58 protein-coding genes (1 of these 58 only partly in view) are annotated in these 57,671 nt (G+C 43.1%); 15 read left to right on the plus strand and 43 right to left on the minus strand.

Features of this window, described 5'->3' with window-relative positions; all coding sequences use genetic code 11:
* The 7 genes from JI667_RS10200 to JI667_RS10230 all read right to left on the minus strand — a co-directional run.
* A protein-coding gene (locus tag JI667_RS10200; protein WP_206852713.1) for a YeeE/YedE family protein crosses the window boundary here: on the minus strand, positions 1-752 show its 5' portion. It extends 499 nt beyond the left edge of the window; the window shows 752 of its 1,251 coding nt (coding positions 1-752); its start codon is at positions 750-752; the stop codon falls past the left edge of the window.
* 124 nt (positions 753-876) lie between these two features.
* Positions 877-1,779, minus strand: a complete 903-nt coding sequence (locus tag JI667_RS10205) for an AEC family transporter (RefSeq protein WP_206852715.1) — start codon at positions 1,777-1,779, stop codon at positions 877-879.
* A gap of 69 nt (positions 1,780-1,848) precedes the next feature.
* Positions 1,849-3,171 (minus strand): 2-hydroxycarboxylate transporter family protein, encoded by a 1,323-nt coding sequence (locus JI667_RS10210; protein ID WP_206852717.1) that lies wholly within the window; start codon positions 3,169-3,171, stop codon positions 1,849-1,851.
* Positions 3,172-3,367: 196 nt separating this feature from the next.
* Complete coding sequence (locus JI667_RS10215) at positions 3,368-4,078, minus strand: response regulator (RefSeq protein ID WP_206852719.1); 711 nt, start codon at positions 4,076-4,078, stop codon at positions 3,368-3,370.
* On the minus strand, positions 4,071-5,672 hold the full coding sequence (gene dcuS, locus JI667_RS10220; protein WP_206852729.1) for a DcuS/MalK family sensor histidine kinase: 1,602 nt from the start codon (positions 5,670-5,672) through the stop codon (positions 4,071-4,073). Before dcuS ends, JI667_RS10215 begins: the two co-directional genes overlap by 8 nt.
* A gap of 110 nt (positions 5,673-5,782) precedes the next feature.
* Positions 5,783-6,715 carry a zinc-dependent alcohol dehydrogenase gene (locus tag JI667_RS10225; RefSeq protein WP_206852730.1) on the minus strand — a complete coding sequence of 311 codons (933 nt, stop codon included), beginning with the start codon at positions 6,713-6,715 and terminating at the stop codon, positions 5,783-5,785.
* Between the two features lie 385 nt (positions 6,716-7,100).
* Positions 7,101-7,877 carry an enoyl-CoA hydratase-related protein gene (locus tag JI667_RS10230; RefSeq protein WP_206852731.1) on the minus strand — a complete coding sequence of 259 codons (777 nt, stop codon included), beginning with the start codon at positions 7,875-7,877 and terminating at the stop codon, positions 7,101-7,103.
* A 152-nt stretch (positions 7,878-8,029) separates the two neighbouring features.
* Here JI667_RS10230 and JI667_RS10235 point away from each other — a divergent pair, with 152 nt between their 5' ends.
* Positions 8,030-8,332, plus strand: coding sequence for a hypothetical protein (locus tag JI667_RS10235; protein ID WP_206852732.1), 303 nt, complete (start codon positions 8,030-8,032; stop codon positions 8,330-8,332).
* A gap of 43 nt (positions 8,333-8,375) precedes the next feature.
* On the opposite strand, the gene JI667_RS10240 is transcribed toward JI667_RS10235, so the two are convergent.
* From JI667_RS10240 to JI667_RS10250, 3 genes are all read right to left on the minus strand, one after another.
* The gene (locus JI667_RS10240; protein ID WP_206852733.1) at positions 8,376-9,932 is read right to left on the minus strand and encodes a fatty acid--CoA ligase family protein; all 1,557 of its coding nucleotides are present in this window, start codon (positions 9,930-9,932) and stop codon (positions 8,376-8,378) included.
* 149 nt (positions 9,933-10,081) lie between these two features.
* Positions 10,082-11,068 carry a lipoate--protein ligase gene (locus JI667_RS10245; protein ID WP_206852737.1) on the minus strand — a complete coding sequence of 329 codons (987 nt, stop codon included), beginning with the start codon at positions 11,066-11,068 and terminating at the stop codon, positions 10,082-10,084.
* A gap of 11 nt (positions 11,069-11,079) precedes the next feature.
* On the minus strand, positions 11,080-11,814 hold the full coding sequence (locus JI667_RS10250; protein ID WP_206852738.1) for an MBL fold metallo-hydrolase: 735 nt from the start codon (positions 11,812-11,814) through the stop codon (positions 11,080-11,082).
* Between the two features lie 196 nt (positions 11,815-12,010).
* Here JI667_RS10250 and yhfH point away from each other — a divergent pair, with 196 nt between their 5' ends.
* Positions 12,011-12,145 (plus strand): protein YhfH, encoded by a 135-nt coding sequence (gene yhfH / locus JI667_RS10255; RefSeq protein ID WP_079533738.1) that lies wholly within the window; start codon positions 12,011-12,013, stop codon positions 12,143-12,145.
* Between the two features lie 61 nt (positions 12,146-12,206).
* Here yhfH and JI667_RS10260 read toward each other — a convergent pair whose 3' ends face one another.
* From JI667_RS10260 to JI667_RS10270, 3 genes are all read right to left on the minus strand, one after another.
* Entirely contained in the window at positions 12,207-12,959 is a 753-nt protein-coding gene (locus JI667_RS10260; RefSeq protein WP_206852740.1) for a FixH family protein, read from the minus strand.
* 140 nt (positions 12,960-13,099) lie between these two features.
* Positions 13,100-15,298 carry a YhgE/Pip family protein gene (locus JI667_RS10265; protein ID WP_206852741.1) on the minus strand — a complete coding sequence of 733 codons (2,199 nt, stop codon included), beginning with the start codon at positions 15,296-15,298 and terminating at the stop codon, positions 13,100-13,102.
* 123 nt (positions 15,299-15,421) lie between these two features.
* Positions 15,422-15,994 (minus strand): TetR/AcrR family transcriptional regulator, encoded by a 573-nt coding sequence (locus JI667_RS10270; RefSeq protein ID WP_206852742.1) that lies wholly within the window; start codon positions 15,992-15,994, stop codon positions 15,422-15,424.
* Positions 15,995-16,181: 187 nt separating this feature from the next.
* On the opposite strand from JI667_RS10270, the gene JI667_RS10275 reads away from it, so the two are divergent.
* Complete coding sequence (locus JI667_RS10275; protein WP_206852747.1) at positions 16,182-17,588, plus strand: glycoside hydrolase family 18 protein; 1,407 nt, start codon at positions 16,182-16,184, stop codon at positions 17,586-17,588.
* Positions 17,589-17,652: 64 nt separating this feature from the next.
* Here the strand turns inward: JI667_RS10275 and hemY are convergent, their stop codons facing one another.
* From hemY to JI667_RS10295, 4 genes are all read right to left on the minus strand, one after another.
* Entirely contained in the window at positions 17,653-19,050 is a 1,398-nt protein-coding gene (gene hemY, locus JI667_RS10280) for a protoporphyrinogen oxidase (RefSeq protein WP_206853055.1), read from the minus strand.
* A 115-nt stretch (positions 19,051-19,165) separates the two neighbouring features.
* Positions 19,166-20,098 (minus strand): ferrochelatase, encoded by a 933-nt coding sequence (hemH, locus tag JI667_RS10285; protein ID WP_206852757.1) that lies wholly within the window; start codon positions 20,096-20,098, stop codon positions 19,166-19,168.
* 90 nt (positions 20,099-20,188) lie between these two features.
* Positions 20,189-21,220 (minus strand): uroporphyrinogen decarboxylase, encoded by a 1,032-nt coding sequence (gene hemE / locus JI667_RS10290; protein WP_206852760.1) that lies wholly within the window; start codon positions 21,218-21,220, stop codon positions 20,189-20,191.
* Positions 21,221-21,420: 200 nt separating this feature from the next.
* Positions 21,421-21,564: a hypothetical protein gene (locus tag JI667_RS10295; RefSeq protein WP_206852761.1), complete on the minus strand. Its 144-nt coding sequence runs from the start codon at positions 21,562-21,564 to the stop codon at positions 21,421-21,423.
* A 208-nt stretch (positions 21,565-21,772) separates the two neighbouring features.
* Between JI667_RS10295 and JI667_RS10300 the strand changes: the two genes are divergently transcribed.
* Both JI667_RS10300 and JI667_RS10305 read left to right on the plus strand, forming a co-directional pair.
* Complete coding sequence (locus tag JI667_RS10300) at positions 21,773-22,279, plus strand: antibiotic biosynthesis monooxygenase family protein (protein ID WP_206852762.1); 507 nt, start codon at positions 21,773-21,775, stop codon at positions 22,277-22,279.
* A gap of 799 nt (positions 22,280-23,078) precedes the next feature.
* Positions 23,079-23,654, plus strand: a complete 576-nt coding sequence (locus tag JI667_RS10305) for a cysteine hydrolase family protein (protein WP_206852763.1) — start codon at positions 23,079-23,081, stop codon at positions 23,652-23,654.
* A gap of 106 nt (positions 23,655-23,760) precedes the next feature.
* Here JI667_RS10305 and JI667_RS10310 read toward each other — a convergent pair whose 3' ends face one another.
* Genes JI667_RS10310 through liaF form a run of 3 tightly spaced genes read right to left on the minus strand, consistent with a single transcriptional unit; the run spans position 23,761 to position 26,307 of the window.
* Positions 23,761-24,414, minus strand: a complete 654-nt coding sequence (locus JI667_RS10310; RefSeq protein WP_280515484.1) for a response regulator transcription factor — start codon at positions 24,412-24,414, stop codon at positions 23,761-23,763.
* Positions 24,415-24,433: 19 nt separating this feature from the next.
* Positions 24,434-25,462, minus strand: coding sequence for a histidine kinase (locus JI667_RS10315; protein WP_244668283.1), 1,029 nt, complete (start codon positions 25,460-25,462; stop codon positions 24,434-24,436).
* Positions 25,463-25,494: 32 nt separating this feature from the next.
* Positions 25,495-26,307: a cell wall-active antibiotics response protein LiaF gene (liaF, locus tag JI667_RS10320; protein WP_206852764.1), complete on the minus strand. Its 813-nt coding sequence runs from the start codon at positions 26,305-26,307 to the stop codon at positions 25,495-25,497.
* 245 nt (positions 26,308-26,552) lie between these two features.
* Between liaF and JI667_RS10325 the strand changes: the two genes are divergently transcribed.
* Positions 26,553-27,950: a hypothetical protein gene (locus JI667_RS10325; RefSeq protein ID WP_206852765.1), complete on the plus strand. Its 1,398-nt coding sequence runs from the start codon at positions 26,553-26,555 to the stop codon at positions 27,948-27,950.
* A gap of 39 nt (positions 27,951-27,989) precedes the next feature.
* Here JI667_RS10325 and JI667_RS10330 read toward each other — a convergent pair whose 3' ends face one another.
* Positions 27,990-28,583, minus strand: a complete 594-nt coding sequence (locus tag JI667_RS10330; protein WP_206852766.1) for a phosphatase PAP2 family protein — start codon at positions 28,581-28,583, stop codon at positions 27,990-27,992.
* A gap of 99 nt (positions 28,584-28,682) precedes the next feature.
* On the opposite strand from JI667_RS10330, the gene JI667_RS10335 reads away from it, so the two are divergent.
* Positions 28,683-29,885, plus strand: a complete 1,203-nt coding sequence (locus tag JI667_RS10335; RefSeq protein WP_280515485.1) for a M20 family metallopeptidase — start codon at positions 28,683-28,685, stop codon at positions 29,883-29,885.
* Between the two features lie 41 nt (positions 29,886-29,926).
* Here JI667_RS10335 and JI667_RS10340 read toward each other — a convergent pair whose 3' ends face one another.
* From JI667_RS10340 to JI667_RS10355, 4 genes are all read right to left on the minus strand, one after another.
* Positions 29,927-30,334, minus strand: coding sequence for a DoxX family protein (locus tag JI667_RS10340; RefSeq protein WP_206852767.1), 408 nt, complete (start codon positions 30,332-30,334; stop codon positions 29,927-29,929).
* Positions 30,335-30,470: 136 nt separating this feature from the next.
* Positions 30,471-31,175, minus strand: a complete 705-nt coding sequence (locus JI667_RS10345; protein ID WP_206852770.1) for an EcsC family protein — start codon at positions 31,173-31,175, stop codon at positions 30,471-30,473.
* Positions 31,176-31,242: 67 nt separating this feature from the next.
* Positions 31,243-32,472, minus strand: coding sequence for an ABC transporter permease (locus tag JI667_RS10350; protein ID WP_244668284.1), 1,230 nt, complete (start codon positions 32,470-32,472; stop codon positions 31,243-31,245).
* Entirely contained in the window at positions 32,462-33,205 is a 744-nt protein-coding gene (locus JI667_RS10355; protein WP_206852771.1) for an ABC transporter ATP-binding protein, read from the minus strand. Before JI667_RS10355 ends, JI667_RS10350 begins: the two co-directional genes overlap by 11 nt.
* Positions 33,206-34,514: 1,309 nt before the next feature.
* Here JI667_RS10355 and JI667_RS10360 point away from each other — a divergent pair.
* Both JI667_RS10360 and JI667_RS10365 read left to right on the plus strand, forming a co-directional pair.
* A complete protein-coding gene (locus tag JI667_RS10360; RefSeq protein ID WP_206852773.1) occupies positions 34,515-34,937 on the plus strand; it encodes an HIT family protein in 423 nt (140 codons plus the stop codon).
* 170 nt (positions 34,938-35,107) lie between these two features.
* Entirely contained in the window at positions 35,108-35,644 is a 537-nt protein-coding gene (locus JI667_RS10365) for a tryptophan transporter (RefSeq protein ID WP_206852783.1), read from the plus strand.
* 61 nt (positions 35,645-35,705) lie between these two features.
* Here the strand turns inward: JI667_RS10365 and JI667_RS10370 are convergent, their stop codons facing one another.
* Positions 35,706-35,900 carry a hypothetical protein gene (locus JI667_RS10370; RefSeq protein ID WP_206852784.1) on the minus strand — a complete coding sequence of 65 codons (195 nt, stop codon included), beginning with the start codon at positions 35,898-35,900 and terminating at the stop codon, positions 35,706-35,708.
* Positions 35,901-36,067: 167 nt separating this feature from the next.
* On the opposite strand from JI667_RS10370, the gene JI667_RS10375 reads away from it, so the two are divergent.
* A complete protein-coding gene (locus JI667_RS10375; protein WP_206852785.1) occupies positions 36,068-36,439 on the plus strand; it encodes a YtxH domain-containing protein in 372 nt (123 codons plus the stop codon).
* A gap of 372 nt (positions 36,440-36,811) precedes the next feature.
* Complete coding sequence (locus JI667_RS10380) at positions 36,812-37,387, plus strand: HTH-type transcriptional regulator Hpr (RefSeq protein WP_206852786.1); 576 nt, start codon at positions 36,812-36,814, stop codon at positions 37,385-37,387.
* 1 nt (position 37,388) lies between these two features.
* Here JI667_RS10380 and JI667_RS10385 read toward each other — a convergent pair whose 3' ends face one another.
* Complete coding sequence (locus tag JI667_RS10385) at positions 37,389-37,718, minus strand: DUF1878 family protein (protein ID WP_206852787.1); 330 nt, start codon at positions 37,716-37,718, stop codon at positions 37,389-37,391.
* Between the two features lie 185 nt (positions 37,719-37,903).
* Here JI667_RS10385 and JI667_RS10390 point away from each other — a divergent pair, with 185 nt between their 5' ends.
* Positions 37,904-38,440, plus strand: a complete 537-nt coding sequence (locus JI667_RS10390) for a DUF3267 domain-containing protein (protein ID WP_206852788.1) — start codon at positions 37,904-37,906, stop codon at positions 38,438-38,440.
* Between the two features lie 199 nt (positions 38,441-38,639).
* Positions 38,640-38,819 carry a hypothetical protein gene (locus tag JI667_RS22685; protein WP_224941652.1) on the plus strand — a complete coding sequence of 60 codons (180 nt, stop codon included), beginning with the start codon at positions 38,640-38,642 and terminating at the stop codon, positions 38,817-38,819.
* A gap of 211 nt (positions 38,820-39,030) precedes the next feature.
* Here the strand turns inward: JI667_RS22685 and JI667_RS10395 are convergent, their stop codons facing one another.
* From JI667_RS10395 to JI667_RS10405, 3 genes are all read right to left on the minus strand, one after another.
* Positions 39,031-39,126, minus strand: coding sequence for a YjcZ family sporulation protein (locus tag JI667_RS10395; protein ID WP_079534381.1), 96 nt, complete (start codon positions 39,124-39,126; stop codon positions 39,031-39,033).
* A gap of 130 nt (positions 39,127-39,256) precedes the next feature.
* Positions 39,257-39,340, minus strand: a complete 84-nt coding sequence (locus JI667_RS10400) for a YjcZ family sporulation protein (protein WP_060670486.1) — start codon at positions 39,338-39,340, stop codon at positions 39,257-39,259.
* 86 nt (positions 39,341-39,426) lie between these two features.
* Positions 39,427-39,513: a YjcZ family sporulation protein gene (locus JI667_RS10405; protein WP_044337791.1), complete on the minus strand. Its 87-nt coding sequence runs from the start codon at positions 39,511-39,513 to the stop codon at positions 39,427-39,429.
* A gap of 187 nt (positions 39,514-39,700) precedes the next feature.
* Between JI667_RS10405 and JI667_RS10410 the strand changes: the two genes are divergently transcribed.
* Positions 39,701-40,675, plus strand: coding sequence for a peptidylprolyl isomerase (locus JI667_RS10410; protein WP_206852789.1), 975 nt, complete (start codon positions 39,701-39,703; stop codon positions 40,673-40,675).
* 50 nt (positions 40,676-40,725) lie between these two features.
* Here JI667_RS10410 and JI667_RS10415 read toward each other — a convergent pair whose 3' ends face one another.
* From JI667_RS10415 to JI667_RS10445, 7 genes are all read right to left on the minus strand, one after another.
* Positions 40,726-40,905: a sporulation YhaL family protein gene (locus JI667_RS10415; protein WP_206852790.1), complete on the minus strand. Its 180-nt coding sequence runs from the start codon at positions 40,903-40,905 to the stop codon at positions 40,726-40,728.
* A 116-nt stretch (positions 40,906-41,021) separates the two neighbouring features.
* Positions 41,022-41,963, minus strand: coding sequence for a 3'-5' exoribonuclease YhaM (gene yhaM, locus JI667_RS10420; RefSeq protein ID WP_206852791.1), 942 nt, complete (start codon positions 41,961-41,963; stop codon positions 41,022-41,024).
* 222 nt (positions 41,964-42,185) lie between these two features.
* Positions 42,186-43,484, minus strand: a complete 1,299-nt coding sequence (locus tag JI667_RS10425; protein WP_368077899.1) for an MFS transporter — start codon at positions 43,482-43,484, stop codon at positions 42,186-42,188.
* 34 nt (positions 43,485-43,518) lie between these two features.
* The gene (locus JI667_RS10430; protein ID WP_206852794.1) at positions 43,519-46,488 is read right to left on the minus strand and encodes an ATP-binding protein; all 2,970 of its coding nucleotides are present in this window, start codon (positions 46,486-46,488) and stop codon (positions 43,519-43,521) included.
* Positions 46,485-47,693: a metallophosphoesterase family protein gene (locus JI667_RS10435; protein WP_206852796.1), complete on the minus strand. Its 1,209-nt coding sequence runs from the start codon at positions 47,691-47,693 to the stop codon at positions 46,485-46,487. Before JI667_RS10435 ends, JI667_RS10430 begins: the two co-directional genes overlap by 4 nt.
* Positions 47,694-47,830: 137 nt before the next feature.
* A complete protein-coding gene (locus JI667_RS10440) occupies positions 47,831-49,081 on the minus strand; it encodes an ABC transporter permease (RefSeq protein WP_206852798.1) in 1,251 nt (416 codons plus the stop codon).
* Positions 49,074-49,973: an ABC transporter ATP-binding protein gene (locus tag JI667_RS10445; protein WP_206852800.1), complete on the minus strand. Its 900-nt coding sequence runs from the start codon at positions 49,971-49,973 to the stop codon at positions 49,074-49,076. Before JI667_RS10445 ends, JI667_RS10440 begins: the two co-directional genes overlap by 8 nt.
* 185 nt (positions 49,974-50,158) lie before the next feature.
* Here JI667_RS10445 and JI667_RS10450 point away from each other — a divergent pair, with 185 nt between their 5' ends.
* Positions 50,159-50,344: a YhzD family protein gene (locus tag JI667_RS10450; RefSeq protein WP_206852802.1), complete on the plus strand. Its 186-nt coding sequence runs from the start codon at positions 50,159-50,161 to the stop codon at positions 50,342-50,344.
* A gap of 99 nt (positions 50,345-50,443) precedes the next feature.
* Here JI667_RS10450 and JI667_RS10455 read toward each other — a convergent pair whose 3' ends face one another.
* From JI667_RS10455 to JI667_RS10480, 6 genes are all read right to left on the minus strand, one after another.
* Positions 50,444-51,238: an enoyl-CoA hydratase gene (locus JI667_RS10455; protein ID WP_206852804.1), complete on the minus strand. Its 795-nt coding sequence runs from the start codon at positions 51,236-51,238 to the stop codon at positions 50,444-50,446.
* A 117-nt stretch (positions 51,239-51,355) separates the two neighbouring features.
* Entirely contained in the window at positions 51,356-52,969 is a 1,614-nt protein-coding gene (locus tag JI667_RS10460) for a long-chain fatty acid--CoA ligase (RefSeq protein ID WP_206852806.1), read from the minus strand.
* Between the two features lie 190 nt (positions 52,970-53,159).
* On the minus strand, positions 53,160-54,656 hold the full coding sequence (locus JI667_RS10465) for a coproporphyrinogen III oxidase (RefSeq protein WP_206852808.1): 1,497 nt from the start codon (positions 54,654-54,656) through the stop codon (positions 53,160-53,162).
* Positions 54,657-54,787: 131 nt separating this feature from the next.
* Entirely contained in the window at positions 54,788-55,660 is an 873-nt protein-coding gene (locus JI667_RS10470) for a Cof-type HAD-IIB family hydrolase (RefSeq protein ID WP_306465455.1), read from the minus strand.
* 417 nt (positions 55,661-56,077) lie between these two features.
* On the minus strand, positions 56,078-56,431 hold the full coding sequence (locus JI667_RS10475) for a YlbF family regulator (RefSeq protein ID WP_206852810.1): 354 nt from the start codon (positions 56,429-56,431) through the stop codon (positions 56,078-56,080).
* An 85-nt stretch (positions 56,432-56,516) separates the two neighbouring features.
* Positions 56,517-57,656, minus strand: a complete 1,140-nt coding sequence (locus JI667_RS10480; RefSeq protein ID WP_206852812.1) for a DUF445 domain-containing protein — start codon at positions 57,654-57,656, stop codon at positions 56,517-56,519.
* Between the last annotated feature and the right edge of the window lie 15 nt (positions 57,657-57,671).

Here is a 57,671-nt window from a genome sequence, read left to right on the forward strand (position 1 = left end):
AATAGCGGCCATGAACCACGGAAGATCCGCTTCCATCCATTTGCTGATGAAAGCTTTGCCATGCGCGGTGAATTCTTCTTCTTTTCGATCTGAAGGGTGACCCAGGCAACCAGGCCAAAAAACAACATAGAAACGACCCACGCCCCGAAATAACCCAGTCCTGTGGAAGTCGCCAGTGAGATCGGTTGAAAGGAAGGGAGCTCCTCTGTCCAAAATGGAAGATGAGCTGCACCCACAGTAGCACCCACGATAAAAAATAATAGTGTGATGAACATGACGGAACGTCCCCCGCCAATCGCGTAAAGGGTACCGGAAGCACATCCTCCCCCGAGTTGCATGCCGATCCCGAACAAAAAGGCACCTACAATCAAGCTGACACCGACTGGTGATACATAGCCTGTCGCTTCACCGCCGAAAAACGTGTAGCCTGTTGCGAGGATCGGTGCAAACAAGGTAACGGCAACGGCCAGCATCAGCATATGGGACCGCATAGCCTGTCCGTTCCCTACAGACATCACCCTGCGGAAGGCAGAGGTGAATCCAAATCTCGCATGAAATAATGTATATCCTAACAGAAGGCCAAGAACGAGTAGCACGGTTTGGGACGCGTCTTGTGTAAAGAGCAGATAAAGACCAAGAACCGCTGTGACGATCATACCGAAAGCCACCAATCTAGTCTGGGGCGGATTCAATTCAGCACTCGCTTTCTCTGGACCTTTTTGTTCATTAATCGGTTGAACATAGTCAGCCATAACAAATCCTCCTTAATCTCATCGGTTTGGTTTGAATTTATTTTACAATACTAAGGGATTCAATGGCTTCTGTCAAAACTTGAGCTTTTATCAAAAAAAACCGCTTGTGAAGGCGGTTTTTCTTCTATGATACAAGTGCCAGCATGATAGGGATCGTCACGATACTCAAAACGGTCGTGACCAAGGTGCTTGCAGACACTAAATCAGGTTCTGTATTGAACTGAAGGGAAAACATCGTCGTGTTCGCAGCAGTTGGCATACTGGCCAAGATGATAAGGATTGAACTCAATGTCGGGGAGATCGGCAGCAGGGATACGATGGCTAACGCCAGGATGGGTGACGCCACCATTCGCAGGATCACGATGAACGATAGCGCACTCCGCTCCACCTTCCTGCCCCCAAGAGTCGCCAACTGCATCCCGAGAACCACCATGATCGTAGGGATCGTGGCTTGTGAAATCAAATCGATCGTTTGATTTAAGAACAAAGGGACCTTAAGAGGAAGAACCTGAAAGGCAAGTCCAATGACCGCTCCATGCAGGATCGGCATTTTGACGATCTTCATCCAGATTTCTTTTGAATCCCTCGCCTTGTCACTTCCACTGATGGCATAATATAACCCGATCGTATTCATGAGGAACGACTGAATCACCATCATGATGACCGCGTAGCGAAAGCCGAGCTCACCAAACCCGAACAGAATGATCGGCACCCCATAATTACCTGAATTCATAAATACCCCTGAAAGAATCATGGCTGATACCTTCTGCTTTGAATAGCTTCTGACCCGGGCAACTATCTTAATAAAAACGATCAATATCACACAAAGGGCGATACAAAAAAGAAAAATATACAGATAATCCATATTCAGTTCATTCTCATAAAAGGTCTTGAAGGCAAGAAACGGATACATCAAATAGATGGCCATCTTGGATATCGAATTGATTTCGAATCCCAGCTTCTTTTGACCGATAAATCCGACGAGAAAGACTAATAATGCAGGTAGAACAATCAGAATCACGTCCATGTATGTCACCACAATCTATTAAAATGAGAGGAGGTTTGACTGGTATAGTCAAACCTCAGTGTATCATATTTACAATAATGGAATAATCAATCCGGCCAGAAGCAGGATCAATGCACCCCCAAGCCGGGAAGAAATCTGGGCAAATGGCATAAGCTCCATTCGTTTGGATGCGGACAAAACGGCCACATCCCCTGTTCCTCCCATATTCGCCATGCACAGTCCCGCGGTAATCGCTGCTTCTATAGGATAGAAACCAACCAGTTTTCCAAGGATGGCCGCACCGATGATTGCCCCTAATACCACCCCAAACACAGTAAGGATATATTGGAGGGTCAGCGCTTCAAGGACCGTATTTAAATCCGTGTAAGCGACCCCTATCCCGAATAACAAGGCAAAGGTCCAGTTATTGGCCACAAACTGATACCACTGACTTGCTCCCTCTACTACATTTTGAGGAATGAGATTTGAAATCTTCGCAACTGCCACGAGAATGATCATGATGGCGTAAGGATGAAGAGGAAGAACGGAACCAAGCAACGTACCCACTGTAAAGAATGTAAGAGCAGCGAGTAATCCTACCCCCATCTTCTCAATGTTATACTTCTGCTTTGTTTTCTCATAAGTAAAACCTTTCATCAGCTGACCGTTTCCACTTAATGAAGGTACCTTTTTCCCGATAATATCAAGAACGGATGCTAAAATAATGGCAAACACGTTCCCTAATGCCAGGGCAGGTACAAGCATGGAAATATAATAGCTCGGATCATTCCCCATCATTTCTGAATAGATTTGACTCATAGGAACGGCTCCGGCTCCCATGCCCCCTCCCATGATCGGCATCGTAATGACAAGGATGGCTTCTTTAAGGGTAAAACCTACAAGAGAACCGAATACTCCTGCTATAATCACGGCCCCAGCTACCGCTCCAAAAATCGGCAAAAAATAGCGCAGTCCCACTTTAACCAGAACCTTTGAATTCATTCCTAAAATACTGCCGGTGATTAAAGCCGCAATATAGAAATTCAAAAATCCGACTGATTTCATAAAGTCTGTCATGGACGTGACCGCTGCTTCAGGAAGCAAACCGGAATAGACCATAAAGGCAGATCCGAATATAGCAATGATCGCTCCACCTCCGAGGAAGGTTTTCACAAGCGGCGTTCGGTCCCCTACCCATCCAAATAATTCACCCAAAATCATCATGACGAGAAGACTCCCGATCATCCCGCCAGGAAGGTTTCCCGTATACAAACTGGCAAGTGTTATTCCCGTAAAGACCAGGAACCAAAGAATCGGGATATTAAAAATCTGTAGGGAGCGTTCTTTCCCCAAAGTCACGTTCTCTATCGTTTCCTCATTCTTATATGCAAGTGTTGACGCAGCTTGTCCCATCTTTCTCATCCCCTTTATCGTAATAATAGTGCGAACCGAACTGTTAACTGTGCCCCAGCGCTTACTCCCCCATGGAATCGCCACTTGAGTAACCGCTTACACTATATCCTCATTTTATGAAACCGTTTTACCAAATCAAAGATTATGAAACTATTATTTGTTTTTTGAAATTAAAAAAAGCAGCCGTGTCAGCTGCTTATACATAACGTTCCATTCTCTCGATATTCTTTTTATTCAATGTATACTGATAGACCGGCCTTCCGACTCCATAGATCAAGGTTTCATCCACGACGCAGATATCCTTCAGAAACCTGAGGTACTTTCTGATTGATACCCGTGAGATGGACGTTACGTCTGCCAAATCATCTGTTGAAAACGACTCTTCTTCGAAACTCACAATCTCATCGTAGATAGATGCTAATGTACTTCTCGTCAACCCTTTAGGAAGGGGCACCTTATCCCCGGTATCTCGTACAGCCTTTAGTAAAAGTAGATCCAGTTCTCCCTGTCCGATGGTAGAATGCTTTTGAAACATATGATTACTCTCCCGATAAGAGGTCAATGCTTTTTTAAACCGTTCAAATTCAAAAGGCTTGATTAAATAATCCACCACCCCCATCCGGAGGGCATTTTGAATATGATTGACTTCTGATGCAGCTGTGATGAGGATGACGTCGGTCTCCCGCTGCTCCATACGTATTTTCTCCAGCAAGTCCATCCCTGTTCGCTTCCCAGGCATATATACATCCAATAAAATCAAGTCAATTTTACACTGTTTTAATTCCACCAGTGCATCTTCAATTGAATTCGAGATTCCGATTAAGTGAAAACCTTCGATTTCTTCCAGATACCTTTGATTAAATCTGGCCACCATCGGATCATCCTCCACGATCAATACATTAATCATTCTTCTTCCTCTCCTTATATGGAGCCTGGACAATCATCGTCGTCCCTGAACCTACCTTCGATTCAACATGAAGGTTCCCATTCAATTTACCGAGGCTCTCTTTCACTAAGAAAAGACCGTACCCTCGTCCTTCCCCCTTTGAAGAAAATCCTTTGGTGAAAAGGTCCGCGACTCTATCATCAGGTATTCCTAATCCAGTATCGGTCACGATCATTTCAAACTGCCCTTCTTCGTAAAATAACTCCATGAGTACTTCCTTTTCATAACGATCCAAGGTTGCTTCAATACTATTATCCAAGAGGTTTCCAATCACGGTAATCAGCTCATGGGTCACGTCAGAGTCCTCTGGTTCTGGAATGAAGTCATGACACTCGATGGTTAACGATACGTTCTTTTCCCTGGCATAGCTTAATTTTCCCATGATAAAACCGGCAAGGGCAGGGTCTTTCACTTTCGACGTCACCATACTCACTTCATCGACACGTAAGGAAACCAGTTCTTTCACATAACGGTCTAAATGGCGGTAATCTTTCATCTTAATCAACCCCATGATCACATGTAGTTTATTCATAAACTCATGGGACTGGGCACGGAGCGCTTCCGCGTATGTTTGTACACCCGTTAGTTGTTCTGCTAATTGATTCACTTCTGTCTTATCCCGAAAGGTAGAAATGGCTCCGACTACCTCATCATTGACGATTAATGGAACCCGGTTCACGAGTATAGAAATCCCATTGATTGTCTGCTCTTCGTCAAGCTCGGGTTTTCCCGTCCCCATGACTCGCTCTAACCTTGAGTGCGTCATATATTCCTTAATCGGAATTCCTATCGGATCAGAGCTCAGTCCCGCTTTATTGAAAATTTTCAGGGCTGATTTATTCACCAGGGAAATGGTGGTATCCTTATTCACAGCCACCACCCCTTCATGGACCGACTGAAGCATCGTATTCCGCTCTTCCAAGATCTTTGAAATGGCGATGGGTTCAAGTCCAAATAATATTTTCTTTATGTATCTGGCAATGATAACAGCCCCAATGATCCCTACGAATATTCCAATGGCGGATCCCAGCAATATATTAGAGTGACTTTGTTTCAGAGCTTCCTCTACGCTATTCAGGGAAATCCCCACAGCCACTGCTCCTATCTGTTCGTTTTCTTCATTATACACCGGGGAAAAAGCTCTGACCGACTTGCCCAGAGTCCCTTTTGAGATGGACAAACTTTCTTTTCCTTTCAGAACATCTTTTTCATCCCCGCCGACGAAGTGCCTGCCTATTCGTTCCGGCTCTGGATGAGACTTCCTTATTCCTTCCATATCCATCACCACAACGAATAAAACCTCTGCCGATTCCTGAATATCCATGGCGTATTCTTGTATACGATCTTCATTTTCTTTATTTTCAAGACCACTTTTCACAATCGTCGAGTGCGCAACCGTCCTGGAAACGATCTTCGCTTTTTCTTCGATGTTTGTTTCAATGCTATCATTGATTGTTCTTGAAATGAGCAGGTCTGTTATGACCAGGGAAACAAGGACCACAACACAGACAAAGAGTATGATGATGGTACTGAGGTTAAGCTTATTCTTTTTCAAGGGAGTCACTCCAGAGTAATTATTTATCATTCCTAATTTTACACGTTTTCTGGTGTTTAAAAAGGGCCTTAACAAAAAGAGGCCCTCTGAGGAACCTCTTTTGAGTTGCGCTAAAAGTACTCTACTAGAACCTTTATGGGTGAAATGTTTCCTGTATCCAACTCTCCAAAACACTTTGGTAACTCTTGGAACTTAATCGTCTTTTCAAACAGCCTGCTCAAATCCGAATCCCTTTTCTTTATCTGATTAAAATACCATTGGGCATGCCTGTGGTAATCCCAGCCATCACTTGAACCCACGATCTTAAGCTCTTTGCGGTAGAAGTCAGATTGCAAATGAAACGTTTCCTTATTCCCATCGGATAATATGCATAATTCCCCTTCATGCTTCAGCGCCTTTTGCAGTGCCTTGAATGCATGGTTGAAACCCGAGCACTCTAATCCATAATCATAGAAATCTCTTGGGCAGCCACTTTGATTTTTATAGACGGTTTTCGCACCCAGCTTTCTTGCTAATCCGCCTCTGGAACTGTGGGGTTCTACCATATCAATGTGACGAACGTTCATATACTCTTTCAGATAGTAGACCGATAATAGCCCAACCGTTCCGGAACCTGTCACCAACACTCGATCGTTCTCGTCCGGGTTCAACTTGAGGACACCTTTTGCTGCATCACATGATAATATCACGAGCAACGCGTCTTGATGCTGGATACCTTTTGGAACGAAGATGGCTTTGCTTTCTTTCACGATTCCGTAATCCTTATGTCCGAAAAACGCCACAGCCCGGTCACCGATATTGAACCCCTTGACTGTTTCCCCCGTTGCTATCACTTCCCCATAGCTTTCATAACCGGTTTCTTTCGGATAGGACGGCACGTGATCAGTGTGATCCGTTTCATTATATTGAGGTAATTCAGCCCCGATGCTGATGGCTCCTGCCAAGGTTTTAATAAGAATTTCATCTTCTTTTAACGGCGGTATGGTTTTGGTTGTCCATTGTAGTGTCTTTTTGGCTTTTAATTGCAGTGAGGTTTCTATCATGTCGTATTTCCTTTCATTCGCATTCATTTTTATGTGAATATGTATCAAATCGTCTTTCAAAAGTAATAAGTTCTATAAAAAAGGCTAGATAAGTAAGGAATAATTACAATAAAAAAGCTTCTCAAAACTATAATCCCTTAATAGTAATATGTGGTTGAGAGTTTTATTTTCAAAACTACTACTTTTATTTTCAAAAATAGAATTATATTTTCAAAAAGCACCACTTTTATTTTCAAAACTAAAAATATATTTTCAAAAATGATTTTCCTCCAGCTTCCCTCATAAAAAAGACCCGCCACCAGAGCCAAACAACTCCACCAGCAGATCTTTAACTTGCAAAAAACATCAATACCTCATTGCAATAGCTGCAAAGCAATATTTCTTATTATTTTCCTTTGAACTCCGGCTTCCGCTTCTCACTGAATGCCAATAACGCTTCCACCCGATCTTCGGTTGGGATTGTGATTTCGTATGCTTTTCGTTCAATCTGTAATCCTGTCTGCAGATCTACATTCATCCCATTCTTTACGGAAAATTTTGCCTGCTGGAGGGCTACCGGTCCGTTTGCCAGCATCGGTTCTACGAATGCATGAACCTCATTTAGGAAATTCTCTTTTTCTACTACTCTTGTAACCAGCCCGATTTCGAGCGCTTCTTCGGAGGTTAGTCGTTTAGCCGTCAGGATCAATTCCAATGCCTTGGATTCCCCAACCAACCGTGGAAGTCTCTGTGTCCCTCCTGCTCCCGGGATGATGGCCAGGCTCGTTTCTGTTAGTCCCATTGTCGTGCCTGCTACAACGATTCTGAAGTCACACGCCAGAGCCAATTCCATCCCCCCACCGAATGCATAACCGTTCATGGCAGCGATGGTTGGTTGTGGAAGGGTGGCGACAGATTGAAAGACTTCACCAATCTTGTAAACGTTCCGAATGACCTGTTGTTCAGTCAAGGTTTTTCGTTCCTTAAGATCCGCTCCGACTGAAAAAGCTTTTTCCCCGCTTCCTGTAAAGATAACGACCCGGACGTCAGGGTTGATGCGGAGTGCTTCGACTACCTGCTGAAGCTCATTCAGTGTATCGTAATTAAAGGCATTCATTGCATCCGGGCGATTGATGGTGACCGTTGCAACGTTCCCCTTTTGTTCTAGTAAAATGGATTCCATGTTTGTTCTCCCCTTTGTATAAGTGTTTCCTCCTTATGTATGATTCGACACGAACCGCGAAAACCCTTTCATTATTTAAAAGGTCTGAACACTTCTAGGGTGAATGCATAGACTATTCGTGACATCCACCCATAAAGGAGTTGTAAGATAATATGTATCATCCATATAATCAAAATCCGTACTCCCAACATCAACAGACGAGCCAAAACGTCAATCAGTACTATCGTGAAACGAAGAGCCTTCCAGATCAATGGGTTGACTACATCCAGCCACTTGTGACCCGTGCCTTATCAGAAGTAGAAGAAGGCATTAATCTGACTCACCTTTTCCAGGAATTCATCTTATCAGGTGTACTGGTCGGGCAAGGATTCACTCCTGAACAGGCAATCGAGCAGGTAGAGACATGGGAAAAAGGTGAATCCAAGCTGTTGCAGGCCAGTAAAGCCATGAAATGAAATAAGAAGATGCTCAAGTCCAAGACTTGAGCATCTTCTTGTATTATGATTGCAGCACCTGTTCTTTCAGGGCTCTTCTTAAGATTTTACCGGTTGTATTCTTCGGAAGTTCATCCAGAAACTCGATGGAGGACGGAAGTTTATACTTAGCAAGGTGTTCCTTACAATAATCCAACACCTCATTTTCGGTTAAGGATGGATCGTTTTTCACAACATAGCTGATGACGGCTTCACCTTGTTCGGGATGCGGGACACCGATGACGGCTGCTTCCACGATACCCGGATGATTGTACAGAACTTCTTCGACCTCCCGTGGATATACATTGTATCCTCCCACTATAATTAGCTCTTTCTTGCGATCGACAATATAGAAGTAACCATCCTCATCCATACGGGCAAGGTCACCAGTATATAACCAGCCGTCACGGATCGTGGCAGATGTCTCTTCTTCCATCTTGTAATAGCCCTTCATGACATTAGGCCCTTTGACGATTAGTTCACCGACTTGTCCTACTGGAACTTCCTCTCCCATTTCATCCACGACCTTGTTTTCCAGGTTCATGATGGATGTACCGATAGATCCCGGCTTTCTTGGGCGATCCAGTGGATTAAAGCAGGTGACCGGTGAGGCTTCGGATAAACCGTACCCTTCAGAAATCATGACGTTGAATTTCTTTTCAAAGTTCTTAAGTAAGGCGACAGGTAAGGATGCACCGCCTGAAATACAGAGACGGAGAGAGGATAGATCTTCTGGATTTCCTTCTGGATACTGAAACAGGAAGTTGTACATAGTAGGTACTCCTGCGAATACGGTCGGCTGATGCTTCTTCGACAATTCAAAAATGGCTTTCGGGCTGAAACGGGGAACAATGAGCAAAGTGGCTCCCCTCAACAACGGTGCATTCAATACCACAGTCAAACAGAAGACATGGAACATCGGAAGAGCCGTAATCACGGTGTCGTCTTCATTCATTTTCAAATAGCTTCCTACATCCGTTGCGTTGGAATAAATATTTTTGTGAGTCAACATGGCGCCTTTCGGTTTCCCTGTCGTTCCTGATGTGTAAAGGATGATGGCCACTTCATTTTCATCGACTGACTCACCCTTGAAAACAGGGTTCCCCTTCCCAAGTACATCTGTAAACGATTTCATTTTAGGATACGCAAGAGAAATCTGATCTAAATCAATCCCCCTTGCCCTTTCGTCCCCTGATTCACAAAGAATGAAGTGCTCCACATCAGTCAACAGATGCTGCATCTTTTCAATCAATGGTACCAATAAATCAAGTGTGACGATGGCCTTCACATCCCCGTTTTTCAGGATGTAGCCAATCTCATCCGGTGTATAAATCGGATTGATTGGAATGACCTTCAACCCGAGGCGCAAGGCGCCATATAGGCCGATGACAAAATGAGGTGAATTCCCTAATACAAGTGCGATGTGATCCCCTTTTTTCAGACCCAGCTGCTCAAGGCCACTTGCAAATTTTGAGACAGCACCATTCAATTCCCCGTATGTACTTGAGGTATTTAAAAAATGATAAGCCGTTTTATCTGCTTTCTCCTGAGCAATTTGATCTAACACTGTTGCAATATTCAATTGTATCCCTCCCCCTTTTCGTTAACTGAATGAATGGTCATTCATCTAATTATTAAAAGTATTCAAAATATATTCTATATAAAGAAAAGTATTAATACAAGTATTATGGATAAAAAAACCGCCCAAATTGGGCGGTTTTTCCATCAATATTAATACACCAAATCCACAAACTCATCCTTCGTCACATTTCCGAAATAGTGTTGAATATCAACACCCTCCAATGCAGCCGCAATGTCTTTTCGTTCATAGCGGGTGCCGATCAGCTTTTCTTCGATATCATCAACATTACCGACCCCGAAGAAATCGCCATAGATTTTACAGTTTTCAATTTTACCCTTGTTCACTTCAAGACGTACATCAATGGATCCGACAGGGAATCTGTGAGAGTGCTGAAGATTAAATTTCGGCGATTTACCATAATTCCAATCCCAGTTCTGATAGCGCTCTTTTGAAAGTGCATGGATGTTCTTCCAATCTTCTTCCGTCAGGATATATTCTTCCACGTCGCTTCCGTCAAAGATATAATCCAGAAGGGTTGAGCGGAACTCTTCAATGGTCAGTTTCTCTGAAAGGAATTCCGAGATATTGGCCACTCGGCTGCGAATCGATTTAATCCCTTTTGATTCAATCTTGTCCTTTTTCACCCGAAGAGCTGAAACAACGTTTTCCATTTCAGAGTCGAACAGGAGTGTTCCATGGCTGAACATGCGACCTTTCGTGGAGAACTGGGCGTTACCGGAAATCTTCCTGCCTTCTGCGATAATATCGTTACGACCGCTAAGCTCCGCCTTCACTCCGAGCTTATGAAGCGCCGTTACAACAGGCTCAGTGAATTTTTTAAAGTTGTGGAAGCTCTCTCCATCATCCTTCGTGATAAAGCTGAAGTTCAGATTCCCTAAGTCATGATAAACGGCTCCCCCGCCGGAAAGACGGCGAACGACATGGAGACCTTGTTTCTCCACATAATCTGTATTGATTTCCTCTATTGTATTTTGATTTTTCCCAATGATGATGGAAGGTTCATTGATATAAAATAATAAATAACTCTCATTAATATCTAAGTTCTTCAGTGCATATTCTTCAATAGCAAGATTGATTCTTGGATCCGTGATCCCTTTATTATCGATAAATAACATCTTTCTTCCTCCTAAATATCTACTTCCATATCTTTTTCAGCTAACAGTACCTCGCCCTTATAAAGGGTTCTCGCTTCCGTTACCAGCTGCTCCAGTTCTCCGAAATGGGGTAAATGGGTCAGTATCAGCTTTCGTGCATTGGACTTTTGGGCAAGATTACCTGCATCAAGACTCGTCATGTGACCAGCGTTCGAGGCATCCATCCCTCCATAAAAGTTACATTCACATAGAAGTAAGTCAGCGTCCTGTCCAAATGAAACGAATTCTTCCCTAAAAGCAGAATCTGCTGTATAAAACAGGGCTTTACCGTCTGCTTCAATTCTCATTCCGTAGCATGGAACAGGATGCTTGGTCTTCACAAATGTTACGGTGAAGGGACCAATTGATAAAGACTTATCTGCGTTATATTCGTGGGCTTTCATTAAATCCTTATATGTAATGGTTTCAAACCCCTGCTGATCTTCCCTATGGGTATATACCGGTAATGTACCTTTATTTTTCCCAAGAAAATATTGAATCAACAAAGCGTGTTGTAGTACACCGATATCTGCCACATGATCCGGATGATAGTGGGATAAGAGGACCGCATCCAGATCTGTTGCCTCTACGTGATGTTGCAGGTGGGACAGTACACCACTGCCACAGTCTATAAGCAGGTTAAAGCCATTAGATTCAAGTAAATACCCGGAACTTGCTTCTCCTGCCTTCGGGTAACCGCCCCATTGCCCAATTATGGTTAGCTTCATGTTTGAACCTCGCTTTTCACATTAGTATGTACCCATACTATACTTCATTCTGCCTATTTTTTCATTTTTTTCGCCCATTTTTGAATTAATGGTTGACGAAACTCATACTGTTATAATACAATAAAATAAATTAACACATCAGTTATATAACACGAACAATTGATGGGTGAATACAAATTTACGGAGGGTGATGAACATGGTAAAAAATATTGTTGAGTTCTTTCGGAATTTGCCGCCTAAGTCTTGTGCACAATGTGGGGATACAATTGAGGAACAGCATGAATGCTACGGTATTTATTGCGAGAAATGTACGACTGACTACGAATATTAAGAATTAGGAAATGAAGGGGTAATAAAAAGGATGCTCTCCATGAAGAGCATCCTTTTTATATTTATTGTACTTCTACTGTTTCCATTGTGTGTTCGTGTATTTCTTCCCCTTTGGTAACATGCACCTGTACATTATAAGAACCTTTTTCCGGGAATGTGTAGGAACCGCTATACTTGCCGGCTTCATCCGGTGTCAGATCCACCCATTCGTGCTTCTCCTGTCCATCCTGATATATTTCAAAACGAACCCTGGCATCTTCCAGTGGAGCTTCTTCGTTCTCAACATGGACCATCATGTCAGCTTCTTCACCGGCTGTAATACTGTCAGGCTTCATCAGATGAATAGATACGGTACTTTCATGGTCGCCATGATGGTGATCCTCTCCCGCTTCGTCATGTTCCCCTGCTTCTGCATTACCAATCACAATCTCTGTCTTTGGCATCGTATGCATATCGCGGGCGGTCACATGAACCTGTACGGTATACATGCCGTCTTCTTCAAACGTCTTATCTGCCTTGTATACCCCGTCCTTGTCATGCTTCGCTTCAATCATTTCACTTTCTTCTTTATGATCATTTTTCCAGATCTCATATTTGACTTCACCGGCATCTTCAACGTTCTCATCACCTTGTGTGACTTTCGTTGAAAGGGAAACGGTTTGACCCTTTTCCCCTTTTTCAGGTACGTCTAACTTTGCCTCGATTGCTTCTAATTTCTCATCGTCTTTTGCTCCGTTATCTTCATTTGAATTACCGCATGCAGCGATAAACAATGCAAGAAACCCTACCAGCATAAACAAACTTAATTTTTTCATGATTGGTCCTCCTAATATCTTTCAGTGTATCACCATTATGTACCTCTCCCCAATTAGTATACACGTTCATGTTTACGAAGGGTTTGTCCATTTTATGAAGAAAAAACGGTAGATGTGTGTGACATCTACCGTTTTTTTCCTTAAGCTTCTACTGTTTTTGTATATTGTTTCTTGAATAACCCTACAAAGAACACGGCAGTCAATGCGACAAACACAATGAAGTATCCAAGCAGGATGAAGAGGTTTTGCCACATGAAAGCAAAGTCCCCGCTCGAGATGACCGCTTTGAAGGCTGATACCGAGTATGTCATCGGTAACAGTGCACTGATTGGTTGCAGTGCAGTCGGAATTAGTTCGAGTGGGAATGTACCGGCACTCGTTGTTAATTGCAGAATCAAGATGATGATGGCGACGAATCGTCCCGGATCACCAAGGATTGTAACCAGCATTTGAATCAATGCCAGGAATGTGAGACTCGTAATAATAGTAGAAAGTAAGAATAATGGTACACTTTCCACTTCAAGACCCAATCCAAAGAGTATAATGGCTGCTGCAATCAATGATTGAATGATCCCTACTGTCGTAAGGACAGTAAATTTACCCATGAACCAGCTCATTCCGCTTGATGGGCGATTGGATGGTTCTCTGAGCGGATACACAATTGAGATTAATAGTGCTCCTACAAATAGTCCAAGGGACAAGAAATAAGGAGCAAATCCAGTTCCGTAGTTTGGAACATGATTGATTTTCTCATTTTTCACGTCAACCGGACCTGCCATCATGTCGTACGTATCATCATCGGCTTTGACACTGTTGGCTTCTTTTGCTGCGTCTTTTAATTTCGCTTCGTATTCCGTTGTACCGTCTGATAGTTTCGTTGTTCCATCCGCAAGCTCAGTTGAACCATCGGCAAGCTTTCTGGAACCGTCGGCAAGCTTAGTGGATCCGTCATATACCTGGTTAAGACCTGAGCTCAGTTCATTCGCTCCTGAAGCAAGGCCAACCGTTCCCTGGTATACGTCTCCAAGTTTCTCATTTAATAAACCGTAGTTTTCCACCACTTGATTTTGACCGGCTACAAGCTGATTAGAACCTTCATCCAGCTGAGTTGATCCGGCTACAAGCTGATCGACGCCGCCTTGTAATTTTTTCTGGCCATCATTTAATGCACCAATTCCCCCTGCAAGAGAATTCGCTCCTTTTTGAAGCTCAGTGGCACCATTGCTTAAAGCTCCAGTACCTGTTTGAAGTCCAGATGCTCCCTGCTTGATTTGATTAATGGCAGCCTTTAATTCAGCCTGCTTTTCTTCAGGCAGGCTTCCCATATAAGGAGCCAATTCATTCTCAAGCTTAGTGGCACCTGCTCCGATAGCTTGAGCCCCAGCTTGTGCACTGTCAGCTCCACCTTTTAGGGCACCGATCTTTTCAGCCAGTGTTTGAGATCCTGCTTGCAGTTTGGCTGTATTGTCTACTGCACTGTCAAGCCCAGCATCCACCTGTTCCAAACCGGCCTTGCTTTTATCGATTCCGGCAGCAAGGGAATTCATCCCTGATTGGATATCCTGCGTTCCTTTATATAATTGTTGTGATTTATCCGTCATGACACCGACACCGTCAGATAGTTCCTGAGAACCTTTTGCCAGTTTCTCGGCACCTGCACGGGTCTTTGCCACACCGTCTGTCATCTCGACGTTCTTTTCAGCAAGAACTGCTAGATTGTCTTTTAGCTCTTTGGCTCCTTGTGAGAGATCGATGGCTCCATTGTTGATTTCACCTGCTGTATCACTGGCAGTCTGGAAACCATCTCCCATATCCTGAATTGTATCAAACATTGTTTCAGCATAGGTTTCAGATACCGATTTAGAGAGGCTTGCTTTGATCTCTTTCATCGCCGTATCCCCGATTTGAGCTGATAAGAAGTTGAAACTTTCATTCGGTACATATTTTAAAGAAAGCTTCTGAGGTTCATCTTCTAACAATGTTGTACCATTTTTAGAGAAGTCCTCTGGAATTTCCACAAGCATGTAATAGTCCTGTTTCTCCAGATTCTTATAACCTTCCTCTTTATCGACAAAGTGAAAATCGAATTCGTTGCTGTCTTTTAATTCATCAACCAGATCCGATCCGATATGCAATTCCTTTCCGTCAAACTCCGCGCCCTGATCGCTGTTGACAACGGCTACGGGAAGGTCGGAAAGCTGCTCGTATGGATCCCAGAATGCCCATAAGAACATGCCGCTGTATAGTACAGGTATAAAGAGCACGGCTAGAATTGGAATGAGCAGCTTCTTGTTGCGAAAAATCGCTTTGAATTCTGAACCAACAAATGATTTTTTCATGTTTACCTCCTGCTAATTTTAAAAATGGAACTATTGACCAATAAGTTCAAACGGTCATTATGGAGTGGGAATAATTGACTATATTATTCAAATAGTCAATTTTTATCAAAAATGAAGGACTATCTAATTCGATAACCCCTTAATGATATATAGTTCAAACAAGTCGGCAATTTCATCTTTATCCAGTGGACCATGAGTACGTTCCCAATCAAAAATCAAGGAAACATATAGCTTTAACAGAACAAATGCAGTCATTTCGGGATTGCATGGTTTGATTGCTTCTGAGGCAATGGCCTTTTCTATCCGATGACTAAGGAATTTGATCACTACTTTCTCCATGCGGTCAATCACTTCAGATACTGCAGGCGTCCCCATTTCGCGGGCTTCCTGGTATAATTTGATGGTCAGCTTATGCTCTTTTCGAAATTCAAGTAAACGAAATAGTGCCGCATGAACATTTTCTGAGAATGTTGAATCTGGATTAATGACTTCTTCTGCTTCATGGGTCATTTCTTTAATGAGTGATGAGACAATCTCATCGAATAACTCTTCCTTGTTTCTGAAGAATGTATATATCGTGCCCTTTCCAACGTTTGCCAGTTTAGCTACTTGATCCATCGTCGTGGCTTTATAACCAAACAAAGAAAATGAATTGGTAGCAGCCTCGAGTATTTGTTTCTTACGATCAATCGCCATGACCTCACTCCTTTTTTGACCGTTTGACCAAATTTGTTATTTAGTCATTTTGTTAACATTGATAAATTTATCACATCTTCGATCATTACACAAGAGATATTTTTCAGTTTCTAAAGCCAAGGATTCTTCATATCGAATGAGCCCTCTTGAATAGGCTATAGGTATAAGGTTTGTAAGGAGGTGCAATATGAATATTTACGTAGTGAAAAGCGGCGATTCACTCTGGTCGATCGCGTCAAAATATGGTGTGGAAGTAAACCAGATTGCTTATGGGAATCAGTTGAAAAATCCGAATCTACTTATTATCGGACAAAGTCTTCTCATCCCTGAACCTTTAAAGGAGTATATTGTACAGCCTGGCGACACGTTATATAAAATCAGTCAAAAATATCAAATGGACATGGGAGAATTAGAAGCATTCAATCAAATCTCTGACCCGTCGACACTCTTTGTCGGTCAATTGATCGTGATGCCGGCATTCATTCATAAAGTCAGACCCGGTGACACAATGTATACCATTTCTTATAATTATAAAGTTCCCATGCAGCAGATATTAAATGCAAATGCCATTTCTAATCCATCTCTTATTTATCCCGACCAGGAGATTAAAATTCCAAATACGAAACAGATGATTGAAGTAAATGCCTATACGACCAGGACGGATGGGGAAGGGATCGCTGAAGTGAATGGATTGGGGAGCTATTTCACTTACCTGGCCCCATTTACCCACTCCATCACGGGTGAAGGCAACATTACAAAATTGAATGATGACGGTCTTATTTCAGCAGCCAATAGTCAAACCGTTGAACCCCTATTGGTGTTGACAAATTATGTGGATGGAAAATTCGACTCTAATCTTGTCGCAAAAATATTGAGGAATGAATCTCTGCAGAACACATTAATTTCGTCCATCGTGAAGGAAATAGAAACGAAAGGTTATAAAGGCCTGAACATTGATTTCGAATACGTTTATCCAGAAGACAGGGAAAATTACAATTCCTTTTTAAGAAGGACCGTGAAAGTATTAAAGCCTAAGGGCTATTCTGTTTCAACCGCCCTTGCACCTAAAATGAAGGGCGACCAAAAGGGATTGTTATACGAAGCCCATGATTATAAGGCTCACGGGGCAATCGTCGACTTTGTTGTCCTCATGACTTACGAATGGGGGTGGGCTGGGGGTAAACCGTGGGCGATCGCTCCCATCAATGAAGTCAAAAAAGTACTGGACTATGCCGTGAGCGTCATCCCCCGCAAAAAAATCCTCATGGGGACTCCCTTGTATGGACGTGACTGGAAAGTTCCATGGGTTGATGGAACCTTCGCTAAAACCGTCTCTCCCCAGGGTGCCCTGGATTTGGCGAGCAAATATGGGGTACGCATTCAATATAATGACCAATATCAATCTCCCTTTTTCAATTACTGGGATGAAAGTGGTCAGCAACACGAAGTTTGGTTTGAAGATGGAAGAAGCATGCTGGCAAAGCAAAGAGTACTTGACGATTATGGATTAAGAGGTCTTAGCTACTGGGTTCTTGGTTCAGCTTTCCCACAGAATTGGCTGCTTCAGCATTCAAGATACCAGGTTAGAAAGTAGGATCCAGCATTCTTTAAATAGGACCTTCATACCCAAAAGACCACCAGTTCCCCGGTGGTCTCATTCATTTTAAATAATCCAGCACTTTACATACGGTCTTTTCCCCCTGACCGATACAATCGGGGATGCTTAACCCGTCATAAGAACTTCCGGCGATAAATACCCCCGGGAGACTCTCTTCTGCTTCATCAATCATTTCCCGAATCCGCTCCCGGTGGCCAACCGTATATTGCGGCATGGAGTTTTTGTATCTGGAGACGATCGTGAAATCCGGTTGCCCCTCAATATCCATTATCTTACTCAAATCATCCATCACGATCTGCTCGATGTGATCATCAGATAAATCCACGATGGTTTCGTCACCGGATTTACCCAGGTAGCCACGCAATAATGCTTTCCCATCCGGAGCCGTATGCGGCCACTTTTTATGCGTCCACGTCCCTGCAGTCAAAGAGTAATCGCTATTTCTTGAGACGAGAAATTCTGTACCGGCGATATCTTTTTTAATGGCCTCTTGAGAGAAGCCCATTGCAACTGTAGCAACAGATGTAGCCGGCATGCTTTTTAAGAAAGATAAGAATGGATAGGATGAAAACATGGTTTGTAATACATGATGCGGGGTGGTGACGATAACGCTGTCTGCTTCCATCTGCTCCCCGTTTGTAAAGGTTATCGTATAATCATTTTGGACTTCTTTGTCTATACTGGTTACTTTCATGCTTTTGAATACTGTATTCGGTTCCAACCCTTCCTCCATGGCATCAATGAGGGATTCGAGCCCTCCAGTAAAGGTTAAAAAGTTCCCTTCTTCATTGGAAGTTGAACCTTGTCCGCTTTTTTTAATTCCGGCGATTAAGCTGCGATGTTTCTGTTCTAGTTCATATAGTTGCGGGAATGTGGACATTAAGCTCAATTGATCGATATCCCCTGCGAAAATACCTGTTAAGAGAGGTTCAATTAAATGGTCGACAACCTCATCTCCCATTCTCCTTCTGAAGAATCTTCCCAGGGACTGATCTTCACTTTCTTGTGAACGGGGAAGAATGAAATCAGCCGCAGCCCTCATTTTTCCTGATAGTGAAAATAAACTTGTTGTGATGAAAGGGGCGATTTGAGTTGGAATTCCTACGATTGATCCACCTGGTATGGGATACAGTTCACCACCGGCTATTACATAGGACGTGCCCTTGCGATTTCGAACCAGGGTATTCTCTATTCCTAGTTTTTCCGCCAGGCGTGAGACTTCCGGTTTACTTGATAAACAAGAGTCCGGTCCCTTTTCTATAACATAGCCGTCCTTCTTGAGGGTCTGGACCTTCCCCCCCAGTCGATGAGTGGCTTCAACAAGCTTCACTTCAATAGGAAGATTTCTTTCTTTAATTTCCTGTTGCAAATAATAAGCCGTGGTTAATCCGGTGATTCCCCCACCTATGACTACGACCTTTTTGGTTTGTTGTTCCAACACGTTCATCGCCTTCTTTAACAAATGATCTTTAATCCCACTAATAGAGAAGGACTAAAGCTGTGAGCGTGCACTCAATTGCTTCAGTCCTTCCTGTGTAGCAAAAAAACGAAAATTATTTAGTAAGATGTTTCAACACGACTTCTGCCATGGCATCAATGAATTCCGGTTTGGCATTTGGCATTTCAGGACGATAATAGGAAGCACCGATTTCATCTGTCACGACTTTACATTCATAATCATTGTCATAAAGAACTTCAAGATGATCAGCAACGAATCCTACAGGAGTGTATACAAAGGTCGTATACCCTTTCTCCTTATGAAGGTCCCTTGTTAGATCCTGCACGTCTGGTCCGATCCATGGATCCGGAGTATTTCCTTCACTTTGCCAGCCAACTGCGTATTCAGTCACACCTGCTCCCTCTGCAATCATTTTTGCTGTTTCCTCTAATTGCATCGGATAAGGATCACCTGATTGCAGGATGCGTTCAGGCAAGCTATGAGCAGAAACGATCAGGACTGCTTTATTGCGCTCCTCATCAGCCATTCCCGCATAGGTTTCTTTTACACGATCAACCCAATATTGAATGAATTTTGGCTCATCGTACCAGCTTTCAACAGAAGTAATGTTCGGACCACCCAATTTTTCAGCGGTTTCTTTCGCGCGTCCATTGTAGGATTTAACGCTGAATGTTGAGAAATGTGGGGCGAGTACGATGGAGACGGCTTCATCAATACCGTCTTTATGCATTTGTTCCACGGCGTCTTCTACGAAAGGCTCGATATGCTTTAATCCTAAGTACATTTTAAATTCGATGTCATCTTGAACCGTGTTCAGATGTTCTTCCAGGCTCTTCCCTTGATCGAGCGTGATTTTCGCCAGTGGTGATATTCCCCCGATTGCTGCGTAGCGCCCACGTAAGTCTTCCAGTAGTTCATTTGAAGGGGCTCTTCCGTGGCGGATATGTGTATAGTAGCGTTCCAGATCTTCTTCTTTATATGGCGTTCCATAAGCCATCACCAAAAGGCCCATTTTTTTCTTTGACATCCCAATTCACCTCATTATCAGTATCATACATTCCATTATTGTGCCATGTTCTTCTGATAGAATCCATGTACGGGCACTCCTGAATGTGCTCTACCTGGCACTATATTCATGTACGAAGGCTGCCAAGCGCTTTAATGTATCAGGATTAACTTGCGGGAATACCCCATGCCCCAAGTTAAAGATATGACTTGGAAAATCCATGCCCTGATCCAGGATTTCTTTGGCTTTTTCTTCAATCACGTTCCACGGAGCCAGCAGTATGGCAGGATCAAGGTTCCCCATAACCGTTTTAGAGATGCCTCTGTCTCTTGCTTCTGCAACAGGCAATCTCCAATCCAGACCGACAACATCAATCGGAAGATCGTGCCATTCATTTGCCAAGTGACTCGCGCCTACCCCAAACATAATCAAAGGTACGTTCTCTACCTTCAATTCATTAAAAATTCTTTCCATGACTGGCTTGATGAACGTGCGATAATCCTGCACATTCAACGCACCGACCCAAGAATCAAATATTTGGAAAGCAGATGCCCCCGCATTGATTTGAGCTTTCGCGTACGTAACGGTCATGGCCGCCAGCTTATGCATTAAAGCAAACCAAGCTTGAGGTTCTGCATACATGAATGCTTTTGTTTTATTATAATTCTTGGAAGGGCCGCCTTCAATCATATAGCTTGCCATAGTAAAAGGCGCACCGGCAAAACCGATTAACGGAACGGATAACTGTTCTTGAGTGAGTAATTTAATCGTGTCCAATACATAAGGAACATCCTGTTCAGGATTGATTTCTCCCAGTTTTTCAACATCTGCTGTTGTTCGAATCGGGTTGTCTATGACAGGTCCGATACCTGATTTGATTTCTACATCCACCCCAATTGAAGGAAGGGGTGACATGATATCCTTATAAAGAATTGCTGCATCGACGTCATATTGCTCGACGGGCAGTCTTGTGACATATGCACAAAGTTCAGGTTGATGCGTAATTTCGAACAGAGAATATTTCTCCTTGATTTTACGGTATTCAGGTTGTGAACGTCCCGCTTGTCTCATATACCAAACCGGAGTATAGTCCGTGTTTTCTCCCCTTGCCGCTCGTAAAAAAGTATCATTCATCAGTTTCATACCTTTGTTCGTCCACCTTTCTATGTAACTCATTATTCCCATTGTAAACTAATATGAGTTGATTCTAAAATTGTCTTATTCTAATAGGCTGTTTTCGTAAATATTGTAGCTACAGAAGAAGCGAGTGATAGTTGAGTATAGCGAGAGGTGCTCGCTTTCCGCGGGGCGGGCGGTGAGCCTCCCCGGTCGCGTGCGGGGTCTCAAGATCCAGCTGCGGCATCTAGCCCCTCGGGATCGAACTGTCCCGCTATTCCTGCAGGAGTCGAGCACCCTTCCACTTCAATCGACTTTCGGTGTTTAAGCTTTTCAACGTAAAAATACATTTCAATAATGGACAAACCCATACGAAAATATCTTATTAGATTGACCGTCCGAATTGTAACCCTTTTAAACTATAGACGTTTTAGGGAGAATTGTATAGCTATCATGGGAAAATGTCATAAATTTGCCGATTTTCGAGGAAGGAAGAAAAAATATCCATGAATGATGTTACATGAGATACAGAAAAGGGAAGAGTATAATAGAAGTGACTAATTTATTGAGGTGATTTGGATGAAATTATATATGACAACGGGTACACATGATTTTCTTCAAAAAATAATGGATCAGCATCCTGATGAAACAATGATGTTGATGCAGGGGGAAGATGCACTGCTTTTACATGAAACAAGCGGAGAAAGCGTATTTGAATCTCCTCGAAGCTATGAGATTGTCGATCAATCCGGCGCATTGGAAAGCAAAGGGTATGTTGTATTTAACAATATTCCTGTATCAGACGAAGGCAGACCGCTTTTTGAATATCGCTTTAAAAACCGTGCAGGATTAATTGAAGAAGCAGAAGGCTTTACAGCGATTCGTGTTCTTCGCCCTTTAGACAGTGATACATATATAATCATGACCCTGTGGGATGATGAAAGAAGTTTCCTTGGGTGGCAGGAATCCAAGCAATACGAGAATGCACATGCTAAGCGCGGTACAGAAGAAGGAATTGATAATCAAAAGGACATCTTTCCTCGTGCTTCCTATGTAAGTAAATATTACGTTTCCGGTCAATCCTGAAGAGAAAGCTGCCTGTTATCGGGCAGCTTTTTCATTTTTCAAGGCTGTTTTCGTAAATATTGTTGCTTTTGGATGTAGCGAGTTGTGGTTGATTTCCGCTACAGGTGCTCGCTTTCCGCGGGGCTGGCGGTGAGCCTCCTCAGCTGCGGGGTCTCACCTGTCCAGCTACGGCGGCTAGCCCCTCGAGGTCATAAGCTAAATGGTCCAAGAAGGCAAAAGAACGCCTTCTTAGCCCATTCATCTTATGCTTGTCGGGGCTAATCAAGCCGCCTCCGCTTTTCGTACTGTCCAGCGTTTCCCGCAGGAGTCGAGCACCTGCAGCGAGAATCAACTGACGAAAAGTTTGACTATCACAAAGAAAAAGTGGAGATTGCGTATGCCACTGCTTTTTCATTCGTTGCAGTGACTGATTTTATTTAATATTCCAATACTCTTTTTAAACTGATGGTCACAAACCATTTTGCTAGTCACCTACTTACTACGTTAGAGGGTGAAGGGAACTGCGTAGACTCCTACGGAAAACGGGCTTGCTGAGACCCCGGAAGCGGTTTTTGCTGAGGAGGATCGGCCGAACGTCCGTGGAAAGCGGGACTGTTCCCTTCACCCTCCTGCACCACAACTTAAAAGACAGAGCATTGTAAATCTTAGTTTGTATGCGAATAGCAACAATTTTTGCGAAAACAGCCTTTTTCAATCTTTACAATTGCAGTGAAGGTGTACATACATAATTACAAATAATTAACAGTATACTTTATCGTATTGGTCACAGACATCCTGTAATGAAAGGAGGGAAGTTCCAATGAATCAAACATGTCTGCTTTTGCTTGACTTTCAAAAAGCTTTTAGAGACTCTTCATTAGGAAAACGAAACAATCCGGATATGGAAAGAAACGCATATCAATTGCTTCAAGGTTGGAGAGAAAAAGGCTGGCCAGTTGTCCACGTGCAGCATTCTTCTTTCGATATGGAATCACCATGGCATTCAAGTTCAGCAGGGTTCGATTTTATAGAAAATTTCCATCCTTCCAGGAATGAAAAACATATTATCAAGCATTTCACCAGCGCTTTTATCGATACAGATCTGGATTTATATTTAAAGCGTGAAAAGTTTGGATCTCTTGTTGTGATGGGGTTCACCACCAATCACGGTATATCCAGTACCGTTCGAATGGCTAATGACCTTGGGTATGGTGTCACAGTTCCTTATAATGCCACTGCATGCTTTGAAACATACTCGTTTGACGGTTCCCTATTTTCCGCTGAAATCGTTCACGGCTTGACCCTGGCAAATCTTCACCATGAATTTGCCACCATCTCTTCCACTGAATCCCTGCTTTCATCGCGATTGAAATTGAGCAAGCCGGTTATTTTTTAATTTTCGAATCTGTTCTTGAAAGAAGGGGCTTAGTCAAGGGGAATGATATCATTTCCCTTGACTAAGCCCCTTCTGCATTACGTAATGATTCATCAACCAATACTGCCTACTCTTTCGTTTCCGACTTATACAATATACCGTTTCGATTTGCATAAATGGCTGCCTGGGTTCGATCTGCTACTCCAAGCTTGCTCAAAATATTACTTACATGGGTCTTGACGGTCTTGATCCCGATAAATAATTCCTGAGAAATTTCCTGATTCGTCATCCCTTCCCCCAAGCATTTTAGAACATCCATTTCCCTTGAGGTTAGATCTTCATGAGGCATCTTTTCCTGAGGACGAAAACGATTCATCATTTTATCGGCTACTTTTGACGCAATAACGGATTCACCTTTCACCGCTTTATAAACCGCTGCCGTTACTTCTTCCGCACTCGCAGTTTTCAATAAATAACTATGGGCACCCGCTTCAATGGCGGGAAACACTTTTTCATCATCATAATAGCTTGTCAGGATAATAATCTTGCAGGATGGATGAAAGGATAGAATCTTCTTTGTAGCTTCAATTCCATTCCCATTCTCCATCAATAAATCCATTAGTACTACATCAGGCATATAAAGCTTAGCAAGCTGGGCAGCTTCATTTCCACTCTTCGCTTCCCCTAGAAAATCAATTCGTTCTTCAGTCAACAAATAGGTTTTCATACCCAAGCGCACCATCTCGTGATCATCTACAATCATAACTCCTATCTTATCCAATTGCTCTCCCCCCTTTAAATCAAACCGGAATCCGCAGATCGATATACGTTCCCTCTTTTTCTTTAGATCGAATCTGAAATAATCCTCCTATTTCCTCAGCCCGTTCTCTCATCGTCTGAAGACCGTAGGAAGTCATCTTGCTTTCTTTCAAATCAAACCCTTTCCCGTTGTCACTTATGTACAATGTAATATATCCTCCCTTTTTCTCCGTAGCAATCCTCACCTTTGTCGCCTCAGAGTGACGAAGGATATTTGAAAGGCTCTCCTGGATAATCCTGAACATATGCGTTTCTGTCCCTTTCGACAGGTCTTCTATACCCTCGAGGGTGGCGTCGATTTCGATCTGCGTTTTTTCCTTCAATTCCTTTATTAAGATGGATAACGCTTCAGCAAGGCTTTCACCTCTTAAATCAATGGGACGCAGATGAAGAAGAAGTGCCCTCATCTCACCTTGTGCTTTCCCTGCAATGTCAGCTACTTGCTTCACGATGATCGCCGCCTTTTCAGAATCTTTCCCGATACTTTTTTTGGCCGCGGAAGAAAGCATATTTAACGCAAATAATTGCTGACTGACGGAATCATGCAGATCCCTTGCAAGCCTTTGACGTTCTTCCATGACGGCAGCCTGATGAGCCTGATCAGCAAGTTCTGATTTTTCATCGGCAAGCCTCTGAAGTGATTTCACCTGTTCCTGAATGAATACGGCCAGCTGGTTCAACTCATCCGATAAAATCCCAAGCTCATCATGTTCAAACCGATCCACCCTTGCGGAGAATTTCCCACTTCGGAGTAGCGTGACGAAGGTAGATATATCATCGACCCTGCCTTTGAACGTATAACCTGTACGGAACCCGAAATAAATGCTTAACAGCAGTAGAATGATTCCCATCCATATGGTCATATAAATCGATAGTTCGAGGGATATACCCGGTTCCTCTGCAAAGTACAGATAGATTTGCAGTGATATAAAGCACAGCAGAATGGCCATGACGGACATCATTAAAAAACTTTTGAAGATCCAATTTCGAATATTTGAGGATTTTTCCAAGCTCTTCCCTCCTTATTCCGAATTCAATATGTTTAGATACGGGTAATCCGGATTGAACCGATTTTCACATCCACAGACAGCTTTATTTTTTTACTTGCCTCTTCATATTCCGGTGAACGGTAATACAATTCAGAACGTATATCGGCAGACTTCTGATCAAACAACTTTACATCCCCTACCTGGACCTTCAGGGTGATTTCCACCGGTACATTTTCCGGTATGATCATCTTTACATCACCTATCCACCCTTTGATGGCAATTGGTGTCTCCCCATCCGGGATGAAAGCCTTACTGAAATCGAAATAGTAATCTCCTATGGCGTTGTAAAGTCTCATATTTTCCAGGGGCCAGTTCGGTTCGGAAAACCGTATGTCACCGACGATAAATCCTCTGTTGATTTTATTTTTCTTCTGTAGGATCTTCTCTCCCAAAGGTTGATGTTCATCGTCTATTTCCGGGATTTCATCAAAGGGATAATCACTGCTTATACTCACTTTGATCGGTTTATTCCTTACTACCCTGTGAATGGCGATGGCGATGATAAAAACCGGCCAAAGTTTCCACCAATTTTCATAATCGAAATGGACCAAATCATAGCCGTTCAGGATGATTAATGCCCCCAGCACCAGACTAAACAACCCGAATAATAGTTTACCGAAGCTTTTTTTCAAAAAGCTGTCCACTGACCACTTCAAACCCATGAGTATTAACAAAATAGGAATAATATTGACAAATATCTGCGTTATTTCCAAGGAAATGACACCTATATTCAATAGTAATAAGAACAACCCTATCACCATCAACATAAATGAGAAAAACCATTGTTTTCTTCCTTTATACCTCATACGAGCACCACCTTCATGTCACTTGTTAGATTCGCTATTGTCCTTTCTTATTCCTGTTATTCCTTCCATTATAAAATCATTTCCTCGGTCCTTTGAGGAGCACGGGCATGATTTCATCTCAGTCCACAGACCGAAAAATGTTTTTTTACTGAATCACACCTTCCCTCCCTTTTCATATTCTATAGTACAGATCAGGGCAAATGCCTAAGGTTTGAGGAAGGATATTTAGAGGAGGTTTTTTTCTGATGGGGATTGATCTGACAGCTCTTCATTGGATTTATTTGATTTTCATAGGATTGATCATACTTTTTATGGTTTTCCGTAAAGACACTACGATCGTATGTATTCTGGGGATTTTCAGTATTGCCTTAGTGGCAACAGGTTCGTTAAGTGGATCGATCAGCAGCATATTTAATAGTTTCATTTTTGCCATCACTGAATTGCTTTCTACTATTCTCGTCATTTCCATCATCGTTGCCATGAGTAAAGGACTGACATCAACAGGGATAAACGATATGATGATACGTCCATTCACTAAGTTCATTCGCACCCCCGCCCTCGCCTATTGGACGATTGGACTTGTCATGATGTTCATCTCCTGGTTCTTCTGGCCATCTCCGGCTGTCGCTCTCTTAGGGGCTGTGTTGGTACCGGTCGCCTTGAGGGTAGGATTACCTGCACTCGGGATTGCCATGGCGATGAACTTATTCGGTCACGGAATCGCCCTTTCAGGGGACTTTGTCATACAGGCTGCACCTAAGCTGACTGCAGATGCTGCAGGTATTCCTGTTTCTGAGGTTATCTCCGCAAGTATTCCCCTTATTATCGTCATGGGAGTGGTCACCACTGTTACGGCATTCATTTTCCTTAAACGGGATATGAAAAGAGGGATACTAACGGTCGATTCCAGCTCCCTGACGACAATGGAACAAGGGCAGGATTCTGCACTTGACCTGTTATCAACAGGATGGAAAAAAGCCATTGCGATTCTTATTCCGGTTTTGTTCGCCCTTGATATTACAGCCATGGTCCTCTTTGATCTTCAAGGCGGGGATGCAACTGCCCTCATCGGCGGAACGTCTATCGTCATTCTCCTCTTGATTTCATTGGCTGCGTACAAAGGAAAAGGACTGGAGAAAACCACCAGCTTCATGATAGACGGATTTCAATTCGGCTTCAAAGTATTCGGTCCAGTGATCCCGATCGCTGCTTTCTTCTATTTAGGGGATTCGGGATTCCAGACAATTATTGGCGATTTCCTTCCATCCACGTCACACGGGATCGTCAATGATCTCGGGGCATCCCTTGCTGCCGCTGTTCCTCTCTCAAAAGCAGTGGGGGCCATTACCCTTACGGCAGTCGGTGCTATAACAGGACTTGATGGATCAGGATTCTCTGGAATATCCCTTGCTGGTTCCGTAGCCAATCTATTCGCAGAAAGCATCGGGTCCGGTATTGCCACTCTCACTGCCCTCGGTCAGGTGGCAGCTATCTGGGTCGGTGGTGGAACCCTTGTCCCATGGGCACTCATACCTGCAGCCGCTATCTGCGGAGTCGACCCATTCGAACTCGCCAGACGAAACCTGCTTCCCGTTGTCATTGGTTTAATTGCCACTACAATCGTGGCCATGTTTTTAATATAGCACGTAGTGACGGACCTTGGATGTAAAGGTCCGTCACTCCTACTTTCCTGGTCTCTTCTCGTATAGGAAGATACATAGTACAAAAAGGGAGTATCCAAGCAGGAAACCGGCGGCAACATCCGACGGATAGTGGGCCTGTTCCACTACTCGGCTGAAGCCTGCCAACAGAGAAAGGATCACGGCAATGGTGAAGAGCGTGATCTTCATTCCCGCTGAAGAAAGCTCTTTACTGATGAAATAAGCGATGACCAGCAGAAAAACAAGTCCAACCATGGCATGACCGCTCGGAAAGCTGAATCCCTCTTCTCCATGAGATAGTGGAGGCCGTTCGCGCTCCATCAATCCTTTGATCAGTTTATTCAGTACGTTACTTCCCGCTACCAATACCACAACGGTGATGATTCCGACAAAGTCTTTCTTGACCCACCAAAGATATAAAATGATTGCAATGGATCCAATTCCTATCATCACTTCAGTTCCAATCACTGAAAACTGTTTCAGAAAATGTAGATTGTTCATATTCGTCAGTAAATACTCTTCTCCGATTATGTCCATTTCGTGATAAACGAAATGAGCGATGGTCATAAACAATACAAACGAGATAATAGCTGTTATGTAATGTATTTTCTTCATCAAATCCCCCTTTTTATTTCTATATGATTAATCACTTCTCACTACAAAATTAGTGTTATAATATTCGTAATATTCACTAAACATTAGGAGGTTCTGCACTTGCTGAATGAATTATATCAAAAATTAGAAGAATGTTGGATAGAAATGGTTAAAATCAGAAGATATCTTCATCAGCATCCTGAATTATCCTTTCAGGAAACAAACACGGCCAAATATATTGCAGACTACTACAAAGGGATTGGTATCCCCGTTAAGGAACAAGTCGGCGGAAACGGTGTCGTAGCCCGGATTGAAGGGGCTCTTCCTGGCAAGATCGTAGCTCTGCGTGCAGACTTTGACGCCCTTCCCATACAGGATGAGAAGGATGTAGAATATCGCTCTACCGTACCCGGTGTCATGCATGCCTGTGGTCATGACGGACATACCGCGACACTGCTGGTATTAGGGAAATCCCTTTATGAAATGCGTGACACCCTCCCTGGGACAGTGGTTCTCATTCATCAGCACGCGGAAGAATATGCGCCGGGCGGGGCAAAGCCTATGATTGAGGCGGGCTGCCTTGAAGGAGTGGATGTCATTTTCGGAACCCATTTATGGTCTACAGAACCGCTTGGAAAGGTACTGTACCGGTCAGGTCCGATCATGGCTGCCGCCGACCGTTTTGAAATTGTGATTAAGGGATCAGGGGGACACGGGGCTCAGCCTCATAAAACGAAGGATTCCATCGTGATCGGTTCTCAAATCGTTTCAGAGCTCCAGCAGATCGTCAGCAGAAGGGTGAATCCGATCGATCCCGCCGTTGTGACCATCGGTTCCTTTATGGCTGATAATGCGTTCAACGTTATAGCTGATTCAGCGAAGTTAATCGGGACCGTCCGCACCTTCAATCCTGAAGTAAGGGACTTTATTGAAGAAGAAATCGGGCAGATCCTGAAGGGAGCGTGCATATCAGGCCGCTGTGAATATGAGTATGTGTATGACCGGGGGTACCCGGCAGTTGTCAATCATTCCGGGGAGACGGAACTGTTCATCCAAAGTTCCGATTCCGTAAATGAAGTCCATACGGTGGAAGAAATCGAGATGCAAATGGGCGGTGAAGATTTCGCCTTTTACCTGGAACATGTGAAAGGAGCCTTCTTCTTTACAGGAGCCAGGCCGGATCATGTGGATATTGCTTTCCCTCATCACCATCCTAAATTCGATATCAATGAAAAAGCGCTATTGATTGCTGCAAAGTCACTTGCTAGTGCTACACTTCTCTATCAAGAGAAACATGCCCCAGCAGAAACGGTTCAGAAATAAGGAAAAAAGGAACGGGGCACATCATTGCGCCCGTTCCTTTCTTAATAAAAACGATGGTTCTGTTCCATTTTACTAACTACCAATACCCACCAGATGAAGAGCGGCTGGAACAATAATCTGATCCAAAGCAACAGTTGATTCGCTTCTTCCTGTCCAGGTGCAGGAATACCTTTAATCGCCGCGTATATATTTGCAGGAAAGACAAGGACTAGGTATATTGCTGTGACAATTCCGGTTTTTTCACGGGTTTTAGGAATTAATAGTAATACAGCCAGGATAAATTCAATGATCCCCGTAATGTAAACGAGCTCTTCTCTTAAAGGGATGAACGCTGGGATTATTTCCGCAAATCCTCTGGCTTCGATAAAATGAAATACGCCTGCTATAAAGAAAAAGATGGAAAATAAAATGAGTCCAGCGATCTTCAATGCTCTCTTCCTTTTATTCATCTATTACTCACCTCACAATGTAATTCTACTTTTTCACTATACACGAAGTCATGCCGAAAATAAAAAAACGCATATGCAATCGGTATGAACCTTCACAAAAAAAGAGCGACCATGAAGGCCGACCCTCTTTCCGATACTATTCTAATTCATTAAAAAATCGAATCCGATAGGCGAATTTTGCCACCTCACCAAGTTGATCAAGAAGCTGATAATTCGCATAAGCTCCCACAACTGCTCCGACGCCCGGGATGAGTTGAAGCATTTTCACAAAATCGATGTAATCCCGGTATTCCTGCTGAAAGGTTTTCCAATCAAGTTCCTTCAGCTTTTCTTTTTCTTCCTCCCAGTTTTCAATGATGCGAAGAACTTCCCTTTTGTGAGAATCACTGGAAAATGCAAGTTGAAAGACATAAAGCAGAAATAAGCGTTCCTCATATTGTTTTGGATCATATCCATGAATCAGTGAGCATTCGCTTAAAAACTTCATCTTAATGGATAAAAGCAAAGGAAAGTCAGCCAACCCAAGAAAAATCCCGCCGGCACCTGTACCTGCCCCTTCAATCATTGCAGCCTTCCGGTAAAATTCCATTCGCTCTTTCATCACAGCTTCCCGTTCCTTGAGACTGGGCATACACGAAATCGTGTAGAGGGAAATCCATTCGCTCCCTTTTAACGTTACCTGCACCATTTTCCTGATGCTTTCGGTCACCACTTCATGTGCTTTTTCGGGTATCCATTGATTCACTTTCGTTTGCGCCTGCTTTGAAACCCTTTGAAAAACGGACGATTTCTTTGTGAATCTACGTTTCCAGGACTCGAGTTCTTCTCTTTCATGGTTCACTTTAGAACCACCATCCTTTTTTATTTGCCTTCACTTATTATACGTTCAACTTACTGGTGCCGTTTCACTAAAACAGGGTTTCCTCCATTTTCTTTAACCGCTGCACTACGTAGAACTGGCTGAAGAAAATGGAAAATGTCAGACCTGCAAGCAACGTGATCATCCCCGGAAGCCATGCCCCTCTAATAAAGAGTGGCAGGGAAAATACAATGGCCTGGATCATCATCGACTGACTCATGATTTTCTGGAAGGAAGATTTTTTCAATTCCCTTGATACAGGGTAAATGAGCACCCATATCTTATAATCAAACCGTTTGAACAAAGGGATCATCTGAAATGCCGTCAAATATAGAAACACCAGGGCCGTAATAATACTGAATATGAATGATGCATTGGAGTAAATCAGCAATGCTCCGATAAGGGTCAACCGAATATAGAGACCTGAGTATTCACTTGTTCTCACTAGCGCCCGAAGATATAAGTAGCGATACGTTGAAGCTTGTGAAAAAGGAGCCTTCACAAGCCAATCAAGCCACTTTCTTCTGTGGACCTTCCCTTTCAGTTTCGGCACATCCGTAAACATATTGGCAATCCGATAAAAGATCAGCATTCGCTGTTCTTCAAGATTGATCAATAAATCCCATTTAAGGTTTTTCTCCTTCGTCGATTGATAAAAATAAAGGGCATATACAACCATTAATAGGGCCACAACGATGGTCATCCATGGGACAGCTCCGGATAAAACAAGGAAAACGAGTGCACCGCTTAACAAAAAGCGGACCAGACTATCCGTCCAATGGGCTTCCTTTTCTTGAAATTTCAACATGAACCAGCGAATATATAGGTTCCATACCTTAATAGCCAGGATTAGGGCAAGTAACGGAAAGAAGCTTGAGAAGCTACTGCCGGAAACCGCTACATACATAGGCATGAGAGCTGCCAAAACAAGGAGTTGTATATAGGATTGAAACATGAAGCTGATCCAGATGCATTTCTTAAAGTAGCTTGTTAATCGTTCTTCCAAAGGTAAAAGAAACACAGCATCCGCTTCCCGTAGAAATGTGTATACGGGACTCCAGGCCAATAAGAGACCAAGTACGAGAGCCATGATCAATGGTGCGGGAAAAGTCGGATCAAGTGTCTTCACCCATTGATTATATGTAAATGCCGCCCCACCCAATGCAAAGATCAGGACGAATAACAAATGGTCATTGAACATGTATTTCAAATACTTCTGAAGCTCCTGGTTATACTCTACAACCCGCTTCTTCCAAATACTTTCCACATTATTCATCATGGGATTCTTCCTTTGTCAGCTGGATATAAATATCATCTAATGTTGCATCAGGCATGGAGAACTCCTTCTGAAGCTCATGAAGCGTGCCTTTTGCCCGGATTCCCCCTTCATGAAGGATGATGAACGAATCGCAATATCTTTCTGCCGTAGCGAGTATATGGGTCGACATCAGGATGCCTGCACCGTTCTGTTTCATTTCCTGCATCCAATCAAGCAAAGACTGTATCCCCAGTGGATCCAATCCTACAAACGGTTCGTCAATGATGTAGAGGCTAGGCTCGATAAGAAAAGCGCACATGATCATCACCTTTTGTTTCATACCTTTTGAAAAATGGGCAGGAAACCAGCTCATTTTCTTCTCCATTCGAAACGCCTTCAAGAGTTTATCTATTCTTCCCTTATATTCGGACTCTGAAAGCCCATATGCCATGGCCGCAAGCTTCAAGTGTTCCTCAAGCGTTAATTCATCATATAAAATCGGTGTTTCGGGTATGTATGAGAATTGCTTGCGGTATTGATCGGCATCCCGTTTCAAAGTATGTCCATTGATGGAGACCTCACCTTGCTTTGCCTCCATCAGTCCGATGATATGTTTGATCGTCGTACTCTTCCCCGCTCCATTCAATCCGATCAACCCGACAATTTCATTCGATTGTATGGAAAAGGAGATATCCTTTAATACCGGCTTTCTTGTATAACCGCCGACAAGATTCTTGATTTCTAATAATGACACGAGCAGCAACGTCCTTTCTCTTCAACGTATTATATCTATTTTACCAAAATTTCTGGGTGTAGGCATATTTGAAAAAGTTGTTTTCGTAAACTTTGTTGTTTATAAGGAAAGTGCTGGATGATTTCCACTTCAGGTGCTCGCTTTCCGCGGGGCGTGAGTTGAGCCTCCTCGGGCTTTGCCCTGTGGGGTCTCAACTGCCTAGCTCCGCCGGCTAGCCCCTCGAGGTCATAAGCTAAATGGTCCAAGAAGGCAAAAAAACGCCTTCTTAGCCCATTCATCTTATGCTTGTCGGGGCTGGTCAAGCCGCCTGCGCTTTTCGTACTTTCCCGCTATTCTTGCAGGGAGTCGAGCACCTTCCGTTCCAATCAACTTTCGAAGCATAGGTTTCTTAAAATGACTAATATAAATATCTATACATTTTATCATCCTTAATTCCCCTTTTTATAAACGGTCGATATTGTTTCTGTAATAAAGATTCTGTTCTTTCAATTGATATTTGCACTAATTAGCTGTGTCACACCAACCTGTTTGGATGGTGTGGGGAACTGCGTAGACTCCCTCGGAAAAACGGGCGTGCGGAGACCCCGGAAGCGAAGCTGAGGAGGCTCGGCCGTTCGTCCGCGGAAAGCGGAGCAGTTCCCCTCACCATCCAGCACTTACTAGATGACAGAGCCTGAAAACAACTTTCCATATTTTAGAACTCATAACCATCCAGCCTTCTGCACAACATAATATCAGAAGGGGCCAGCAATAAGAAAAAGGGGATGGTTGTTAAAGACCAGCTAACCGATTTCACTATTGTTTGCGACTTGAAGGATTCGTCGTCTTCTATAGTGAATGACACACTCACCAAATTCATTTGATCAAAAAATTGATAAATGAGGTGTTTGTTAAAGCACATTTTGACTGAATCAACTTACTTTAGTAGCTTACCTTAGCTTATTAGATAAGGGGATGGTCAGTTTGCACAAAGTCATTCATGTTACCAGCGATTTACACATATCATCCTTATAGCAAATGAGGTGTTTGTCCAAGACGGCATACAGATTCTATTGTCTTAATTGCTTAAATAGCGAAAAGATAAGGGGATGGTCGCATTGAACAATTTTCATTCTAACCCGGAATGGTACACTTTTCGAAGCTACTAACGAATGAGGTGTTTATCAAAGAGAATGAAGCCTGACATATAAACCTTTACAGTATTACCCCTTCTAAGAAGAGAGGCAGGAAATCCGTTCCTGTCTCTTCTTCATTTATTGTCCTATTAATGATAAAATACATACACCATTACTGAAAGGTGGAAATGATTATGAGTGATTGTATTTTTTGTAAAATCATCAATGGAGAAATCCCGGCCATGAAAGTCTACGAAGATGATCACGTCCTTGCTTTTCTTGACATCAGCCAGGTGACGAAAGGTCATACTCTCCTTATTCCTAAAGTACATAAAGAAAATGTATATGAGCTCACACCGGATATCGCGAGTCACCTCTTCACTGTTGCACCGAAGATCGCAAACAGCATCAAGGCTGAATTCAATCCGGTGGGAATGAACCTGTTAAGCAATGCAGGTGAAGAAGCGGGACAATCCGTCTTCCATTTCCACATGCACTTCATTCCACGCTATGGCAATGGTGATGGATTCGGGGCCGTCTGGAAAACCCACAATGATGATTATAGTCAAGAAGATTTGAAAGAGATGGCAGATTCTATCGCTCAGCACCTATCGTAGGATCGTCGACCCGTCCCCTTGCATGTAAAGGAGATTGGGTTTTTCAGAAAATTAAATCTTTGACACCAATCCACTATATGTTATAATGTACCTATCTTTTCGCTAATGGCAACAGTGCACATTGGGAGAAGCAGAATACAAAGTACAGCTTAGTTGAGGAGAGATGAGAAATGAATACAAAAACACTTGTATCCCTATCATTATTAGTAGGGATCGGAGCGGTTCTGCACACAGTGATCCCCGGAATTTTCTTAGGAATGAAACCGGACATGATGCTGACGATGATGTTCTTAGGCATTATCCTGTTCCCGGCAAAGAAAAACGTATTGCTATTAGGCTTATTAACAGGAGTCATTTCGGGACTGACGACACAGTTTCCTGGAGGATTCTTACCAAACCTGATTGACAAGCCGGTCACCGCATTCGTCTTTTACGGATTATTCCTAGCTACAAAGAAAATTACCCGTTCATTAGTAGGCGCTTCTGTTTTAACCGCTATCGGTACGCTCGTATCAGGAAGCGTGTTTTTACTTTCTGCATATGTCATCGTTGGTCTGCCTGGAGCTTTCTTCGCTCTCTTTGCAGCTGTCGTACTTCCGGCAACACTTGTGAACGCCGGAGCGATGTTCGTAGTGTATCCGATCATCAACGGTATCTTAAAGCGTTCATCCATTCAGGAAGCTGTCACAACCGAACAACTATCCTGATCATTGAAATAGAAAAGCCCTCCGGCATTGTGCATCGACACTGACCGGGGGCTTTTTTCTATTAACCTGCCGCAAACCAGAACAGGATTCCTATGAGAAAGGTGATCAAACCACCGGAGCCCATAATGGTAGCGCGCCTTTTCAATATATTCTTAGGAGGATACATACCAGGTCTTTGAATACTGACGAAGTTATACACCATGCTTAAGAATAAAACGACACTGAGAGCAAAGAAACCAAAGATTATTCCGTCCATTCTTTTAGAACCTCCCCCTCTCCACCACTCCTTACCTTTATTTTTATGCTGTCCATTGGAAGGTTATGAACCGACTTGTTTCAATCTGCCTCAAAAGGGAAAAGGAGAATACATACTGATTGTAGAAATATAGTATTATAGAAATAAAAGAACGAGGTGAAAACATAATGAACAAAAAATCCTTGGCTTACGGATTATTGATCGGCGGGGTAGTCGGAGGAGTCGCTTCTCTTCTTACATCTCCTTCATCCGGAAAAGAGATCCGTGCACAAATCAAAGACAAGAAAGACGATTGGACGGGCGTCATCGAGGAAATGAAAGTCCATATCAGTGAATTGAAGGAATCCATCGGGACACTGTCCCAGGAAGGAAAAGAAACCGTCCTTCAGCTTTCCAAAGACCTTCAAGCATCCTTCAAGCAGTGGCAGGCTTCAACTGAACCCAATAACCAGCGCCTTCAGGAAGAAATACAAAGTATCCAGAGAACCATAGAAGAGCTAGAAAAGTCCATCAACTCAACCAATACTGCCAATCAATAACCTGATTCCCCGCTTAGTCTTAGTCCATTTTGGATGAAAGACTTGCGGGGATTCGCTTTTATCATCATTAAATTTTATTTCTTCCATGATTTCTTTCAATATAGTGATTCCCTCTAAAAATCCCGTCCTTACAGCATTACATCCTCTTTCTTTTTCTGATTTCCAGTGGATACACCCACCAGAAATTATATACTTCGAAAAATTTTGTCAATTTAGCCTTTATTAATTATTACTTTATTGGCATAATAAAATATAAGCGCTTTCTTTTTTGATAATCGTTGGTTTAGTGAATCCTTTACAACTGCTTACCACGGAACAAATTCAGAACAGCTTATATTAAAAAAAGATTTTCAAGCAAAGTGGGTGAATGAGATGAAGGAAAGAGAATTTACTTTGAAAGAGGCTATGCTCTTCAGTCAAAGAATGGCCCAGCTTAGTAAAGCTTTATGGAAAGCCATTGAAAAGGACTGGCAGCAGTGGATCAAGCCATATGACCTGAATATCAACGAACATCATATTCTCTGGATTGCGTATCATTTAAAGGGGGCTTCCATCTCAGATGTGGCCAAATTCGGTGTTATGCATGTTTCAACAGCTTTTAACTTCTCAAAGAAATTAGAAGAACGGGAACTTCTGGAGTTCTCGAAGCGGGAGAATGATAAGCGGAATACGTATATTCAACTGACAGATAAAGGAGAAAAAGTTCTTCTCGATTCAATGAAGAACTATCAGCCTGAAAGTCACTCCATCTTCCAGGGTGTGTCACCACTACGGGAGTTATACGGAAAGTTTCCTGAGATGATTGAAATGATGACCGTCGTCCGAAATATTTACGGAAATGACTTTATGGAAATATTCGAAAAATCCTTTCACAATATAGAAAATGATTTTTCTGATGATAATGGAAAGCTCGGTGAACTATTTGAAGATGAGGAAGAACTGGCTTAAATTATAAGCTCTTCTGCAATTGTTTCATTAAAGTTGGGTAAATGTTTTGAACAAGGCAGCTATGGACAACTTCATGCACATCGAGCTCTGCATGAAGCCCTTCTTCAAATTCATTAAAAAGCGGAGTATTGTAGACGAATCCTTCCGCTTTTTGTTTTTTAAGCTTCATGCTCAATCTATCACAATTAATAAAGAACTCCCCCACTTCCTTCTCCGACAATCCACTACGGATAATTAACCGGTGAAAAGGGTATCCATGTTCGGGCATCATTTCAGCCATCAACCTTTGATGATACTCGAGTTTCTCTATTCGTTTCATTAGTTCGTCCATATTCATCACCCGCTAAAATTCTCATACTCTCATTGTACAAAACTATAACATACCTGTCTCCCTAAATACCCCCCAAAAAAATAAGAAAAAAACCTTCCAAAATGTATTGATTTTTTCCTGCAATCGTAATAAAGTATGTAAAGCACTTAATTAACCACTATTCGTCTAATGGAGGCGATTTTTTTATGCATTGCTGGAAAACAATCAATTTGGAAAAACAATTTGGATTTTACCGAGTCTTTTTACTTTCTTCCATCATCATGATGATGGTATTCTCATTAATATACGTACCTATCAATTTACTATTTCCGAGTTCATTCTATGATAATCATTTCCTTGGGTTCTTTCTTGGATTGATGAGCATCTATCCATTGCATAAATTTTTTCACATCGTGCCTATTCTTCCCTTTGTGAAGAAAATAAAGTGCAAATGCAACCGTAAAATGTATTTCTTGCCGATTCTGTCGTTAAGAGTAGATCAGCCGATATCAAAATACCGTTACCTGGTCGCCCTGGTAGCCCCGTTCTTTGTCTTAAACAGTATATTATTATATGGGTGCTTTCATTTTCCACATTACTCGCATTACTTTACGATGCTGCTTGCCTTTCATTCAGGCATCTGTGCCATTGACTTTATTTATGTAAGGCAGCTGATGAACTCACCAAAGAATGCATTGATTGAAGAAAATGAAGACGGATATGAAATATTGATTTATCAGTAAGGATGATGGATGGCCATTGAGGGACGCTCTCGATGGAAGAAGTCATCCTTCTCATTTTTTAAGACGCATACACATTTGTCCGGTTCCTTGTTTATGCGAAAAAAGCTTCATTTACATGAACCAGGCAACACTCTTGCTACCATTTAGGGAAATAATTTGGTAATGTATAGTCTATAGGAGATAACGGGGAGGGGTTTGGATGATCTCCATGTTTTTAGTGCTTGCAGTTTTCATCTTATTTTATATAAATAAAATGACAAACGCATTATGTTTACAAAAAGAAATACCTGAAGAGCGCCAACCTAAGGTGTTTAGAACCATCAATATCCTAATCACCATACTACTGGTCTCTTCATATATAGAAATTCTGTTTACATAGAAGAAGAAAAGCGGAGGCGGCTCGTTTAGCCCCGACAAGCATAACTGGGAAATCCCTGAAGGCGCTCTTTGCCTTTGGGGATTTTTCAGTTATGACCTCGAGGGGCTAGCCGGCGGAGCTGGACAATGAAAAGCGGAGGCGGCTCGTTTAGCCCCGAAAATGTAAAAGCAGATCCGAAATAATTCGGACCTGCTTTTCCTATCTATTCATATTAACAAACGTATGCTGCACCAATGATGATTAACAAAATGAATAATACTACGATTAACGCGAAACCTCCGCCGTACCCGCCGCAAGCACCTGACATATGCGCTTCCTCCTTTCATGTATGAAAAGCATAAACAGATGAATATGAGCAAAAGGGGTCAGCCTTCCTTAAAGTATTGCCTGCCCCCTCTTACAGTCTTTATCCGTTACATATAAACCCTGAGGCTAAATTATAGCCAAGCTGCACCCACAATGATTAACAGGATGAACAGTACTACGATTAACGCGAAACCTCCGCCGTATGCGTGACCCATAACTTTCCACCTCCTTTGAAGCGCTAATTTATCTTATTCAAGTTAGCTGCCTTTTGTTTTAGGCCAATGTCATAAATCTTAATTTTTTAGCAAATATATGCGGCACCAACGATGATTAATAAGATGAACAGCACTACGATTAACGCGAATCCGGAATTGTATCCACAGCTCATATTTATTACCTCCTTTTCTCTCTTCGCTCTTATCATATGAAGGAACCTAGGAAATGGGTGTGTAAAATGCCCATTTTTCTGTAGATTAGTTTGGAAAATATTTTTTTTCATGGAAAAAGTATGTTATAGTATGTTTTGTAGAAATTTGACAAGCCATCAAACGAATATATTGTAGGAGTTGATCACCATGAAAAAATGGATCATTTCAGTATCACTGGCTGCCGGTGTCGTCGGACTCGCTGGATGCAGCGGTGACGGTGCTGATGGAAACAGTGATGTTGTTGCAACAACAAAAGCCGGAGACGTAACAAAAGATGAACTTTACAAATCAATGAAGCAAAAATTCACTCCACAAATGGAACAGGCCCTTCAGGAACTGGTGTATACAAAAGTCCTTGAAGAGAAGTATGATGTGTCAAAAGAGGAAGTTGATCAAAAGCTGAACGAAGCGAAAGATCAATTGGGACCTCAATTTGATATGTTCTTACAACAATATAACTTGGACGAGAAGTCGTTCAAGCAATACTTAAAACTTCAACTTCTTCAAGAAAAAGCCGCTATTTCCGATGTGAAAGTAACGGATAAAGAAGTGAAGGAATACTACGAGAAATGGAAGCCGGATATTAAAGTTCGCCATATCCTTGTAGAAGATGAGAAAACAGCCAAAGAGGTCAAACAAAAATTGGCTGATGGTGCAAAGTTCGAAGATCTTGCCAAAGAATACTCTACGGATCCAGGTTCTGCTGAAAATGGCGGAAGTTTGGGATGGGTAGACTACGCTGGACGCCAAAATTTCGTTCCTGAATTCTCAAAAGCTTTGGACACTCTTGAAAAAGGTAAAGTGAGCGAGCCGATCAAGACAGAATATGGCTACCATATCATTGAAGTGACAGACAAAAAAGAAAAGAAATCCTTTGACAAAATGAAAAAGGAAATCGAGAAAGAACTGAAGCTTTCCAAAGTGGATCCTCAAAAAATCCAGGAAGCAATGAAAGCAGAGATTGAAAAAGCTGATCTGAACATTAAGGATAAAGATCTGAAAAAGTCATTCGACCAGGTACTGAATCCTCCAGCAGCACCTGAAGGCGGCGAAACACCTGCACCTGAAGGAGGAGCTCCTGCACCTGAAGGGGAAGCTCCTGCACCGGACAAAGCTGAATAATAAAAAGGACTGAAGGCTATCTTAGCCCTCAGTCCTTTTTAATGGCGACATTAAGATGTTAGTTGACGCCTTTTTTCTTTTTCCTCTTCCATCCGATGTATATAAACTTCCCCCTCTTTTTCAATCCACTCATCTTCCATCGTCTTTTCTTCTTTGGCTGATTTTATCGTCATAAAGGCACTACCGAAAATTCCTGCTACAACCAAATACATCCAAATAGGCAATGTCATTTGCATCATCTCCTTATAGGTTTGTCCTCTTTTATAAACATGATATGAAAGCAAAGGAGAAAACATGACCGCATAATTGAAAAAAACCCGATCATCGGAACGGGTTCTCAGAATCTTTATTTATGAAACGTGGGTTTATAAAACGAACGATTATCCAGGGCAAATACTCTTTCCGTGTACTCTCCAGGCTTCACCCGTTGGAGTGCACGATCCAGCATATTCATCTTCGCATCAACATTATCGATATAATGAAGAATCTCCGCTTCACGGATAAGTGGCGGCTTTGGACTTCCCCACTCGGCCTTTCCATGATGACTAAGGACGAGATGTTGAAGGATCATGACCTCTTCTCCTTCAATGCCCAGTTCATCTGCCGCTTTTCCTATTTCATTCACCATGATGGAGATGTGTCCGATCAAATTCCCTTCAATTGTGTAAGTTGTGGAAGTTGGTCCTGACAGTTCGATGACTTTCCCTAGATCATGCAGGATCACCCCTGCATACAGAAGGTCGGAATCGAGGGAAGGATACAGTCCTGCAATGGCCTTGGATAGATCAAGCATGGATATAACGTGATACGCAAGACCTGAAACGAATTCATGATGGTTCTTTGTAGCTGCCGGATATTCGAGGAAAGGCTTCTGATATTTTTTGATCAGGTGTCTCGTGATACGCTGAATATTCGGGTTTCTCATTTCGAAGATATACTGTGTGATCTTACTCGTCATTTCATCTATGCTCACAGGAGCGGTTTCAAGGAAGTCTGAAATGGCATATCCATCCGCTGGTGAAGCCGGTCGGATCTGCTTGATTTTAAGCTGGTTCTTCCCACGGTAACTATGTATATCTCCCACGACTTTTACGATCGTTTCAGGCTGGTATGCCTTCTCATCCTGATCGGAAGCGTCCCAAAGCTTTGCTTCCATGTCCCCGCTCTTATCTTGCAGGATCAGCGTTAAGAACGGCTTTCCAGTATTTGTCGTGCCTTTGGTCATCTGCTTGATTAAAAGTGGTAAATCGATGGTTTCACCGACACTAAATTGTGTAATTCCTGTCATCTCTTCTCCTCCGTCCAACTATAATAATAGTTTCAGTATATCATATTTTAATGTGTAAGTTGGGTGGAAAGGGCTGGTGGTGATGTCAAAATTGGTTGTCTCCCATTTTGGTGAAGAGGTAACCTCCTGTGATCATTGAAAGGACTCCTCCATCAAAGGTCCGTCCCTCTCATGATCACACTAAAGCCGCCTCAACTGATGAGACGGCTTTAGGTTAGCTTGCTACTTCTCTTTTTTGTTTTTACGAATCCAGACTTTGGTGGCTAGAAGGCCAACCAGCATGACGAATGCACCAAAGTAGTAGGGGATATGGATATCCCATTCAAATAATGTACCTGCAAGCAATGGGCCCGCTACGTTCCCAAGACTGAGAAACGAGTTATTCAGCCCCATCACGGTCCCCTGCCTTTTACCAGCCAACTTTGAAATCAGGGAATTCAAAGAGGGCCGGAGCATTGAGTTTCCGATAAAGAAAACCGCCGTTGTTAATAGAACTCCGGTGAAATCAGTGGCAAAGTTCATGATAATAAATCCTACTGCACTCAAAAGTAATGATCCAGTCACCACTTTTTCTTCTCCGAACCGTTTTGTCGCTCTTCCCACGCCGATCCCCTGTACGAGGGTACCTATGATACCGATTATGAGAATGATGATCCCGACCTGCTGTGGTCCATAGCCGTACCGTTCCAGTGCATAATAGCTGAAGATCGATTGGAAGTTGGCAAGTCCGAAGCTCATGATGAACACGAGGATCAATAAGAAGCCAACCGGACTCATCACGGCATTCTTCATGACAACAAAACGATTTTCTCGTTTCTCATCCGGATCATATGTCCTTTTTTCCTTCGGATAGGATTCCGGTAAAATGATGACCGAAACGATGGCTGCTATCGATGCCGCCACTCCTGCAAAGATGAATGGATAAGAGAGATTGATCTCTGCCAGCCATCCCCCAATTCCAGGGCCAATCACAATACCGAGCCCCATGGCGGCTCCAAGGATCCCCATCCCCCGGCCCCGATTGTCCTCATCCGTGACATCGGACACGTAGGCCATGGCAGTCGGCATTAATGCTGAACCAAAGACACCGGCCAGGATCCTTGATAGAAAGAGCATCCATAATCCCACTGCAAAAGCGAAAATAAATTCAGCGATGGCAAATCCGATCAGACCGATGGTGATTAAAGGTTTACGTCCGATCCGGTCTGATAAACGTCCCCAAACGGGAGCAAATAGGAACTGCATAAAAGCAAATACAGCCACCAAAGCTCCGAGGGTCTGGGCATTGGCATTGAATTTTTCTACATAGAATGGCAGGATCGGGATGACCAGTCCGATTCCAACCATAACGATGAATAGGTTAAAGCTAAGTAACGCAAGTGGACCTCGATTCCGTTTCCAACCTTTTGATTTTGTCATATGATGTGTTCCTTCTTTCTGGCACTCATTTCTCTCAATCGCAGCTATATGTTTATACCGGTTTGGATGTCCAAAACAAACTCCTTGTATATTGTAACCAATATAGGAGACTAATGCTAATGGTAATCGGTCTGGTTCATGAAGTGCTCATGGATTCGTTACCCTCTAAAATGATTTGCTCATCCTCGGTAAACGACTGTTTAATATGATGGTGGCATGTGAAAAATAACACCTGGTGGTCCCTTGCCACTTTTCTCAGGAGTTTAAGAAATGCCTGTGTTCTGTTCAGGTCAAAGTTGACTACTCCATCATCAATCAGAACAGGCAAAGAATATTTGTCTCTCATTGATTGAATGAGAGCGAAACGAATCGAAATGAAGAGCTGCTCTTTCGTCCCCTGACTGAGTTCGACGGCATGAAAGACCATCCCATCCTTCCTCTCAACCTTGACCATTTCATCTTCCAATAAAAATATACGGTAATAGTGCCCCTCCGTCATTTCTTTGAAGTTTTCTTCTGCAAGCTGCATGACTTTCGGCATCTTGGTTTTCTGATAGAGGTCCATGGTTTTCTTTAAAGATACTCCAGCTAATCTATATTTGGACCATTCAAGGGCAAGTTCCTGAAGCTCGGCTTTTTTGCTTTGAAATTCCTGAAGGATAGCAGAAAAGCTCTTTCCTTCCTCTAACGTTTTTATTTCATATGAAATGGAGGCAAGTTCTTTTTGGCAAGCGGACAGGTTGATCGAGAGACGGTCGATGGATTGTGCGATACTGTTTAATTCCTTTCTGCTTTCTTCCAGTGATTCAAACTCCAGGAACGTGTCGAGGGTTCTCTTGGGCAGTCTTGTTTTCAGCCCCTTATATTGAGAAGAGAGGACGGTGAGTTCCTCTGCCTGGAGAGCCATCTCCCGAAATTCCACTTCACCGGTACAGCCGGCTGCCTTGATAAGAGCCTGAATATCATCTTGAATCTTTCTGACTTCAATAGAAAGCTTTTGGACTTCCAGGGACAAAGGTTCTAATTCCGCCGTAATATTCTCCGTAATGAGCTGACGTTTCTCTAAATCCTGTATGATTCTTTTCATTTGAATCAAGGCTTCATCCATTGTCGTGAACGGAAGGGAGCGGCGGTGGAACCATTTCTCGCACTCTTCTATGTATTCATCCAATTTCCTTGCAGTATAAGCTTCTTCTTCGGATAAATGGATAAACGTTTCATAGTTAGAGACTAATTCTTTCATTTTCGCAAAGGCATCTCGGAGCCACTTCCAGTGGAAATCCGCAGGCAGGCATAACTCTTTCTTCAGATAAGCCAGCCTTTCTTCTCCATGGGCGATTGACTTCTCATTCTCTTCCTTCCTTTCACGCAGTTTCCGGATTTTCCTTTCCTGCTCTTCTAATGAGAGGATGCGCTGTTTCCATTCGTTTCGGTATTCCATTTGGTCTTTGAAGCTTTGTTCGGTCAAGTCATGAGGTGAATACTCCATTTCCACTCCGGGTTGAAGCTCTTTTGCCCCAGCCTTGAGTCTTTGAAGGGTGAGGGATTCATTATGGAGATTCTTCCGTGACTGTATGACGGTTGAACCTACTGCAATCAGAAACAGTAAGCTCACCCCTGACACGATCCAATTACCCGAGAAGGTTCCCCACCCAGCCAATCCTATTAAAACCAGAAATAACCCACCGCTTATTAGCATCTGTGAAGAGAAAGAAGCTTTTTTCCTACTATAATTTTCTTCTGACTCTTTGACTTGCATGTTCATCCACTTCATCTGTTCCTGTGTAGATTGCTTGGCAGAGTTTGCTTTGATCTTCCGTTGTAACTCTTGAAATTCATCTTCTTCCATCAACTGGTCTTCCAGACGTTCGCATTTATTTTCGATCGCTTGAAGCTCTTCCGTTTCATCATCTTGAAGTTTATACAAGCTCTCACGTTCATGAAGGAGTTTTGACTGCCGTTCCATTGCTTGTTGGATGTTGTCAGACATCATAAGGCTTGTATTCAGGGTAGGGATATCTTCCATCCCGATCTTGAGTCCTAATTCCCTGATCGTGTCCTTGATTTGACTTTGAACCATTTTCAGTTCTCTGCCCCGCTCACTGATTTCTTCTCTCCATTTAAGGTAAAAGGTTTGCTCTGACAATATTTTTTCTATAAAAGGGGTATCTTCTCTTAAGCTCAAATCGAGATCTTCCTCTTCTAATCTCTGTTGAAGTTTTGCTTGTTTGGTTATCAGGGTTTCAAGGTAAGCGGTCGTTTGTCTTTCATCTAACTTCAGCTTGTTCAGTCTCTCTAAACCTTTAGTAGGGAATTCAATGCCTTTTAACTGCGAAAGGCGCTCTTCCACTTCTCTGAACTGAATAAGGGTATCCCAATTTTCACTAACGGAAAGCAGATTCCCCCTTTTTTCAGAGAGGACCTCCTTTTCCTTTTCCATGGAGGAAATGTCCGACTCCAATGATCGGCGTCTTGCTATGAGGGGCATGTACTGATCATTTTTCTCCTTTTCTTCCCTTACCTGCTTATCAAGCGCTTTTAATTCGGATAATGCCTCATTGATCTTTGGTTTCCTCCCCGATTTCTTAAACAGCTGCTCTCTTTCTTTTTGCCAATCCTGAGCAAGCTTCAATAGGTGGTCCGTCCCTGATGAACCTGCCGTGAAGAGATATCGGTTCAGTTCATCCTTTTTAAGGCGCTGGATGTCTTGTAGGCCATCCAAGTTGAAGGAGAATATATTTTGATAGGTGGCCCGGTCCATTTTACCGAGCAAATGTTGGAGGGCTTCTTCTCCCTCCATTCTTCCGTCTTCGAATTGGACGGTAACATCCCCTGCAGCCTTCCCTTTGATACGCTCGATGCTAACCATTCCCTGATCCTCGATTTGACATAAGAGTTTCCCGCCATACTCCGCCGATGATCTGGGAACGTATCTCAATAAGGATTGCTGCTTCGTTGGAAAACCGAATAGAATACTGTGAATAAATGACATGATCGTCGATTTTCCTGCTTCGTTTTCTCCATAGAATAATTGAAGATCGCTTAGTGTATAATGCTTGTTTACTATTTTTCCATATCCGTAAATATGAAGTTCAATCAATTTCAATTTCTATCACCACCACTCAGTAAATGCTTCGCTTCTTGTATTAAGGAGTTCTTTTCATCTTCTTCCAATGGAGACAGAAAACGATAGATGGACGGATGCTCATACAGTTCTGCCATGGCTTCCTTCCATTCTTCCCCTCCCATGCTTTCAAGGGTTAAGATCACTTCCTGTTTAAACGGATCATGTTCCCCGAAACCGGCTGTTGGAGGAGACAGGCGAATGGAGTGAACCCATTTCACTATCCCGTGGCTTTCATAATCGGACTGAAGCGCCTCGAGAAGCTCGCCACTTTCGATCCTGTCCCTCATCTCAAAGGAAAGTGATTCTTCATCTATCAGAACGATTTCAATTAAACTTTCACCAGTAAGGGATTCCATTGCCTTTTGAATCCGCTGAAATACCTCTCCAAACCGCTTGGTACCTTGAAGGGATACGGCGCATCTTTCCCATAATAAATCGTGGGTGGCTATAAACGACAGCTCTGTATGATATCCATCCAATACGACTTCATAACAGCCTTTCTCACCCTTTTCCCTGCGGTGCCTTCCCTGAATGTTACCGGGATAAACGATAAAAGGTTCTTCATGCAAGATCCGCCGTTCATGAATATGCCCGAGTGCCCAGTAATGGTAGTTCTTCTCCACCAGTTCAGCTATTGTAAACGGCGCGTAAGGCTCATGAGACGAATCAAGGCTCCCTTCACTTCCATGCAGGACCCCGATAGTGTAACGCCCCGATACCCCTTTTGGGTATTCCCCAATCCTTCTTTCTCTGATATGTCTTGATCCATAGCTGAAACCCACGATATCCACCATTTCACCGGTTTTGGTGATGAGCTGCTTAACCTCCGTTTTTTCGTTAAATATATGTATATTCCCAGGCATATCAAGCTCTAAGCGATGGCTGCCCAGGTGATCATGATTCCCATGGACGACATATACAGGGATATCATTAGTATCCAAAAGCTGAAATTGCTTTAGTAATCTCGCTTGAGCCCTAATGCTCCTGTCTTCTTCGTCAAACAGATCCCCGCTGATGATCATAAAGTCGATTTGTCTTTCAATAGCTTCTTTCACCACTTTTTCAAAAGAAGCAAAGGTGCTATTATATATTCGTTCAAATACGTCTTTGGGTAAATGCTTCAGCCCTATAAACGGACTGTCTAAATGTAAGTCTGCTACATGAAAAAATCGGATCTTCCCCATGAAGTTCCCTCCCTGCACTACGAATATACGTTCTTATATTACTTCATTATATCCTAAACCCGTGGAAGATTTCAGCATGTATTCATAAATTTGCGCTTTTTAAAAAAAGGCCGCTCCTCATGGAGTCGGCCTTTATCTTATTTCTTCGATGTAAGATCCATCGCTTTCTTAATATCTTTATATGAATTGGATTTACCGTATAGAAGGACCCCACCCCGATAAACCCGTGCACCGAAAACACCCAACAGGACGATGGTCACGAGAAGGAGGGCAATTCCGATAATCGGTTCATACAACGGCAGGTTCAACATCCCGACCCGAAGGAACATGACCATCGGAGTGAAAAAGGGGATGTAAGACGTAATCGTGACAAAGCCCGATTCCGGATTCCCGAGGCCAAACATCGAAATGAAGAATCCGATCATGATCAGGAAGGTCATCGGCATGATCATCTGCTGAACATCTTCGATTCTGCTTACAAGGGAGCCCAATAAGGCAGCAAGGGTCGCATACAGGAAGTACCCCAGCAAAAAGAAAATAATGGCATAAATGATAACACTTACTGATAAGGATTCAAATCCAAATCCATCAAAGAATCCCCCCACCAGTTCATCCTTCTTGCGAATGAGGGTAAAGTAGCCTACACCAAGGATAACCGCCAATTGAGTCAAGCCCGCCAAACCGATTCCAATGATCTTCGCAAACATTTGTTTCACTGGTGACACACTTGAAATGAGGATTTCCATGACCCTTGAGCTTTTCTCCGTCGCGACTTCCATAGCCGTCATATTAGCATAGGCAATGACAGAGAAATAAATAAAGAACAATAGAACATATACAATGCCCCTTGCCTGGCTCAGTTCTTCCTCCGATTTTGCTCCTTCAACGAGGGCTTCTTTTTCGAATTCTACAGAACCGCTTAACTGTGAGAGCTCTTCCCCGGAAAGCTCCAGTTTACTCGCGGCTTGTGCGGACTTGATATTTTGAAGGGCGATCTGCAATTCTCCCGTTACGGTAGACTCCGATAAGGAATTCGATTTGTACAGTGCTTTCGGCAGGCCGTCCCCGTTTTCGCTTAAAATCAACAAACCTTTCAGCTCTTCTGACTCTATCTTTTTCTCCATTTCTTCTGTTGATTGAGAGGAAGGCACTAATTGTATCTCACTATTCAGAATTTCCAACTGCTGGACGAGTGGGTCATATAGCTTGCCCGTTTCGTCCTGAACCGCAATCTTGCTCCCTTCATCATCCGTGAAGCTTGAGATCACACTATCGAAATTGGCCAGCAGTACAAGAGCCGCCGCAATGATGACCGTTGAGATGATAAAGGACTTGGCCTTAAGTTTTGACATATACGAGTGACCCAGGATCAAGAAGAAATTATTCATAAGAGGTTCCCACCTTTTCTATAAAAATATCATTCAAGGACGGTTCCTCCAATTCGAATTTACGCAGGAAACCTTTTTGTACGACATCGTGGAACACCCCTTGTGCAGCTTTCTCCGATTCCACCTGCAGCAGGACTCCTTCCGTTGTTTCTTTAAGCTTTGTCACTCCTTGGAGGTCCTTCAGATACGAAAGGTCAAAATCTGCATGAATCACCACGTTTTTCTTTCCAAAGGAACGTTTGATTTCCTTGAGACCCCCTTGCACAACAGGGCGTCCTTTATGCATGATACACAAGCTCTCACAAAGTTCCTCCACATGCTCCATCCGATGACTCGAGAATACGATCGTTGTTCCGCTTTTCTTGATCTCCCTGACAGCGTCCTTCAATAACTCAACATTCACCGGATCAAGACCGCTGAATGGTTCATCCAGTATTAAGAGTTTCGGCTTATGGATGACCGAGGCGATGAATTGAATTTTCTGCTGATTTCCTTTAGACAGCTCTTCGACTTTTTTGTTAAGGTACTGAGGAACATTGAACCTCTCCAGCCAAATGGTTAATTCCTTCAGGATCTCCCTTTTCTCCATTCCCCGAAGACGTGCCAGATAGACGATTTGATCACTCACTTTCATCTTAGGGTAGAGTCCTCTTTCTTCGGGTAAGTATCCGATTTCAGGACTAGTGGAATAATCAATCCCTTTCCCGTTCCACGTAATCCTGCCTTCTGTTACATCCAACAATCCCAACACCATGCGAAAAGTCGTCGTTTTCCCGGCTCCATTCGCTCCTAGGAATCCAAACATCTCACTCGGTGGGATTTCAAGTGACAGCTCATCTACCGCTGTAAAATTCCCAAACCTTTTGCTTACATGCTGTAATTTTAAACTCATGTTATACGCTTCTCCCTCCTGCATCTGAGCATTATGTCATCCGTTTCTCTAATACTCTACGATTCTATCCATAAAAGGTTTCATTTTCCATCCTTTTTCATTTTCAAACAATTTAGACTTCCCAAAAAAAAGATAGTATGAAAAAATAAAGGGGTACATAATTTTAATACAAAGGGGTATTAACAATGAAAGTATACAAATTGACAGTGTTTGAGAGTGACGGCAAAAAAATCCTGGATGAATCATTCGAAGCTTCATCTGACAGCGATGCGAAGAAAATGGGCGAATCGATGCTCGAGGAAAAAGGATACGCCGAGTACACACATCGCTGCACCTCCCCTCTTGGGAAACTGTTATTGTTTCATGTGTAAGATTTCTCTTGCATTACAGGCTATATTGTCTGTAATGCATTTTTCATTGGTTATGTACGGTAAAAAAGAACCAACCCTAAGGCTGGTTCCCTTGAAAATTCATTCACCCTTGAATTGGGGCCTTCTCTTTTCCACGAATGCTTGAATGCCTTCTTTATGATCGGATGTTTGGCGCATGAGCCACTGTCCTTCCTTCTCCAGATCCAGTGCATGCTGCAATCTTTCTTTATTCAGTGCTACAAACACTTCTTTCGTTTTCAACATGGCTTTCGTCGGCGCACTCAATACCTGTTTCGTATATCGCCCTATCCCTTCCTCCAATTTACCTGAAGGAATGGCTTCATCGACAAGGCCTTTCATCATGGCTTCCTGCCCTTCAAATACTTTGCCGTTCCAGATCAACCGTTTCGCTTTATGCGTTCCCAGGCGCTCCTGCAGAAGGAAATGGCTGCCCCCATCCGGGATCAAAGCGATTCCGATAAAGTTCATGGCAAGCTTGCTGTCTTCTTCACACAGAATATAATCCGAAGCAAGTGCAAGACTCAATCCAAGGCCAGCAGCTGCCCCATGGATACCTGTCAGAACCACTTTCGGCATAGAATATAGGGTCATTACCAGCTCACTGATCGTATCCATGATCTGTGAGAATTGCTCCTCTCCACTTAATTGCAGCATGGACTTAATATCTCCCCCGGAAGAAAATCCCTTTCCCTCCCCGGTCAGAATCAACAAAGAAATCGACGGATCATTTTTCACTTCTTTAAGCGCTGCCAGCAGCTCTTCCATCAAACGTGCATCCAATGCATTCAGGGACTGAGGCCGATTCAACATAAGCCTAGCCACTTTCCCCTCTTTATGTAATTTTACTGTTTCATATTGATTTGACACTGTCAAAATAATCCCTCCCCTGTTATTATCATAGCGCATGTCTCTCGTTACAGGAATGTTTTTTTAGAAAAATACAATAATTCAAAAAAGAGACCGGCATCCAGCCGATCCCCCACCGAATACTCAAATTTGTTTTATTTGACCCTGAACCTGATCCCGGAGAGCTCTCTTTAAAAATTTCCCTACAGACGTCTTGGGTATTTCTTCAAGGAACAGTATTTCATCCGGCAGCCACCATTTCGCAAACTGAGGTTTCAGAAAATCCAATACGTCTTCTTTTGTCACATTTCCTTTTCCGGATTCCTTTAGGACGACACAGGCAATCGGTCTTTCCTGCCATTCTTCATGCGGCACCGCGACGACAGCAGCTTCGAAAATATGTTCATGAGCCATGAGGGCATTCTCCAGATCCACTGAAGAGATCCATTCCCCACCGGACTTGATGAGGTCCTTTGTGCGATCCACGATTTTAATATAACCCTCTTCATCTATGGTGACGACATCCCCCGTATACAACCAGCCATCCCTGAATGCATCCTTGGTCCTTTCATCCTCATAATACTCAGAGGCAATCCACGGCCCTCTTAATGCCAGTTCCCCCATTTCGACACCGTCCCATGCCACTTCACCGTCTTTACCGACGATTTTCATGTCCAAGCCCGGTACAAGGATTCCCTGCTTTGCTTTCAGTTCGAGCTTTTCTTCAGGAGCCAGATCATCATGATAGCTTTTGGAGGAAGCAATGACAGCAAGCGGGCTTGTCTCGGTCATACCATAGGCATGCATAAATGGAATGCCGAACTTCTCTTCAAATGAGCGAATCATGCCTTTAGGCGCAGCTGATCCTCCGCATAAAATCGAGCGAAGACTGGAAAGATCATATTCATTTTTTTCCAACTCATTATGAAGGCCAAGCCAAATCGTAGGAACGCCTGCTGAGATGGTCACTTTTTCATCCTGCATGAGCTGTGCAAGAAGGCCAGGTGTGAAATATGGTCCAGGCAGAACCTGCTTCGTCCCGAACCAGACCGATGCGAAAGGCAGACCCCATGCATTTACATGGAACATCGGTACCACAGGCAGAGCAACATCCCTTTCACTCACTCCCGTCGTATCAGCGAGCCCAAGGGCCATTGCATGCAACACGATGCCTCTATGAGAATAAATGACTCCTTTAGGATTACCGGTGGTCGCAGAAGTGTAACACATTCCTGCAGGGGCATTCTCATCCATATCTGTACGGAAAGGGAAAGTCGGGTCCCCTTCTTCCAATAATCTTTCATAATGATAAACGGGCTCCAGAGTCGTTTCAGGCAAGTCTCCATCCGTCATTACAATGAACGCTTTGACTGTCGGGATCTGGTCTTTGATCTTTTCAATGAGCGGAACGATTTCTGAATCGATGAGCAGTACTTGATCCCTGGCATGATTGATGATGTATGTGATGTGCTGTGGCGCCAAGCGGATATTGATCGTATGTAGGACTGCACCGCTGCACGGAATGGCAAAGTACGCTTCCAGGTGACGGTGATGATTCCAGGCAAGTGTCCCTACTTTATCCCCTTCCTCAATTCCGAGTCTCTGCAAGGAACTTGCGAGCCTTCTCGTCCGTTCAGCCCACTGTTTGTATGTGAAGCGGGTGATACCGGACTCTGTTCGGGAAACGATTTCTTTCTTAGAAAAATACTTTTCAGCCCGTTCAATCATCTGTGTCAAAAGCAGAGGTGTTTGCATCATATTCAATCTCTCCCCTCAATATAGTAAGCGTTTTCAATATGTGTTTGATTTTCTATGTCTATCTTACTAATTCTCCTTTTCCTGCGATTATTCCTTTTGGTATTGTTGAAAAATTCAGGTGAATAGCAAGAAGGCTGCAACAAAAAAAGGGCGACCCTTAAGCATAAGCCTTCGGGGCACCCTTTTTTTGTTATGAGAATAGTTCGTTTAGTATCTTAATTTTCTTTTCAGTATATTCCTTAAATCCAAGATTATAGGCATTGGGTTCTTTCGGATTGGCGAAATGCGTGATCTTTCCAGTCTTCGGATCAATGAATTTACTTGCCGCCCCGCAGCCGATCCCGATGATGGTTTGGACTTCTTCCATGATCATGATGTTATAGATGCTATCCTGTCCGGGAAGGGCATAACCTACGTTCTCTAAGTTACCCAGGATATTTTTCTGACGGTATAAATAGTAAGGTTCATAGCCGTGTTCCTTTGTCCACTCCTCAGCAAGGTTCATCATCTCCCCGATTTCAAGCCGGTCAGCTACTTTGTACTTGTCTTTGTTCTTCGTCATTTCAGACGCTCTTTTAAAGGACAAAGTATGAACTGTCAACGATTCAGGCATGAGCTTTTCGGTTTCATCTAATGAATGCTGAAGTTCAGGAAGCTCTTCACCTGGAAGTCCGATGATCAAATCCATATTGATGTTGTTCATTCCCATACCGCGGGATAAATGAAACTTATCAATGGTTTCTTCTACTGTGTGATGACGGCCGATTGCTTTTAACGTTTCCTGGGTGTACGATTGAGGGTTAATGGAAATCCGGTCGATATTCCACTTGTTGAGCACCTCTAATTTATCCCCGGAAATCGTATCCGGTCTTCCTGCCTCGACTGTCACCTCCCTAACTTTATCCACATCAGGGAAGGAACGGTACATCTCTTCATACAGGGCATCCATTTCTTCTGCCGTGATGGAGGTAGGGGTACCGCCACCGTAATAGATGGTTGTGATTTTAATATTCTTTTCCTTCATCCAGCGTCCCATTTCCTGAATTTCGTAGTGAAGTCCGGCAAGGAACGAATCGACACGACCTTGTTTACCCAATATCGCGTATGCAGGGAAGGTACAATAAGCACACTTGGTCGGACAGAATGGGATACCAATATAGATGCTCACTTCATGCTGCAGATCATAAAGGTCCGGCACAACAGAGAGTTGACGATCGACGATATTTTGCATCAGGTCAATTTTTTCATCTGTAATCAGGTATTCCTTTTTCAATTTTGCATGGATCTCTTCTTTTGGGACACCGAGCTGCGTCTGCTTATGCATGAGCTTCGTTGGCCGGATACCCGTTAAGATCCCCCACTTCTGCCTGATTCCCGTCAGATCCTGAAGTACATTTAAATACACATGGGAAACGGCTGTTTTAAGCTGTTTGAAGCGCTCTTTCTCATTTTCATACGGAGCCCAGTCATGTTCATAATTGGCGCTGTACGATTGTTCTTTTGAGGGTTCCGTTAATACGGCTGCTGCTTCTATTTTTTCAGCTGTTGAAAGTTCTATATGGACTTGAAGATCTGCATTGTCACATGAACCGAAGTGAATCTGAGACTCTTCAAAGAATAAATTGGCTATCAAACGCAGGGGGCGTTCGAAACGCTCATCCTCGATTCCTTTTATCAAAACATTCACGTTGTAATCACCTTTCACAAAACTAATAAGCTTTTATAAGTGTACAGAAAGGGGTGGGAATGGTCAATGGTCGGAACTTTGGCATCAATAAAACAACCCCCGCTTTCCTCATCGAAATGCGGGGGCCTTCATTATGATTTTATGATATTCATTTTTTTCAGAAACGGGATGGGATGCTGTTTTCGAAACAGCTCCGTCACAAAGTAAGGAATCCCTTTTTCAACCTGGCTCCGTGTGATCCAGTTGGCCGCAGCCCTCACTTGAGGCGGTGAGTCTCCCATAGCGACACCGAGTCCGGAGCACATCATGCAATCGATATCATCTATTCCTGAACCGACCATGACGATTTGATCCTTCTTTACTCCAAGCCTTTCAGAGAGATACATTAACCCACGCAGCTTGGATACACCCTTCGGCACGATATCCAATTTATAATCAGATGTCGGGATGGCATCCACTTCTTCATACATTCCTTTTAAAGAAGCAACCACATCCCGTATATCCTCCCTGTGTTCCATGACGACAGATATTTTCGGTACAGACATCGGATTTTCCAGTAGATGATCGCTTACCCGCTCCACAAACTGTTTACTGTAAAGTAGTTTGGATTCCCGCTGCCATGAAACCTTCGCCATCTCCCTTGCCTGAGTATTGGCTTTGCCTACGATGGACCGCCTTTCATGGGAAAGGTGTATCTGGCTTGAAAAACCTTCCAGAAATTGAACGATCTCATACGTAATATCCTCGGCAATCTTTTTTACGTACATCGGCTTCTCAAGTTCGCCCGCGATATAAGCTCCACTATGAGTCACGACGGGACCATCGAGCTTTAGGGCCTTGGCAACTTTTTTTGCGGAAGCAAAGCTCCTGCTTGTCACCAATGTGACCGGAACCCCTTTATCTTGAACGTACTCAATTGCTTCCTTCGTTTCCTTCGCAATTTTTCCGTTTTCATTCACGATGGTGCCATCAATATTCAAAGCCATCATTCGATAGATCATCATTGGTGTCCCCCCTATATGTTGTCTACTCCCTTTCTTTACTTTTATGAAGTAGGATAGACAAATATGACAAGGTGGGGGAGTGGAATTTATGGCTTGGGATTTTAGAACGGTGAAATGGAGTTCATTCCAGCTTAGAAAGGTATTTTTTTTGAAAAATCCATACGATATCCGTTTCAATGAGACGCTTTGAGAGAATATAAGGGGGTTTTTCGAAAAGCAATCTGTCATTATTCATGTATTGCGTCATTTTCGGTCTTATTTGCGTCGTTTTTTTATTTATTGCGTCATTTTCGGACTCAATTGCGTCATTTTCAGCCATAATTGCGTCATTTAACAATAAATGGAATAAATCAACAAACAGCACAACCAATAAAAAAAACCGACTCCCCATCAGGAAGTCGGTCCCTATTCACACTATTATTTTTGCATTGAACCGTAAAGTTCTTCAAGCGGCTTCATGATGACTTTGTTTAAGTCATTGATGACCATGCTCATGCGTTGCTCAGCTTCCATAAGCTTAGCGATTTTCTCGTGCTGTTGGACAAGTTGAGCTGTTTTTTGAGCCTGCTCCACTTCTTCCTGAGAAATTTCTTCACCACTCATTTGTTTTTGTTGAAGAGTCATTTGAATGTTTCTGAAGTTTTCAAACATCTTGTTAGCCGATTCGTCACTGTTTACTTCATCATACATTTTTTTCAGTTGTAGAAATTCATCGCTTTGACGCAATGCACTTTCTAATTCGTTTGCTTGATCGTATAAGTTAATAGCCAAAATACGTACCTCCTATAATTTCACTTACCTTCACTATAACAAACAATAGTGCGGATTTCTAGGAAGGACCCTTAAACAGGGTAAATCAGGATATCAATAGGGCGATGATCCCCTGTACGATCCCGATCGCTCCCCCGAGCAATGCCCCGAGATACGTGATCATCTTGAACTCTCTTCGTGAGATCCCAAGTACAAGTTCTTCCAACCTTCCTACGGAGAAGGATTCTACCTGCTCCTGCACGATATGCTGGAGATGCATCTTCTCCATCAAGTTCGGAATCTTATTGGATAAGAGGTCCGTCCCTCTATCCACCCATTTGGGGAGCTGGGTATGGAAGAAGTCGTGCTTGTGCGGTTCGAGCCAGTGGCTGAGCGGCTTGGACAGATGTTCTTCGATGTTGACGATTTTGACAAGGGAGGTTTGGGCCGTTCGAATCAAGTCTTCTTCCGGCAATCGGTCGATGAACTCTTCCAGTTTCATCTGTTTCAGCTTCGCCCACTCTTTCGTCAAGAGGTTAAACAGGATCTCCTGTGTTCCTTCATGCTTGATGAACTTTACGATTTCAGGCTGTACCTTATCCGCAACCGACGTATTGCCGAGGAACATTCCAAGCATATTTCCCAGCATCCCCCGTTCCTTAAGGAAATCATCAATCATGATTTTCACCTTCATCTTTCCTTCCGGGCTAGTGAAATAGGTTTCCGCCCGGTCTGCGATGAAGTCAACGAGCATCGGAATACGATCTGCCACTTTTCCCTGCCATTTTTCAGGAAGGGCCTCTTCCAGCGTCTGAGATGTATAGGATTCTTTTGCATTCTTCATCTTTGCAGCAATCCAGTCCTCAAGCCAAACATTCAACCGGTCTCCGGACACAGGGATTTGAAGGATTTCCAGCCATTCATTTACCGTCTTATCCGACGTGAATACGGGTTGCAATTCGTCGGATAGCCATTGTGTGACATCCTTTTGAAATTCTTCATTCATTACTTTTTTCTGAAGACTTTCAGGTGTGATTAAATGGTCCACCACCATCTTCCCAAGCTGCTCCGCCAATTCCCCACGGCGCTTCGGGATCAGCCCAGGTGTGAATGGAACTTTAAATTTTCCGATATAGTATGCCCGATACGGCCTGAATAACATTTTTATTGCTAATGAATTGGTGACTCCTCCAATGAGGGCACCGACAATGACCATGAACAGTATGAGGATGAAAGCATCCAGCATGAGTGCACCTTCCTT

Source organism: Bacillus sp. NTK074B (assembly GCF_017303375.1).
GTDB lineage: Bacteria > Bacillota > Bacilli > Bacillales > Bacillaceae_B > Rossellomorea.

Coding starts and splice junctions, on each gene's coding strand:
- JI667_RS10205 (WP_206852715.1), bottom strand. CDS start 1,779: ATGGACGTGATTCTGATTGTTCTACCTGCATTATTAGTCTTTCTCGTC.
- JI667_RS10210 (WP_206852717.1), bottom strand. CDS start 3,171: ATGGGACAAGCTGCGTCAACACTTGCATATAAGAATGAGGAAACGATA.
- JI667_RS10215 (WP_206852719.1), bottom strand. CDS start 4,078: ATGATTAATGTATTGATCGTGGAGGATGATCCGATGGTGGCCAGATTT.
- JI667_RS10225 (WP_206852730.1), bottom strand. CDS start 6,715: ATGATAGAAACCTCACTGCAATTAAAAGCCAAAAAGACACTACAATGG.
- JI667_RS10230 (WP_206852731.1), bottom strand. CDS start 7,877: ATGGAATCCATTTTACTAGAACAAAAGGGGAACGTTGCAACGGTCACC.
- JI667_RS10235 (WP_206852732.1), top strand. CDS start 8,030: ATGTATCATCCATATAATCAAAATCCGTACTCCCAACATCAACAGACG.
- JI667_RS10245 (WP_206852737.1), bottom strand. CDS start 11,068: ATGTTATTTATCGATAATAAAGGGATCACGGATCCAAGAATCAATCTT.
- JI667_RS10250 (WP_206852738.1), bottom strand. CDS start 11,814: ATGAAGCTAACCATAATTGGGCAATGGGGCGGTTACCCGAAGGCAGGA.
- yhfH (WP_079533738.1), top strand. CDS start 12,011: ATGGTAAAAAATATTGTTGAGTTCTTTCGGAATTTGCCGCCTAAGTCT.
- JI667_RS10260 (WP_206852740.1), bottom strand. CDS start 12,959: ATGAAAAAATTAAGTTTGTTTATGCTGGTAGGGTTTCTTGCATTGTTT.
- JI667_RS10265 (WP_206852741.1), bottom strand. CDS start 15,298: ATGAAAAAATCATTTGTTGGTTCAGAATTCAAAGCGATTTTTCGCAAC.
- JI667_RS10270 (WP_206852742.1), bottom strand. CDS start 15,994: ATGGCGATTGATCGTAAGAAACAAATACTCGAGGCTGCTACCAATTCA.
- JI667_RS10275 (WP_206852747.1), top strand. CDS start 16,182: ATGAATATTTACGTAGTGAAAAGCGGCGATTCACTCTGGTCGATCGCG.
- hemH (WP_206852757.1), bottom strand. CDS start 20,098: ATGTCAAAGAAAAAAATGGGCCTTTTGGTGATGGCTTATGGAACGCCA.
- hemE (WP_206852760.1), bottom strand. CDS start 21,220: ATGAAACTGATGAATGATACTTTTTTACGAGCGGCAAGGGGAGAAAAC.
- JI667_RS10295 (WP_206852761.1), bottom strand. CDS start 21,564: ATGGGTTTGTCCATTATTGAAATGTATTTTTACGTTGAAAAGCTTAAA.
- JI667_RS10300 (WP_206852762.1), top strand. CDS start 21,773: ATGAAATTATATATGACAACGGGTACACATGATTTTCTTCAAAAAATA.
- JI667_RS10305 (WP_206852763.1), top strand. CDS start 23,079: ATGAATCAAACATGTCTGCTTTTGCTTGACTTTCAAAAAGCTTTTAGA.
- liaF (WP_206852764.1), bottom strand. CDS start 26,307: ATGAGGTATAAAGGAAGAAAACAATGGTTTTTCTCATTTATGTTGATG.
- JI667_RS10325 (WP_206852765.1), top strand. CDS start 26,553: ATGGGGATTGATCTGACAGCTCTTCATTGGATTTATTTGATTTTCATA.
- JI667_RS10330 (WP_206852766.1), bottom strand. CDS start 28,583: ATGAAGAAAATACATTACATAACAGCTATTATCTCGTTTGTATTGTTT.
- JI667_RS10340 (WP_206852767.1), bottom strand. CDS start 30,334: ATGAATAAAAGGAAGAGAGCATTGAAGATCGCTGGACTCATTTTATTT.
- JI667_RS10350 (WP_244668284.1), bottom strand. CDS start 32,472: ATGATGAATAATGTGGAAAGTATTTGGAAGAAGCGGGTTGTAGAGTAT.
- JI667_RS10360 (WP_206852773.1), top strand. CDS start 34,515: ATGAGTGATTGTATTTTTTGTAAAATCATCAATGGAGAAATCCCGGCC.
- JI667_RS10365 (WP_206852783.1), top strand. CDS start 35,108: ATGAATACAAAAACACTTGTATCCCTATCATTATTAGTAGGGATCGGA.
- JI667_RS10370 (WP_206852784.1), bottom strand. CDS start 35,900: ATGGACGGAATAATCTTTGGTTTCTTTGCTCTCAGTGTCGTTTTATTC.
- JI667_RS10375 (WP_206852785.1), top strand. CDS start 36,068: ATGAACAAAAAATCCTTGGCTTACGGATTATTGATCGGCGGGGTAGTC.
- JI667_RS10380 (WP_206852786.1), top strand. CDS start 36,812: ATGAAGGAAAGAGAATTTACTTTGAAAGAGGCTATGCTCTTCAGTCAA.
- JI667_RS10385 (WP_206852787.1), bottom strand. CDS start 37,718: ATGGACGAACTAATGAAACGAATAGAGAAACTCGAGTATCATCAAAGG.
- JI667_RS10390 (WP_206852788.1), top strand. CDS start 37,904: ATGCATTGCTGGAAAACAATCAATTTGGAAAAACAATTTGGATTTTAC.
- JI667_RS22685 (WP_224941652.1), top strand. CDS start 38,640: ATGATCTCCATGTTTTTAGTGCTTGCAGTTTTCATCTTATTTTATATA.
- JI667_RS10395 (WP_079534381.1), bottom strand. CDS start 39,126: ATGTCAGGTGCTTGCGGCGGGTACGGCGGAGGTTTCGCGTTAATCGTA.
- JI667_RS10400 (WP_060670486.1), bottom strand. CDS start 39,340: ATGGGTCACGCATACGGCGGAGGTTTCGCGTTAATCGTAGTACTGTTC.
- JI667_RS10405 (WP_044337791.1), bottom strand. CDS start 39,513: ATGAGCTGTGGATACAATTCCGGATTCGCGTTAATCGTAGTGCTGTTC.
- JI667_RS10410 (WP_206852789.1), top strand. CDS start 39,701: ATGAAAAAATGGATCATTTCAGTATCACTGGCTGCCGGTGTCGTCGGA.
- JI667_RS10415 (WP_206852790.1), bottom strand. CDS start 40,905: ATGACATTGCCTATTTGGATGTATTTGGTTGTAGCAGGAATTTTCGGT.
- yhaM (WP_206852791.1), bottom strand. CDS start 41,963: ATGACAGGAATTACACAATTTAGTGTCGGTGAAACCATCGATTTACCA.
- JI667_RS10435 (WP_206852796.1), bottom strand. CDS start 47,693: ATGGGGAAGATCCGATTTTTTCATGTAGCAGACTTACATTTAGACAGT.
- JI667_RS10440 (WP_206852798.1), bottom strand. CDS start 49,081: ATGAATAATTTCTTCTTGATCCTGGGTCACTCGTATATGTCAAAACTT.
- JI667_RS10445 (WP_206852800.1), bottom strand. CDS start 49,973: ATGAGTTTAAAATTACAGCATGTAAGCAAAAGGTTTGGGAATTTTACA.
- JI667_RS10450 (WP_206852802.1), top strand. CDS start 50,159: ATGAAAGTATACAAATTGACAGTGTTTGAGAGTGACGGCAAAAAAATC.
- JI667_RS10460 (WP_206852806.1), bottom strand. CDS start 52,969: ATGATGCAAACACCTCTGCTTTTGACACAGATGATTGAACGGGCTGAA.
- JI667_RS10470 (WP_306465455.1), bottom strand. CDS start 55,660: ATGATGATCTATCGAATGATGGCTTTGAATATTGATGGCACCATCGTG.
- JI667_RS10480 (WP_206852812.1), bottom strand. CDS start 57,656: ATGCTGGATGCTTTCATCCTCATACTGTTCATGGTCATTGTCGGTGCC.